Origin of the sequence: Komagataeibacter medellinensis NBRC 3288 (genome assembly GCF_000182745.2) — a bacterium.
GTDB classification, from domain to species: Bacteria; Pseudomonadota; Alphaproteobacteria; order Acetobacterales; family Acetobacteraceae; genus Komagataeibacter; species Komagataeibacter medellinensis.
In genome coordinates this window covers 923532-980599 of the sequence record NC_016027.1, presented here as the reverse complement: position 1 = coordinate 980599, position 57068 = coordinate 923532, and the positions used below count along the sequence as shown (strand labels likewise).

Sequence of the window (57068 nt, the reverse complement as noted above, 5' to 3'; positions counted from 1 at the left end):
GGTATCACCAGTTGCCTCTCAGTTGCAATACATGCGTGGCAGGGACTAGCCCCGCCCGCCAGAGCACATTAAGGTGCCCGACAACATGGGGCGTGCTGGTGCGGTAACAGTTGCGGGTACAAACCGCATGGATGTGGCGTCATCCGTCTTGAGCAAGGAGCTTGCGCTATCATTTTGGCCTGTTGTTCCAAGGAAACGTGTCCGGGTCCGGCCTGTGCACGGGGTTTTGTACGTGTGATTACCCATGTCCACTGACGAACGTGATGCGCTCAAGCGTATTTTCGGCAATACCGGCTTCCTGATTGCCGGGCGCGCGACCAATGCGATCTGTAGCTTTGTTTACGTGGCGTGGGCCGTGCGTGCGCTGGGGTTGCAGCAGTTTGGCGTGCTGATGCTGGTGACCACGTTTGCGGCAGCGGTCTCTGCCGCCACGCATCTGCTCTCCTGGCAACCGCTGCTGCATTACGGGACCGATCCCTTCACTAATGGCAGGCGCGCCGAGTTCGCGCGTGTGCTGGCGTTCTGCATACGGGCGGATTACCTGAGCGGTGGCGTGGGCTGGCTGCTCGGCACGCTGGGGGTGGCGCTGTTCGGCACCTATATGGGCTGGCCGGCAACCGACCAGGGAGCGGCGATGCTGTATATGCTGACCATCGCGTTCATGAACACAAGCTGGTCGGCCGGGGTGTTCAGGCTGTGTAATTCCTTCTGGCTGACTATGCTGACGGACCTGTCGGGTGCGCTGGTACGCACGGTGGGGTCGGGTATCGGTTTTTTCTATCATTTCGGGCTGGATTATTATCTGCTGGTCTGGAGCATGACCCAGCTTGTCATGTTTATCAGTAGTACCATGCTGGGGTGGCTACAGGTACATCGGGCAGGTGGCATGCCGGGTTTCAGCCTGCTGGCGCGACTGCGTGCGGGGGAGGCACCGGGGATCTGGCGCTTTACGCTTTCAACCAGTTGCAACCACCTGTTGGGATCGGTCTTCAACCAGTTCGGCACCCTGCTGGTTGGCGGAATACTTGGGCCAGCGGATGCTGCCGTGTACCGGGTTTCGCGCCAGATTGGCGAAGGGATCGCCAAGCCCGCCCAACTCATGATGCCCGCACTCTATCCCGAACTGATCCGCCTGCGCGAAAAGCAGGACTGGTATGGCATCAAGCGGGTCGTCATCAAGCTGTTCCTCATGATCGGGGGGTTTTCCATCCTGCTCATGGGGGTGGCGATGGTGCTGGGCAACACCCTGCTTACATGGATGCTGCATATGCACTGGCATGGCGGGCGTTCGCTTATCATGCTTATGCTGGGCAGTGCCATATTGGGGCTTGGCGTGGTGCCGCTTGAGCCACTGCTTACGGTGATCGGCCAGGTTTCGCAGGTGTTGCGCGGGCGTATCATCGTGACCCTGACCTACCTGCCGCTGGTCTATGGCATGACCATGGCGTGGCACTTGAAGGGGGCAGCTGCGGCGGCTGATGTCGCAGCACTGATTATGCTGTGCATCTGCCTGCGTCCGGTGGTGGCATGGTTCAGGCGCGTGGCCCCGGGCCGCAGGCCGTCACATATGGATATTCCCCCCGTGGTCGTATCTGGCTCCACGGAAAAGGGGGCATGACCTGTTCGCTGTCTGAAAACGGGTAAAAGTTTCTGGGTGCCGCCTTTTTTCAAACAGGCGGCGTCTTATGGAGCTTTTTGGAAAAGCTCCACCAGAAATCTTTTCATGGTCTGCGGCCCGTCCTGCGGGCCGCTTTTTGTGGTTGCCTAGAAATTGGCTGTCAGGCTTACGTTGAACGATCGTCCCATGCCCGGCAGGGCGCGCAGGGTGCCGGTGGCGGCATCATCCGCCAGTGACCAGCCACCCAGTGGCAGTTCGTATTTCTGATTCAGTACATTATCGATGCTGGCATCCAGTGTCACGTAACGCCAGTGATATTGCCCACCTAGCCCCAGCAGCGCGTAGCCGGGGGTACGGGGTTCATTGCGCACCCAGTCCACCGTGTCCTTGGCTTTCACGAAGGTCATTTCCACCCGACCGGTCCAGTTCTTCCATGTCTCGTGTAAGGCAACACTGCCGTTGGTGGGCATCTGATGGTACAGCCCAGCGCCATTGGTCAGGTCCTGTCCACGTACCCAGTTGATGTTGGCCACGATCTCGCCCCGGCCGAAATGGGGGGTATTCCACAGCCTGTAGTTGCCTGATCCGTTGATGCCATAGCTCTGCGCGTTATGGTTGACAAAGCCCAGCGTGTAGAACCCGTTTCTGGCGGCCGTCAGGCGCTGTGCGTTCACGTAGTCATGGGTATAGGTATAATAGGGCTGGATCTTCAGGTCCCATCTGTCACCATCGGGGTCATGCCAGTCAACGGTAATGGAGGCGGTATTGGCGACCTCGGGCTTCAGATCGGGGTTGCCCACGTAGCCATTCCCGTCGCCAAACCAGTTGATCATGCTGCTGACCATGGCGGACCGGCCCCAGGCATACCGCTCATACAGGTTGGGGGAGCGGGTCTTGCGCGCGTAACCGCCTTCAATCGACAGGTCGCGTCGGGGTTTCCAGCGTACCAGCGCCGTGACATCGAAGTTCACGTCCGTGCGGCCCCGGTCGGTGGCATTGAACGCGTTGGCGGCGGCAATGTTGGCGTTGTTCATCATGGACGGGGTGGAGGAATAGCCTGATACCGGCCCCGTATTCATCATGACGAGATCATTGCGGAAGCCCAGCAGCGTGGAGACGCGCGGCGTCCATGCTGCTTCCCACTCCACAAAATGGCCCAGCCGGTCACGATGGCCGTCATTGATGCTGTGATAGGTGTCCGGCCCCATCATCATGCTGCCTGCAACCGGGGGCCACCAGTCGTTCAGGCCGGAATGGTCGAACGAACTGCCCAGCCGCAGGGTCTGCCCTTGCGCCAGCGTGACCGTGGCCTTCAGGCTGTAGCCGGCCATGTGGGCATTGGTGTTCATGGGCATGTGGGTGGTCTTTTGCCGGTCGGGCAGGAAGTCCATGGCATGGTCCTCGCGCTGCCAGTAGCCGCGCGCCTCCAGTTCGCCCCAGTCGAACGTGCCGACGTACTTGCCGTTCACGTAAGTGGAGCGGTTGTTGGTCATGTCCATGTACTGGTTGGCAAAGCCTTCGTGCGGGGTATCCTGCTGGCCGAAGGTCAGGGCAAGAAGGTGATTGTCCTTATGCACGCCAAAGGTCACGGCATGATTGTAGGTCAGGTAACTGGTTGAGCGGACTACGCCACCATCACCGCCAGCATTGTAATCGCCCGCCTGCGCGTAGGAGGCATTGTAGCGCAGGCTGAACGTGTCATTCGCCACAGTAAGGCTGCCCGATGCGCCATAGCCGCCGCCATTGCTGCGGTAGGTTCCGGTCACATGGCCGGTGACCAGTACCTTGCCGTGTTTTGCAAATTGTGGGTCGCGGCGTTCCACATCCACCGTACCGCCGGTACTGTCGCCGCCCATGCTGACGGGTGTGATCCCGGCAATGGCGGTGGCGGTATCCACGCTGTCGGGATCGATGAAGGACAGGGCGGGATTCATATGGTTGGGACAGCCCGAGGCAATGCGCACGCCATCGACCACGGTGGCGACCCGGTCATCCGCCATGCCATTGAGCACGGGCAGGGATGCGAGGCCCCCGGCGGCATAGGTGCTGACACCGGGCTGGTTACGAAACAGGCTGGCCGCATCAGGGCTGCTGAGGCTGGCGGCCGTACGGTCAATGCGCGAGGGGCTGCTGGCCGAGAGCAGGCGATCACCCATTGGAGTCTCTTCCGCCGTGTCCTCGATGGAGAGGCCGGGCAGCGTTACGGTGGTCTCGGCGTGGGTGGCCAGCGGGCACAGGCTGCCAGCCAGCATCCAGCCACCCGCCACCACGGTTAGTGGGGTGGGCGTTTTCTTTATGGAAGTCACTTTTCATGTCCTGAACAGGAGACGGAACGCGCACGCCCCGGTCAGGGCATGCGGCAGCGTATGGCAGGGTTCAGGAGACGGAAGGTGGCCCGCGTGATGGCGGCAGCCCCAGCGGGGCAGTGGGGGGAGCACGGGGCTGGCGCGGCTCATGGCGTGATTGTGCCCATACCATGGGGGGGGCAGGCAGGAAGGGCGCCATGGCCAGCGCGAGGGCAGGCAGGTGCAGAAGCGGGCAGAGCGGGCAGCCTTCACCATGGTCATGCCCGGTATGAGGCATTGGTACATGTAGGTGGGCGGCCATTGCGCCCGGCATGGCATGGTGTGCGGATGCCATGGCGGGCATGGCCGCCATGGGTAATGCGGGTGTGACGGGTGCGATATCAATTCCCGTCAGCCGCATGATGGTGCCGCGCGGCAGTTCCCCCGGCAGGCTGCGGCTTTCAATCAGCAGTTGCCCCCACAGCCCCATGCATGCACACAGCACCATGACCCAACGGATCACAGGCCTGTCATGCAGGAAGGGGTGGCGGGCGTGGCCCATGATTGAACTGGTACTTTCCGGTTGCAAGATAAGGCGGTAACAGGGGTGTGTTGTCAGGGGTGCGCTTCCTTTTGTCAAATGACAAGATAACCCGCACGCTGGCCCGGAATGGATGAAGCCGTGACGCAACAGCAAGACAGGATGGCAGGCAGGCTGCTTGTCCCCCCTGCACCGGGGTGCCACCGCAGGTGGGGGCGCATGGTGGCGGGATGGGCCATACTGCTGGCCGTGCTGGGCCATGGGGTGGTTGCCGCGTGGCTGCTGCCCGCCCGTGCGCCGGTGCCCGAACCGCCGGGTGAAAAAAACAGCATTCAGGTCTTTTTTGATCATTCGGAGGTTGCGCACCCGCCAGAAGCGGCTACGCCACAGCCACAGCCACAGCCACAGCCACAGCCACAGCCACAGCCACAGCCACAGCCACAGCCACAGCCACAGCCAGCCGTCACGCTGCCTGCCATTCGTGATGGAGAGCTGAAAAAGCAGGTGGTGGCACCAGGGCCGGGCCTGTCTATGGGGCGTGCGTCACGGCTTCCTGCCGTTCATCCTGTCCCCGCGCAGGGTAGCGGACAGAAGCAGCCCACGCGTGACGGGGGGAAGGCTCCGGTGGCACAAGTGCCAACTCCGGTCGGCACGCATGCGCCCGCCGCCCCTCACTGCACGCCGCCTGCCTGGCGTTACCCCGGCATGGCCCGACATATGCACGAAGAAGGCAATGCCCGTGTTGAACTGACATTGGGCGCACAGGGGCAGGTTGTACAGGCCAGCCTGCGCAGCAGTACTGGTTATGATGATCTGGACAGCACCGCCCTTGCTGCTGCGCGCAAGGTGACCTGCACGGCAGAAGGCGGTGGGCTGGAAGGCACGCATGTCATGCTGCCCGTATCCTTTCACCTGCACTGAAAATGCCGTATCCCTGCCTGGGATTGACGCATCAACGCTCATGCTGGTGGATGACGGGCAGTCATTCATTCTCTGGCGGGTTTTACCGGGCATGCATGCTGCGTCCTCAGAATATGGGACTGCGCCAATATGAACCGGCCTGACCGGCTGTCGTGCCGGTGCGAAATATTGTCAGGCGTCTTTAAATCTGTGAAAGCGTAAAGTAGGGAGTGGTCCCCCAAAAACCACAGGCAGCGCCGTATCTTGCGATACACGGGGATCGCGTGCCTGCCCGAGGTCGGCATTATGACGCGCTGGATCACCGCCGTCAGCAGTCACGCGATCAGCGCATCATCGACACTTATCTGTCGCGCCTTACCGAGGTTGCTGTCGCAGGTATGCAGTTGTGGGAACAGCACCGGGAACGAGAAATCGGCACAGTGGTCTTGATCGCAGCAACACGCGACCGACCGGAGTCGGTCGATACAGCAATGAGCCATAGTGCGCTGCAAACCATCTGCAAACCGTGCCAACTTTTCGGGCGCTAGGTCATTGAAAAGTGGCGCGCCCTGCTGGATTCGAACCAGCGACCCACAGCTTAGAAGGCTGTTGCTCTATCCAACTGAGCTAAGGGCGCGAAGCCTTTTTTGTGCCAGATCGGGCTTAATGCGTCCAGTTCTGGATACGGTCGTACCGGAAATTGTCGGCATAGGCCTTGGGGCGGCGGATGCGCGGCGCCGGGATCTCGATATCAAAGGCAATGCCGTTATGCGTGGCGTAGGCCACGGCGCTGTCCTGATCGGGGAACTGTAGGCGAAGCTGTGATTGGGTATCCGCGCTGCCGGTCCAGCCCATCAGGGCATCGACATGGCGAGGGCGGCTCTGCCCATAATCCAGCACCCATGTATGGGTCATGGTCTGGCCTGACTGGCCAGCGGGTTTTGATTGCCTGTAAATCCGGGCTCGCATACTCATCTGTCTCCCTGGATATGGTCGGGGCGCCCGGACTCGAACCGGGGGCCTCGTGTACCCAAAACACGCGCGCTACCAGGCTGCGCCACGCCCCGCGACCACGAGCGGGAACCTATGGGGCAACTGCTGTTCTGGCAAGCACAATCTTGCAAAAAAAATACCGCGCCCATGCTCCCCGCAGCAAGCGGCGAGGACGGGCGCGGTGAACAACACGTCGTGTAGGGGGAAAGGCTCAGGCCTTGACTGCGGGTTTGCTGGCCAGCGGCGGAATGAACAGGGGGGCGGTATCCCACGGAAACAGCACCCATGTGTCCTGCGGTACCTCAACCACGAACATATCCGTCACCGGCCGGCCCGAGGGCTTGGCATACAGGCAGGCGAACACCGCTTTGGGCATGAGCTTGCGCACGAGTTGGGCGGTAACACCCGAATCCACAAGGTCATCAATGATCAGGAAGCCTTCGCCATCGCCTGCGGCGTCGGCGTTCTTGATCACGCTTGGCTCGCCCATCTTTTCCTCGTCATAGGTCACGACGGAGATGGTATCGATCAGGCGGCAGTCCAGTTCACGGGCAATGATCGCAGCCGGGATCATGCCCCCGCGCGTGATGGCCACGATTCCCTTAAAGGGGCCACGCGTCATGAGCGTGCTGGCCAACTGGCGGGCATCGCGGTGAAGCTGGTCCCAGGTTACGGTTGCGTAGCTTGTAGCCATCAGAAAAGTCTTCCTCCATCGGGAACGCGGCCGTCGGGGCGGATAAGGACGGCCTCGCCATTACTGTCGGGCATGCCCAGTGTCAGCACTTCACTACGGAAGGAACCGACCTGGCGTGGCGGGACATTGATCACCGCACAGATCTGGCGACCGACCAGACGTGCGGGCACATAACGGTGATTGACCTGCACCACCGAGGACCGGACCCCGATATGGGGGCCAAAATCAATAGCCAGCCGGAAGGTATGCGGTGTTGTCTCGCGCAGGGGGTGCGCGTCGATCACCGTACCGGCCCGGATATCGAGCCAGTCCCGTGTGGTCCCTTCCGTGCCGGGCACGGCGGCATGCTCTACAGGGTCTCTCATCCCACTGCTTTTGCCCGTGTCGGGGGGGATTTGCAAACAGCGGAATACACTTTTTCAAACGTGTGGCCCGTAGGCGATATTGCGTGGCTGCTGTAAGGGTAGGGGACCATGCCCCCATCACCCCCTCCATCGCCTGCGCATGACGCTGGTCTGTCTGCGCCTTCGTTACCGCTGCACCGCCATCCGGGGCTTGTCGCTTTCCTGTGCGCGCGTACCGCATCGTCTTTTTCGGGCTGCGTGCAGGCCGTGGCGGTGGGGTGGCAGATCTATGCGCTGACCCATAGCACCACGGCGCTGGCACTGGTGGGGCTGGCGCAGTTCCTGCCTATGGCGGGGCTCCTGCTGCCTGCCGGCCACGCGGCGGACCATTTCAACCGTCGCCTGATCGCGATGACATGCCAGTGCATTGAAGCCTTTTCGGCACTGTTCATGGCGGTTGCGGCGTTTGGGGAGTGGACCGCACCGTGGATGATCTACACCATGGTCATGGTGTTTGGCGCGGCCCGTGCGTTCGAGATGCCCTGCCAGCAGACCTTCCTGCCATCGCTGGTGCCCGCCCACGTCTTTCCGCGTGCGGCCGCTGTCTCGTCATCGCTATTTCAGGCAGCGGCGGTGACCGGGCCATCGCTGGGGGGCCTGCTGTACGGGGCGGGGGCGGGGACGTGCTATCTGGTCTGTGCCGCGGGCTTTGCCTGTGCGTGCATGGGCACCCTGCGTATCCGCCTTGTCCATGCGCCACGACCGCGTGTTCCGCTGTCGCTGGCTACGTTTGTGGAAGTGATGCACTTTCTGCGTGCCCGGCCCGACATGCTGGGCGCCATATCGCTTGACCTGTTTGCCGTGTTGCTTGGTGGGGCCACCGCCATGCTGCCGGTCTATGCCAGTGACATCCTGCATGCCGGGCCGCTGGGGCTGGGGCTTTTGCGGGGCGCACCCGCTATCGGGGCCGTGCTGTGCTCGCTTGTCCTGATCTGGAAGCCGCTCAACCGTCATGCGGGCAGGCATATGTTCGTGGCGGTTGCGATATTCGGGGTAGCGACCGTGGTGTTCGCCCTGTCGCGCTCCATGGCGGTTTCCATCATCGCGCTGGCGGTACTGGGGGCGGCGGATGTAGTGAGCGTGGTGGTACGGGGCGCGCTGGTGCAACTGCGCACGCCCGACAGCATGCGCGGGCGTGTCTCGGCAGTGAACATGCTGTTCATCGGCTCATCCAACCAGTTGGGTGAGTTCGAGAGCGGCATGGTGGCTGGCCTGGCCGGCCCCGTTGGCGCGGTGCTGCTGGGGGGTGTGGGCACGCTGCTGATCACGGCCGGGTGGATACGGATGTTCCCCACCCTGTGGCACCTTGACCGGCTGGATGACATCACCCCCGATTAGGGGGAAGATGGTCTGCCCGCATGGGGGCAAACGGGCAGAACAGTGGTCCGGTCAGCGCCGTGGAGATGACGGTCAGCACCATGAAAGAGGGAAGCAAACGCGAAATCCGCCAGCATGCCCTGAGCATACACGATGGTTGCCGCCACTCTGTTCTTTTTTTGTATTCGTTATGACAATGCAAAAATGAAGGAAACGGACGTTCTTCATCAGCAGAAGATATGTTCCGTGTCCTGTCGGGGTACACAATGCTGTCATGGCCCGTGTGGTTTTCCTATTCTCGTCAGGGGGGCGTGACGGACTGTATCGTGGATACGGGTGCGTACTGTTGTGTGTTTTTGGGTTGTCGCACGCGGGTGCACGCGCGCATCATCACGGCAGCAGGATCAGGAGGGCAGGGCGATCAGGAATATGGCATTGCTTGGCGCGCTGGGGTGGATGCCGGCGGCCCACGCACAGGGCCATGTGATCATGACAGCCAAGCTGGACTGGATCACGGCGGCGCATCTGGCGGAGGAAGCTGTGCGCGCCTGTGCGGCACAAGGCTATTCAGTTACCGCCAGCGTGGTGGATACGACAGGCCATCAGCAGGCCGTGATCAAGGGCGACAGCGTACCGTTGCAATCGCTGTCCGTCTCCTATCGCAAAGCCTATACGGCCTATGCCTACGGGCTTGCATTCAATATGAATACGACCAGCGACCTGATAGCCGCCAAGGTGACAGGTCCCGCCAACGGCGCACTCAATACCATACCGGAAGTCCTGTTCGTGCCCGGTGGCGTAGCCCTGCGCCGGGTGGGTGATAATGTGGTGTTGGGTGGCATTGGCGTATCCGGTGCGCCGGGTGGCGAAAAGGATGAAGCCTGCGCGCAGGCGGCCGTCACGAAATTCCGGGCGGACTTTCATTAACGCGGGCTGCCCGCATGTTTATGGAAGCCCGTCCATTACAGTGGGGCGCTCTCAGCCCGGATGCTCAGGTTGCAGTTGATATGGGCGTGATCATACGGAGCGGGATAAAATGAACGGAACTGGCAGGAGCGGTATTGGTCCTGGTCTTGTACTGGCTATGACAATAGCCTTTTCGGCTGCCGCATCTCCCGCATCTGCCGCTGTGCCGGTGGTCGCGCCGCTGGCTCATGCCAATCTGGGTGAGCGTTCGCAGGTAAAGGCGCTTTCGCACGGCCTTGAAGCGACACTCCAGGTCAGGCTATCGCACCAGTGTGGCATGGCCATGGTGTGGCAGCCTGCCGATCAGCACGCCGCTGCCTCGTGCTCTGTGGCGCAACTGGTGGTGCGGGACCTGTCCCACCCGCGATCCGCCCCGCATACCTTCCTGCTTTCGCCCTATGGGCCCAATAGCGGGTACGGGCACATGGAAATGTCGCTCTATCAACTGGATGCAGCCTCTCCTCTGCCGCAGGTGATTGTATCGGCTTATACCGGTGGGGCGCATTGCTGCGAGCTTTCCTCCATTTTCGGGCAGATGCCCGATGGGACATGGCGTGAAACGTCGCTGGAACAGAGTGAAAGCGATGGCATGCCCACCATTGTGGACGTAGCCCATGATGGCACGGTTGAAATACAGGGGGTGGACCAGTCCTTTTTTTACACCTTCGCTTCCTATGCTGGCTCCTTTGCCCCGATTACCCTGCAACGTTACCATGCCGGTCAGCTTGCAACCGTAACCCGTGACCCGGCCTATCGTGCCTATCTGGCTGGCAGGCTGGCTGCGGCACGCAAGGAATGGGTGGATGGTGGCCAGTCGGAACCGAATGGCTTTCTGGCCTATTATGTGGCGACACAGGCCCAGCTTGGGGCGTTCGCGCAGGGCTGGCATTACATGCTGGCCCATGCCGAAAGCAGCAGGGATGCCACGTTCGGCATTTCTATCTGCGACATGCGCCAGACTGACGAGAAGAAATGCACTCCGGCGGAACGCAGGCCCATGCCGTTCCCGCAGGGACTGGCATTTTTCCTGCAAAAACAGGGCTATATCACGCCAGAACAGGCGGCAGCCGTCCCCCTGACCCTGACCGCGCAGGATGGGAAGGACAGTGGGCCGGGCCAGTACGGGCCAGATTTTTCCTGTGATCCACCGCCAGACCATAACGGTGTTGCTGCCATGCTATGCCATGATAGCGACGCCGCCCGCCATGAACTGTTGTTTGATCAAGTGTACTATGCCCTGCGCCAGCAGGTGGGCCGCGACGGGTGGAAGGCGCTGCGCCAGCAGGTCATCGCGGATGAAAACGCAGCAAACCACGGCTGTGGCCTGCCAGAACCCGGTGCTGCCGATCAGGACGTGCCCGATGGGGCTGTCGCATGTTATGCCGCAGCCATGGACCGCCTGACACGGCAGTACCGCCAGCGACTGACAGGGGCGGCACTTGAGGAATCCAGCCGCCCGCTTGATACGCATATCGCACTCCAGCGCAGGCTGGTTGAATTGGGCTATCTGCCCGCAGGCACCGAGGCCGATGGCGTATATGGCGAAGCAACGCGGGGGGCCATTGCCACATGGCAGCGCACGACCCATCAGCCACAGGCCAGCGGATTCCTGTCGGATGCGGATGCGCAGGCCCTGCTGCCTGTGGCAATGCCGCCCGATATTCATTCTGCCGGCAATGATGCGCCATCTCCGGCTACAAAACCTGCGGCCCGACCGCACCTGAACCTGTTTGGGGGCGGGGTCATCCTTGCCATCACGGTCTTTGGCACCTGTCTGTATTTCCTGCCATTCGGGGTTGCCTGCATCCGGGACTCCACGCGCAAGCGAAGCATTTTTATCGTCAATGTCTTTCTTGGCTGGACGCTGGCCGGATGGGTGGCGGCCTTGGCCATGGCGCTGTCGTTTGAGACCCGAAGTGACTACGAACTCCGGCATCAGGCAAAGATCAGGATCATAACGGAAGACCATGGACCGGACAGTCGTATGTAAGAAATGCTGACAGGGACAACACGATTAGCCTGATTGGCATGATGTCTGTGGAGCGCGTCTTGCCAGCGCCTGCTCAGGTTGCCCGGCAAGGGTTTCGGGGCGTACCCCCGAAACTCTTGTCATCCCATCACTCCCAAACATAAAAAACGGAGACTTTTCTTTTAAAGTGGAGACAAAAAGGGGGAAGTGAAATGGGCCCCCGTAAAGTCTCCATGAGATTTAGCAGGCTGTCGGATTAGGATTTTTTACGCAATAACATTGCTTGAATTATGGAAATCATAGAATTTCCGACACAATGAACAGAAATATGTTTTCATAATTTATGAATAATATCCATTTTAGCTCCTAATCCGACAGCCTGTCTGGCAGGGCTGGACGAAGTATATCAGAACACTTCTGTCGATGATGGTACTGTCGGAGAGGAAGAACCGACCGGCGATGTAGTGTTTGCAGGCCCGGTAGGAAGATCTCTCGTATGGATATTTATAGCGAGCACGGGAAATAGACCTATCATGCACAGAAAAAATCAAAACTGGCTTGATCTCTATTTTCCACTCGGAAGAAATTGGAAGAAAAAATTATTAATATATACAGTGCATTTGTGTCAGGCTGATACATAAAAATCAAATTTCATCTAATTGTTAATTAAATGTTTTTATTTTAATTAGTAAATATTGAAAATTAAATTAATTTTTATATACTTTATTCTGAATAATGAACTGTATTGTGTGAACTAACCATTTGAAAGTCCCCTATATCATTGCTTCACCAATTTTCTATACACTGTATTATTGTCTGGCAGGACATGATGGATAGTAATTGTTCGGTCCAGACATGAATGGAGCCGGAACTGCAGGGTGTGCCGGTACGATGACCATTGGCAGTATGTTCATTCCAATCTTCTATGACGGACTGGAATCACTTCATGGGAAGAGGGATGACCCTGAACGTGTCGGCACATTCCCATAAAGGACACGGCCTATCGTGGGTTCAGATTTGGAGAAATTCGCAACCTACTGATTTGACACTAATTTTTAAGGAAAAGTGGCTCCCGAAGTAGGACTCGAACCTACGACCCAGCGATTAACAGTCGCTTGCTCTACCAACTGAGCTATTCGGGATCAGCGTTGAGCAGCTTATAGCCATAGGCGTGGGGGGGCGTAAACCCCCCTTTTGCACTTTTTTTAAAAAAGGGGGAAAAGCGACCGCAGGCCGGGCAGACGCACGGCAACGCCTTCGCATCGCAGGGAAAAGGGTAGCCAGATGGCCGATGAAAACACGCATACCCGGCCCCCACGTATGCTGCGCCGCATGGTCCTGCCGCTTCTGGCTGCCGCAGGCTGCGCGCTTGCGGGGGGGGAGTGGGTCGTCAGCCGCCAGCAGGCGCGGATTGTCCGCCGTGATGATGCGCTGCTGGATGGCGAACCTCATGACATGACCCTCTCATGGGCATTCGCGCAGGCTTCCATCCTGTACAATATTGCGTTGCGGCAGGATTTCCTTTTGCAGTACCATCTCAACGTACAACTGCGCCCCGGCGTCATGTCCGGGCGCGACGCCATTGCCGATCTGCAGGCCGGGCGCAGCATGGCGGCAGTGGCGCCTGTCCTGTCATGGCTGCAGGCCTATCAGGCCAATCCCGATCTGCCTGTGCGACTGGTCATGGGGCTGCAGGCGGGCACGTTCCGCCTGCTGGTGCGCAAACGGCTGCGCATTGCCAAGATCGAGGATCTGGCAGGCCGCCGGATTGCCGTGCTGAATGCGGATATGGCCGACCGGCTGTTCTTTTCCGTCATCTTGCGCCGCAAGGGCCTGAACCCCGATACCGCGCCCAACTGGGTCATCCTGCCACCTGACCAGATTGATGATGCGGTCATGGCCGGAACGGTCGATGCCGTGGCCCTGCACGACCCGCTGGCCTGGCAGCTTATGGGCAATCCGGCGCTGGAGCTTGTGGAACTGGTCAACAGCATAAACGGCCTGTATGCCCGGCGCACCAACCTTGCCCTGGGCGTATCGATCAATCTGCTGGAACAGACACCTGCTGCTGCCGTGGCCCTTGTGCTTGCGCTGTACAACGCGGCGCGCTGGCTGCCGGGCCACATGGCGGAAGCCGCAACCCTGCTTGATGGCCGGATTGCAGGCATGCCGCAGGAGTCCGTATTGCAGATGATGCGCCACGAGGTGCTGGGCATAAGCCCGGTGGGCAATGAACTGAAGGTCCAGATCGCCCGCTATGTAGATGAACTCAAGCTGCTGGGCCAGTTCCCCGATAGCCTGGATTCAGCCGGCTACGCCCGCCACATCTCGGCTGATATCCTGCATCATGGCCTGACCGCCGCGCCGTAAGGTTGCGTGTACAAGAAATAATAAAAGTTTCTGGGTTCCGCCTTTTTTCAACAAGGTGGCATTCCCTGAAGCTTTTTGAAAAAAGCTTCACCACAATCTTCTATCCGTTTTCTCGGCTTTTCAGCGCACATCCCTGTAGTAGGGCTGCCCCAGCGATGCCGGGGCCGCCATGATCCGGCGCATGCGGTGCCACACGACAACCGGCACGATGATGAAGGCCATCGTGCCCAGATAGGGCAGCATGTTCAGGAAAGCGGGGTCAATGGGCCAGTTATGCGCCTGCCCCACAAAGGACAGTGCCGTCACCAGCCCGAACAGCAGGGCCGAAAGGGTGACGATAACCGGCCGGTAGCCTGCAAAGATGACCAGCGCCAGCGCAATCCACCCGCGACCGGCCACCATGCCTTCCGACCAGACCGGTACATAGGTCAGGGTCAGGTAGCCCCCCGCCATGCCCGCCAGGGCTCCGCCAAGGATGACATAGCCCAGCCGCATGGTCATGACCGGAATGCCCGCCGCATCCGCCGCTGCCGGGTTTTCGCCCACCGCACGCATGTTCAGCCCGTGGCGGGTACGGAACATGATGACATGGACCGCCAGCGGCAGCAGGACATAGATCGGTATGATCAGGATGTTCTGCCCGAAAAAGGCCGGCCCGATCACCGGAATGGTGGAAAGCAGCGGGATGGCAACATGGCCGAACGTCGTGGCCACCGGCTGGCCCGCGTAATTGTGCCCGATCGCAGTGGATAGCCCCAGCCCCATAAAGGTCGTGGCCAGCCCGCACAGTACCTGGTTGGCGCGCATCACCACAGCCCCGAATGCAAAGACCAGCCCCCCCAGCGCCCCCACCACGGTGGCGGCCAGAAGCCCGATCCAGGGCGATGGCACGGAGGAGACGGTAATGACCGCCATAACCGCACCAAGCGCCATCAGTCCTTCCACACCCAGGTTGGTTACGCCAACCCGTTCGGCCAGCACTTCCCCCAGGGCGGCCAGCGCCAGTACGCCACCCGCCAGAACGGCAGTAGCCAGCATGCCTGTCAGCAACGCGATCATCGGGCTTTTTCCCCTGTGGTGGTGCGGGCGACAGGCCGGTAATGGGCCAGTTCATCGCCAATGGCGATCAGGAACAGGATCAGCCCGGTAATGGCCAGCACGACCGAGGCCGAGAGTTGTTGCGTTTGCATGACAATGCCAGAATCCAGGATCAGCGCCATGAGCAGGGCCGCCGGGATCACGCTCAGGCACGACCCACGCGCCAGCACCGCCACCACAATGCCCAGATAACCGAAATTATTGGCCATGCCGCCCTGCAGCCGGTGCACTGTGCCCGCGACTTCGAACATGCCAGCCAGCCCCGCCAGCCCGCCCGAGAGCAGCATGACCGAAATGATGCGCAGTCGCACCGGAATTCCGGCATAACGCGCGGCTTCGGGGTTGGCACCACCAATGCGGATTTCATATCCCCACCGTGTGCGCGACAGTACAAGCGCCAGCCCGATCACGATCACGATGGCTACGGGAAAGCCCCAGTGCACGATACCCCACATTTCGGGAATGGAGACCGAAAGCCGCTGTGTGGAAACCTGCGCCCCGCTTATGCGGTCCCGCCATGGCCCGGTAGTCAGGTAATAGGTAAGAAGCGAGGCGATGAAATTGAGCAGCAGCGTGGTGATGATCTCGTTCACCCCGGCATAGGCGCGTGCCAGCGTGGGCACCGCAATCCATGCCATGCCTCCCATGATGCCGGCAATGGTCATGAGCGGCAGCACCATGGCGGCTGGTCCATGCAGGCCAAGGGCCACGCCGGTAGCGGCAATGGCGCCAGCATAGAACTGGCCTTCCGCCCCTATATTCCACAGCCCGATCGTGCCGCATACGCATACGGCGGCACCCGTAAGCAGCAGCGGACACATGAACAGGGCCAGGTCTTCCAGCCCGAAGCGCGAGCCGATGGTGGAACGCACGATCAGTTCCGCCAGCATGAACGGACTGTGCCCGGAAAGTGCGAGCACGCCCGCAATGATGAACAGCGACAGCACGATGGCCGCAAGCCTGAGCATGAGGATACGCCCCGCCGGTGCGGTGGGCAGGCGTTGAAAAGCATGCGTGGCCATTACTGCGGTACTCCCGCGCCCGGCAGGTCCGCAGGTTCGCGCCCGCCCATCAGCAGGCCGATGGTGGCCATGTCAGCATCCTTGGCATCGAGAATGGACATCAGCCGTCCGTGGAACATCACCCCGATCCGGTCGGACACGTTGAGCAGATCCTCCAGGTCTTCCGATATGAAAACAACCGCCACTCCCTGGTCGCGCAGGTCGGTCAGGTAGCCCAGCATGGTGGCGATCGCACCAATATCCAGCCCGCGCGCGGGGTAGGCGGCCACCAGCACACGGGTGGCGATGCGGATCTCGCGCCGGGCCACAAGGCGCTGCTGGTTGCCGCCCGACAGGTTGCGGATCGGCATGGCAAAATCGGGAATACTGACCTGCGCGAGTTCCGCAATGCCCTGCGCCAGTTCGCCCGCGGCCTTGGCATCATACAGGCCATGGCGGTCGATGGGGGCTTGTGTGTATTCCCGCAGCGCCATGTTGGCCGTGATTGACAGGGAAGGGGCCAGCGCGCTGCGCAGCCGGTCCTCGGGTATATGGCCCACGCCCGCATGGGCGAACAGGGCCGGGTCGGCCTGCACCACGGGCTGGCCGTCAAGCACGATCTCGCCCGTCGTGCGCGCGACAAGCCCGGTCAGAACCTGTGTCAGTTCGCGCTGGCCGTTGCCCGCCACACCGGCAATGCCCAGGATCTCGCCGCCATGCAGGTCAAGGCTTACGTCACGCAGTGTCTCCACGCCGCGCCCGTCGCGCACGCTGACGTGGCGCAGTTGCATGACCGGATCGGCGGCGATGGGGGCAGCCCCTTCGGGGCGGACGCGCATGTTGCGGCGCACGATGTCACGCCCCACCATGGTGGCGGCCAGCATGGAGGGGGTGCAGTCTGCCGTTGTGAATGTGTCCACCTTACGGCCGCCGCGCAGGATGCTCACGCGGTCGGAAATCTCCATCACTTCATCAAGCTTATGGCTGATGATGATGACTGCGTTGCCCTGCGCGCGGAACGCCCTCAGCGCGCGGAACAGTTCGCCTGTCTCCTCCGGCGTCAGCACGGCGGTGGGTTCATCCATGATCAGCAGTCGTGCCCTGCGCGCCAGCACGCGCAGGATCTCGACACGCTGCTGCTCGCCAGCCGACAGGTCGCACACGCGCGCATCGGGCCGGACGGGAAAGCCGAAGCGCTCCGAAATCTCGCGCGTGCGGGCTTCCAGTACGGCGGGGGACGCCATGCGCGGCGCCTCGTCCCAGCCAAGGTGGATGTTTTCCGCTACCGTAAAGGCCTGCACCAGCTTGAAGTGCTGGTGCACCATGCCGATGCCCGCCCGGATCGCATCCTGTGGGGAGGCGAAGGTCTGGCCGTAGCCATCAAGGATGATCTCGCCTTCCTCGGGCTGGTAGATGCCGGTCACCACGTTCATCAGCGTGGACTTGCCGGCTCCGTTCTCGCCCAGCAGGGCATGGATCTCACCGGGCCAGACATCAAGGTCCACGTCCTTGTTGGCAATGACACCGGGGAAGAATTTACCAATGCCGCGCAACTGCAGCACCGGCGGCGTGCCGGGCGGCATGCCGGCGGGGGAGGCGTGCTTACTCAAGGCCCGATACTCCCGCTACAGCCCAGTCGCTATGGTAGATTTCCACATCGCTCAATTCCGCCCCCGCCGGCACGCGCAGGCGGCCATGATTGTCATGGATCGGGCCGCGGAACGGGTTGTAGCCTGCCATCAGCCGGGTGCGCATGGCATCGGCCTGCCTTGCCGCTTCCGGTGGTACGGTTGGTCCCCAGCCATCGCGGTCAACGCCGTGACCCAGTGTCAGGAACCGGCCCTGCGGCTGCCATGTGCCCGCCAGCAGGTCACGCACCTGCGAGACATAGAAATCGTTGAAGTCCAGCGTTACGGAGCTGATATAGGCTTCCGGCCCGAACTCCAGCATGCCGGTATTCCACATCACCGCCTTCAGCCCACGCTGCAGCGCCACGCGCAGGTAGGCTGGTTCATCCATGATGCCGCACAGGATGTCGCACCCGTTATCGGCCAGCGCGGTCGCGGCCTGGGTTGCGGCCTGCGGGTCGAACCAGGCGTTGATGGTAATGCTCTGTAGCGTAACAGCCGGGTTGACCGATTGTGCGCCAAGCAGCGTTGCATTGGCCGAGGCATAGACCGAAGGGATGGGAAACGCGCCAAGGAATCCGATCTTGCCCGTGCGCGTCATCAACCCGGCCACAATGCCGATGATGTAGCTGGCGTACCAGTGCGCCACGTAATACCAGCCCAGGTTGCCGGTCACGTTCGTGCCGTCGCATTCCATGAAGGCCACGTCTGGCGCGCGGTCCGATACGTCCTTTATGAAGTCGCCATATTCCGACGTTGCGAAAACCATCTGCGCGCCTTCGGCCACGAACTGGCGAAAGATGCGCGTGGCATCGGCGGAATAGGGCACGCTTTCCACATAGATTGTGCGCAGTCTGGGGAAGGTCCGCCGCACTGCCTGCACGCCACGGTCATGTACCATGGACCAGCCGCCATCGGTAATCGGGCCGGTATGGCCAAAGGCGATCACCGCATCTTCTTCCGCCAGCGGCCTGCGCCATGCGGGTGTTGCGGCGGCCCGTGCGCCGCGTGGCAGCAGCAGGCCGGACCCGGCTGCCCCGGCCATGCCCAGCAGGCCCCGGCGTGTTGTCAGCAACCGCCCCCGCGGCCCTGAAACTGTCATGAGATGCTATCCCCCTGATAATGCATGCCGCACCCCGTTGCGGCGGTCTGGCGTGCCAGCGGGTCGGGCCCGCCCGCACGGATGCCCGTAAATTGATGGCACCCCTCGTGTCAGTAAACGTTACGCGACAGAGACAGGCAAGGCCACACTTATGTTATGCATCAGTGTGTTGCCTTTTGTTATTGCCCTGTGGCCCGGTGGCGACGGGACCGGCTGGCCGGGCATTCCGTAACGGAACCAAAACGTAATGGCGGCGTAATGCCACCATGCAGCAACGTGGTGGTGCCAGCCCCCGCAACCGGGTGGGGCAACCTGTTCTATTCCTGTGCGGTAGAGGTAGAGGTAGAGGGCATGCCTGCAAGCGTGCGCCAACTGACCTCGTCCATGGTGTCGATGCCCAGTTCCGCAGCCTTGCGCGCCTTGGAACCCGCTTTTTCACCCAGCACTACCAGGTCGGTCTTTTTCGAGACACTGTCCGAAACCCGCGCGCCTAGCCGTTCGGCCACGGCACGGGCCTCGGGTCGGGTCATGGTGGTCAGGGTACCGGTAAACACGATGGTCTTGCCCGACAGGCTGCCTTCGGCCACTGCTTCCTCATCGGTGACATGGGTCAGCATGGCCGTCAGGTCATCAAGCGTGGTGCGGTTGTGGGCTTCGGCAAAGAAGGCGACCAGTTCATCGGCAATCGCCGTGCCGATACCGGTGATCGACCCCAGTTCCAGCCGCGCGTCCGAGCCGATGATGGCGGCCTTTTCCATCTGTTCGCGCCAGTTGGCGAGTGACCCGTAATGCCGCGCCAGCAGGCGGGCGTTGTTGATGCCGATACGGCGGATGCCCAGCGCATAGATCAGCCGCGACAGTTCGATCGTGCGCCGCGCGGCAATGGCGGTGACAAGGTTGTGGGCCGAGACCTTGCCCCACCCGTCACGGCTGGCAATTTCTTCCTCATGCCCGTCCAGGCGGAAAATGTCGGCCGGGGTACGTAGCCAGCCCAGGTCGTGGAATTCCGCAATGGTGCGGTCGCCCAGTCCCTCGATGTCGAACGCATCGCGCGAGACGAAATGGATCAGCCGCTCCACTACCTGTGCCGGGCAGGTCAGCCCGCCCGAACAGCGCCACACCACCTCACCCTCGGGCCGTTCAGCATGGGCGCCGCAGGCGGGGCAGATATGGGAAAAGCGATAGGGCAGGCGCTCATGGTCACGCGGCAGCACCACGCTGATCACCTGCGGGATCACATCGCCCGCGCGCTGCACATGCACACGGTCGCCCTCACGGATGTCTTTGCGGGTAATCTCGTCTTCGTTATGCAGGCTGGCGCGGGTTACGATCACGCCGCCTACGTTTACCGGTTCCAGAAAGGCCACGGGTGTAAGTGCGCCGGTGCGGCCGACCTGTATCTCGATTTTCTCCAGCCGGGTTACGGCTTGTTCGGCAGGGAATTTCCATGCCACTGCCCAGCGTGGCGCGCGGCCTGCAAAGCCAAGGCGCCCCTGCAGCGCGCGGTCATCAAGCTTGTAGACAATGCCATCAATATCGTAATCCAGCCCCGAACGGCCCAGCGTCAGCCGTTCCATGAAGGCTTCCGCTGCGGCGGCATCCGCTACCTGCGCGTTGCGCGGATTGACCGGAAAACCCCATGCTTCAAGCTGCGCCAGATAGCCATGATGCGTAGCCGCAAGCGGCGCGCTGCTATACCCCGCCGCATAGGCAAACAGTGACAGTGGGCGCTTTGCGGTAATGGCCGGATCAAGCTGGCGTAGCGAGCCCGCCGCTGCATTGCGCGGGTTGGCGAAGGGTTTTTCCCCCGCATGCTCCTGTGCCGTGTTGAGATCCAGGAACGCCTGCTTGGACAGGAACACCTCGCCCCGGATCTCGATCACATCGGGGAAAGGGGCGGCCAACCGTTCGGGAATATCGTGCAGTGTGCGCAGGTTGGCGGTCACGTCCTCGCCTTCCGTGCCATCGCCCCGCGTGGTGCCGCGCACGAAGCGGCCATATTCATAGGTCAGGCTGATGGACAGGCCATCAATCTTGGGTTCGGCCACAAAGGATAGCTGGCGCGCCTGTGTCTCATCAAGGCCAAGGAAGCGGGCGATACGGCTGATGAAGCCCTCGAATTCCCCGCGCGAGAACACGTTGTCCAGCGACAGCATGGGTACCATGTGGCGGTGGCGACGGAAGGGGCCGGTTACGGGCGCGCCCACCTGCTGTGCCGGACTGTCCGCACGGTTCTGATCGGGAAAGCGTGTTTCCAGTTCGGTATTGAGACGGCGCAGGCTGTCATAGGTCGCATCATCGACCAGCGGCGCATCATTCTGGTGGTAGGCGGCATCGAGTGCGGGCAGCAGATCGGCCAGTTGCGCCAGCGTTTGCGCCGCATGCGCCGCGTCCTGTTCCTTCGTGGCGTAATCGGCCAGCAGGCGCCGGGCCTGTTCGGCCAGCGGCAGTGTTTTGGGCTTGGGGGGCATGTCAGACCCCTTTCAGAAGGCTGTCGGCGGCGGCGCGGGCGGCGGGTGTAATGGTGTCCCCCGAAAGCATGCGGGCAATTTCCTCACGTCGGGCCTGGTCATCAAGAGGGGCGGCGTGAGTTTCGGTGCGGCCCCTGTTCACGCTCTTGCTGATACGCAGATGGGCATCCCCGCGTGCCGCCACCTGCGGGCTGTGAGTGACCACCAGTACCTGCACACTGCGGCCCACGGCATAAAGCCGCTCGCCAATGGCTGATGCCGTGGCCCCGCCCACGCCGGAATCCACTTCATCGAACACCAGCGTAGGAATGGCCGACCGCCCTGCCAGCACGACTTTGAGTGCCAGCATGAGGCGTGAGAGTTCGCCGCCCGAGGCCACCTTGGCCAGCGGTCCTGGCGGCTGGCCGGGGTTGGCGGCAATCAGGAAGGAGGCCTGTTCCTTGCCGCGTGCGTTCCACGCTTCCGCCTCCAGCGGCACGAGCGAGACGATAAAGCGCGCGCGTTCCAGCTTGAGCGGCTTGAGCTCCGCCATTACCGCCTGTTCCAGCCGGCGTGCCGCCTTTTCGCGCGCGACCGTCAGTTCAAGGGCAATGCCCTCAAACCGGGCGCGCGTTTCGGCTACGGCCTGTTCCAGCCCTTCAATGCGGGCATTGCCCGAATCCAGTGCCGCCAGCCGGTCGGTAAAGGCGGCCAGCAGACCGGGCAGTTCGGGTACTGACACGCCATGCTTGCGGGCTTCGGCGCGGAGTGCGAACAGGCGCTCCTCGGTCTGTTCCAGCAGGCGCGGGTCGGCCTGCGCGTCGGATGCCAGACGCGAGAGCATGTTCTCGGCTTCGGCCAGCGCTTCTTCCGCGCGTTCCAGTGCGTTGAGCGCTTCCTGTGCGGCTTCCTGTTCGGCAGCGCCTACGGCTTCGGGGTTGATGTCGGTGGGGCTGGGCAGCAGGCGTTGCAGCGCGCGGCTGGCATTGCGCAGGGCGGAGGCAGGGCCGGGAGCGCGCCGGTCACGCGGGGTCAGGTCGGCCAGGGCCGCGGCAATGGCCTCTGCCCGGCGTTCGCCCTGCTGTAACGCCTGACGCATGCCGGCAAGCTGGGCTTCCTCGTCCTCCTGCGGGGCCAGTGTGCCCAGATCTTCCACCGCCTGGCGCAGCCAGTCTTCCTCACGCGCCGCGTTTTCCATCTCCGCGCGTGCGGTGGCCAGTCCCGCCGTGGCCCCGATCCATTCGCGGTAGGCCGCGTGCGTGCGCGTGCGCAGGGCAGGGGCCACGCCAAAAGCATCAAGCAGGTCCAGATGGGTGGCCTGGTCGGCCAGGCCCATCTGTTCGTGCTGGCCCTGTATTTCTACCAGAAGGGTGGCGGCCCGGCGCAGCAGGCTTACGGCTACCGGCTGGTCATTGATATAGGCGCGCGAACGCCCGTCGGTCGTGACAAGGCGGCGCAGCAGCACGGGCTCACGCGCATCGTCGAGCATGATGCCCTGTTCGGTCAGCAGTTCGTGCAGCGGGTGGGCGGGGGCGATCTCGAAACTTGCGCTGACGCTGGCCTGCTCGCAACCTGCACGTACAAGTGACGCACTGGCGCGTTCACCCAGCGCCAGCCCAAGACTGTCGAGCAGGATGGATTTGCCAGCACCCGTCTCACCCGTCAGCACGGTCAGGCCGGGGGGAAACGCCAGATCCAGTTTTTCGATCAGGACCACATCCCGTATCGAGAGCTGTGTCAGCATGAAGGGTTCCTGTTCAGCACACGAAAGCGCTGGCGCAAATCAGAAAATCGAATGCCATGCCCGCGAGAATACGTTGCGTCCCTGCTTGTGGTCCTTGCCATCCACGCTCTTGATCAGGTGGTGCGCGCGCAGATGGTCATATGCATCCGTGTACCATTTGCTGCTGGGGTAGTTGTAGGCCAGCACGGCACCCGTCTTGCGTGCCTGTTCCAGCAGGCCCATGTCCAGATAGACCTCCACCAACCGCTCAAGCGCTTCGGGCACGTGGTTGGTGGTCTGGAAATCCTGCACCACGCGCTGGTAGCGGCCCGCGGCAGCGGAGTAGTCGTTCTGCTGCTGGTACCACCGGCCTACCAGCATTTCCTTGCCTGCCAGATGGTCGCGGCACAGGTCGATCTTCAGTTGCGCATCACGCGAATAGGGGCTTTGGGGGAAGCGGGTGATAACTTCCTCCAGCGCGTCCATGGCCTCGATCGTGCCCTGCTGGTCACGCTGCACGTCGGCCACCTGCTCGTAATAGCACAGGGCGCGCAGATAGAAGGCGTAAGCGGCATCGGCGCTGGTGGGGTGCAGTTCCAGGAAGCGGTCAAGCTGCTGCACTGCTTCGGGGTATTTGTTAAGCAGGTAGTTGGCATATCCCTCCATCAACTGCGCATTGGCCGTGTACTGGGAATAGGGGTAGTTGCGCTGCAATGTGTCGAACTGGTTGACCGACAGCAGGTAGCGATCCGAGCGTAGCGCATCGACACCGTTGTTGTACAGTGTCTCGGCTGAGCCTACACGCGGCGCACGTTCATTGATGCTGCTGGCACTCTGGCCACACGCCGCCAGCATGCCAGCCAGGGGCAGAAGGGCAAGCCAGCGCGCCGGCATACGCGTGCCGCGGGGGGGCAGGGGAGTATAATGTGATCTGCGTGCGAACATGCCAGCTCTTCCAGTTACGGGAGCTTTATATCATGTGCCGGGAGCGGGTGAAGTCTCCGCATGCGGATTTCGTCAACCCCCGTCATGCCGCGCGTGTCTGCAGGCTGGCGGCGGGGGCGCCAAGGGGCGCACGATGCCAGTTCTCGGCACTTGCAAACAGTTTGCGCAGCAGGCGGTTATTGAGTGTATGGCCCGATTTGTGCCCACGGAACTGGCCACTGATCATGCCGCCCGCCATGTACAGGTCACCAACCGCATCAAGCATCTTGTGGCGTACGAATTCATGCGGGTGACGTAGGCCAGCGGGGTTGAGCACGCTGGTGCCGTTGACAACAATGGCGTTGTCCAGCGATCCGCCGCGTGCAAGCCCGATGGAATGCAGGTAATCAATTTCCGGCTGCTCGACAAAGGTACGCGCCATGCTCAGGTGCTGGCGGAACAGACTGCCTTCCATCCGGGCCGCATAGCGTTGCTGGCCGATGGCGGGGGCGACGAAATCAATGGAAATGTCCAGCGCCAGGCCGGGTTGCCGCGCGGGGGAGAGTTCGGCAAAGGCATCACCCTCTTCTACCCTTACCGTGCGGTTCACATGGACATGCTGGCGCGGTGCCGCCTGTGCCACAATGCCCGCGCATTCCAGCAGGAAAACGAATTCGGCGGATGACCCGTCAAACACCGGCATTTCAGGCCCGTCCACCTCGACGAGGGCATTATCTATGCCGCATCCGGCCAGTGCGGCCATCAGGTGTTCCACCGTGGCGATGCGTCCGGCAGTCCCTTCCTGACCGAGCACGGTGCTCAGGCGCGTGTCCACCACATTGTCATGGCGGGCTGCAAGCGGGGGCAGGGTGGTGTCGGAACGGCGGAAGACAATGCCGGTATTTTCCGGTGCCGGAGCCAGACGCAGGTTGATGCGCGCGCCGGTATGCAGCCCGACCCCCACACTGCTGATTGGCTGGCGGAGTGTGTGCTGCATCTGCCCGTCCGGTTGCCGGGATGGCGGCAGGAAGGAAACCTGTGTCTGTGGCGACATGCCGTTCATTGCCGGGGTCCTTGGCAGGCGGGTTGGAGGGAGGCAGGATAGCTGGCATGTGCTGCATGCTACTGCCTCGCCTGTGCCCGCGATAGTCAAGGATTATTGCCTATTGTTACCTATATTGGGCCACAAAAGGACCATGGCCTGCCGGGGCGGCCCGTGGGGTTTGTTTACGATGAGCGGCGGCGCAGGAAGGCTGGAATGTCGAGCCCTCCGTCATCCTGTGCGGGGGGGCTGCCAGCGGGCGGCTGCTGCTGCGGCGCGGGCTGGGCCTGTGGCGGCGGCTGCTGCATGGTGGGTTCGGCCCGCGCGGTCTGGGGCTGCTGCTGCGGTGCCTCGGGCTGCTGCGGCTGGGTGGAGTGGCGGCGCAGCGCACCCGTTACGATTCCGAACAGGCTGCGCGGCGCGGCGGGCTGCGGTTCAGGTGCGGGGGCTGCCTTCGCGCTTTCCGTGAACAGGGGCGAACGCGGTGAGCCACTGCGCTGCGCCACATGCGGCGGCACGGCGTTGGGGGAGGGTGCCTGCGGTGGTGCCGGGCGTGGCTGGGCCATGCCCGCTGGCATGCCGCCGGGCGGCTGCTGTGGCTGTGCGGTGGGCTGCGGGGCCGTCGTCGTGGCCTGCTGGGGGGCTGCCCCTGCTGGCGGTGCTGCGGGTGCTGCCTGCGCGGCTGGTGCCGCCTGTGTGGCTGCCGCTTCAGGCTGGGTAGTGGCACGCTCGGGCGGGTTGTCGATGCCCGTCGCCACTACGGATACACGGATACGCCCGTTGAGCGAGGTGTCGATGGCGGAACCGAAGATGATGTTGGCATCCTCCGCCACTTCCTCGCGGATGCGGTTGGCCGCCTGGTCCACCTCGAACAGGGTCAGGTCCTCGCCGCCGGTGATGTTGATAAGCAGGCCCTGCGCGCCCGCCATGGACGTATCTTCCAGCAGCGGGTTGGAAATGGCGTCCTCGGCCGCAGCCACGGCGCGGTTCTCGCCCTCGGCCTCGCCCGTGCCCATCATGGCCTTTCCCATTTCCGCCATGATGGTGCGGATATCGGCAAAGTCGAGGTTGACCAGGCCCGGCGCCATCATCAGATCGGTCACGCCACGCACGCCCATGTACAGCACGTTGTCCGCCATCTTGAAGGCGTCTTTCCAGCTCGTGCGTTCATTGGCCAGGCGGAACAGGTTCTGGTTGGGGATGACGATCAGCGTATCAACGAACTGCTGCAGTTCCGCAATGCCTGCATCAGCCGACTTGGAGCGCCGCTGCCCTTCAAACGTGAAGGGCTTGGTTACTACGCCTACGGTCAGGATGCCCCGCTCGCGCGCCATGCGGGCAATGACAGGGGCCGCCCCCGTGCCGGTGCCACCGCCCATGCCCGCGGTAATGAACACCATGTGCGCGCCGTCAAGGTGGCGTGAGAGTTCATCGCAGGCTTCCTCGGCGGCGGCGCGGCCGATCTCGGGCTTCGCACCTGCACCCAGGCCCTGCGTCAGATGGGGGCCAAGCTGGATCCGCCGGTCCGCGCTGCTGTGCGAGAGCTGCTGGGCATCGGTGTTGGCAACAACGAATTCCACTCCCTGCAACTGCGACTGGATCATGTTGTCAACCGCATTTGTACCACCGCCGCCAACCCCGATCACAGTGATGCGGGGCGTGAAATCGGAATGATTCTGTTGCGGGATGGTCAGGTTGAGGGTCATGCTGGGCTCCCGATGGATTGGGGTAGGCGTGCGGGCATTCTAGTAACTAAAGTACAATAAATGGTTTCCGTACAAGTTTATACCCTGTCACGGATGAAATCTACAAAACGTCTCACAAGACTGTCGGGCCGCGCGTTGCGCGTGTCGGGTTCGCCCATTTCATCGGCGGCGCCTGCGGCCCATGCCAGCAGTCCCGCCGATGTGGAGAACATCGGCCACGTCGCCGGGTTTTCCGGCAGACCTACAATTCGGCGTGGGCGGCCAAGGCGGACCTGCCGGTTGAGGATGCGCGCCGCCATCGGTCCGATTCCCTCCAGCAGCGATCCTCCCCCGGTCAGGATGACCCGACCGTCGGATGCGGGGCCGACAGCGGCCATTTCCAACCTGTCACGTACCATTTCCAGGGTTTCCTCAACGCGGGGGTGAATGATCGATACGATCTTTGCCCGTGGAATTTTGACGTAATGATGGTCGTTGTCACCGATCAGTTGCACAAGGATCGGGTCATGGTCGTCGCCAGCCAGCAGTTCGGCCGAGCCGTGGATGGTCTTGAGCCGCTCGGCATTGTCGATGGAGGTGGAAAGCCCGTGGGCGATATCGCGCGTGATGTGCAGCCCGCCTACGGGAATTGTTGCGGTATGCAGCAGCCGCCCTTCGCCAAACACCCCGATGGATGTGGTGCCGCCGCCCATGTCCACCACCGTCGCACCCAGGTTGCGTTCGTCCTCGTTCATTACCGCAAGCCCGGAGGCAAGCGGGGAGGAGACCATCCCCTCGATCTTGAGTTCCACGCGTGAGAGTACGGCTTCAAGGTTGCGCAGCGCCGTGGTGTTGGCGTCGATCACATGCAGCCGCGCCGAGAGCAGGTCGCACAGGTGCCCGCGCGGGTCGAGCACTTCCTGCGTGTCATCCACCGCGTAATCCAGCGGCAGGGTATGGATGGCCGAGCGCCCTTCGGTCAGGGCACGGGCGCGGGCCTCGGCAATGATGCGGCTGACATCGGTCTTCGTGATCTCGCGCCCGCCTATGGGCCAGCGCGCGTTGATGTGCCGGCTTTCGGGGTGGCCACACGACAGGTTGACGAAAATGGAATCCCGGCGTTCCGTCGCCATATCCTCGGCCTGCGCCACGGCGGCGCGGATAGCACTTTCCGCCTCGCGCAGGTCCACGATCCCGCCCGAGCGTACCCCGTGCGAACGTCGCCACCCGTGGCCGAGGATACGGATGGTGTTGTCAGGCTCCCCCCGACCGATCAGGCAGACAATCTTGGTCGAGCCGATATCGAGCACGCTGAATGGTCCGGTCCGCAGCTTGCGCGTGGGCGCCCGCTCGCCTGCCGGTACAAGGGCGGTGCCCGAACGGGCGCGCGGCACCCGTGCGGGTACGTTGCCCATCCCTTTTATCGCGGGGACGGGAGGATTGGCTGCCGTGCGTGTTGCGGGAAGGCTCGCCTTGAGCGGTCCCGGCGCTGGGTAGGTCATGCCCGCCTCCGTCTTGGGCCGGTATCGGGTAAAGAAAGCCATGGCACATCAGGCGCCTGCGTGCCCGTGGGGGCCGCCTGTGGCTGCGTGTCGTCCTTGTCGCGCTCATTGTCGCCCGGGGCAAGGGGAGATTCACGTATGATCAGGCGGTCGGGCAGGCGCATGTCTATGGCAATGACTGGCCGGTCCAGTATTCTGATATTTTCCTGCAGTTGTGCAAGCCGCTTCAGGGCGGCGACTTCCTGCCCTTCGGGCAGGAGCACGGTGGTGCCGTTGCGCAATGTCAGGTTCCACCGGCGCTGCCCCACGCGCGCCGCGGCCGCCACGTGGGCGCGCACTTCGGGCTGGGCGGAAAGCTCATCAATCAGCGCCGCCGCCGCCGTGTTGGCGTCCGGCCCCACCACCAGTGGCAGTTGCATGAAGGCTTCGGCATCCTTGCCGGTCATGCCCTGGTCGCGCACCTGGTTGCCTTCGCGGTCGATCAGCATAAAATGTCCGTGATTTTGCCATACGGCAAAGGGACGGCGCTCGAACAGATGGATGATGATGGTGCCCGGCAGGTGCCGCTCCACCACGGAATGGTCAACAAAGGGCAGCGCGTCGATCCGCTCGCGCGCGGCCGTGACGGAAAAGCCCAGTATGAAGTCCCCCGTGCGCACGCCCAGTGCCTGCTGGAGTGCGGCCTCGCTGGTCAGGACGCAGCCGGTCACGTCAATCTCGGTCACGCGCAGGGGCAGCATGTTGATGATGCGCCCGCGCAGTGCCGCGAACCGGGCGTCAGAGCCAACATGCCGCAGTGCCGTTACCCCCCCGGCTCCCAGCGCCACCATAACCGCCAGCACCAGAAGGGGGCGTATCAGGCGTTTCTGGCGGCGCAGGAAGATGGAAAGCCGCGAAGGCCGGTCACTGCTGTCGCTTGGTCGCCTCATGTACGACAGGTCGCGTGGTCAATCATCCACTGGCACAGGGTTGCGTAGTCCATGCCCAGGCTTGCCGCCTGTTCAGGCAGGAGGGATGTGGGGGTCATGCCCGGCTGGGTATTGGTTTCCAGAATAACCAGGCGCCCCGGCGCGTCGGGGTTGGCTGTGTCATCATAACGGAAATCGGTACGGCTGGCCCCCCGGCAGCCCAGGGCGCGGTGGGCGGCCAGCGCAAGGGCCTGCGCCTGTGCAAAGGCGTCGGGGTGGATTCGCGCTGGCAGTTCGTGGCGGGAGCCGCCGACTGCGTATTTGGCCTCGTAATCGTAAAAGCTGGGACCGGTGGCGGCAGGGGTTATGTCGGTTACCGTCAGGGCACGGTCATCGAGCACGCCCACGGTCAGTTCCCGACCGGGAATGTATTCCTCCACCAGTACGTGGGGGCCGTGCGCCCAGCCTTGGGCAATGGCCATGCGGCGGTTGCTGCCCGCATGCACGATTTCCACCCCCACCGATGACCCTTCATTGACCGGCTTGACCACATAGGGCGCGGGCAGGGGATCGGCTTTTCCCAGTTCCGCCGGTGTGAGCAGCATGCCAGTGGCGACCGGCAGGCCGGCGGCGGCAAATACCGTGCGCGCGGCATCCTTGTCCATGGCCGTAGCCGACGCCCGCACGCCGGAATGGGTGTAGGCGATGCCCATCCAGTCCAGCACGCCCTGGATCGCCCCATCCTCGCCAAAGCGGCCATGCAGGGCGTTGAACACGGCGTCGGGCCTGTGGTCATGCAGGTCGCGCACGATAGCGGACAGGTCGGCCCCAGCGTCGATGCAGCGCACGTCATGGCCAAGCCCACGCAGGGCCTGGGCCACGTTGCGCCCGCTGTCCAGGCTGACCTCACGCTCGGCGGACATGCCACCCATCAGCACGGCAATCTGGCGGCGGCTCATGCGCGGGCTCCCGTACCGACATGGGCCGGGCAGCCGATTCGTCTGATCTCCCAGCGCAGGCTTACCCCGGTATGCCCAAGCACCCGGCGGCGGACCTCATCGCCCAACCCTTCCAGGTCGGCGGCGGTGGCATTACCGGTATTGAGCATGAAGTTGCAGTGTTTCTCGCTCATCTGGGCCCCTCCCACCCGCAGGCCGCGACAGCCCGCGGCATCAATCAGTTCCCATGCCTTGCGCCCCGATTCGTCCGGGTCGGGGTTGCGGAAGGTGGAGCCCCCGGTGCGGGCACGCACGGGTTGCGCGGCTTCACGCGCTGCGCGTATTTCCTCAATGCGCTGGCGGATGATGGCGGCTGGTGCCCCCACCCCCGCAAGCCTAACCCGCACGACAACGGACTGCGGGGGCAGGGTTGCGTGCCGGTAGCCAAAATCAAGCGATGCGGCGGGCAGGCGCAGGAGCCGCCCGTCGCGCGTGATTATTTCCACCCAGTCCAGCACCGCTGCCATATCCGACCCGTAGGCCCCGGCATTCATCGCCACCGCCCCCCCGATGGAGCCGGGAATGCCGGCAAGGAATTCCAGCCCCGACAGCCCGGCCTCCGCCGCGTGTTCGGCCACCGTCATGTCAAGGCATGCAGCGCCTGCCACCAGCCCCTCACCATCGCGCGCAATGGTGGAAAAACCACGCGCCATGCGGATGACCATCCCGTCAATCCCGCCATCGCGCACGATCACGTTGGAGCATGCCCCAAGCGGCAGGACGGGCACTTCCAGCGGTAAGCGCTTCATCACCTGCGCCAGGTCATCGGCGCTGGCGGGCTGGAACAGCAGTTCCGCCGCCCCGCCCACGCGGAACCACGTGCGCGCGCCAAGCCTGGCCTGCGGTGTCAGGCGGCCATGGGGGCGGAAATCATCCGTATCCAGAACCTGTGCCCATTGCGGCAGGGGGGCGGGGGTGTCGGTCATGAATGGGCATCCGCCTTCTGGGCGGGAGCATGGGCAATGCCCTGCAGGTCGGCAAGCTGGGCGGGCAGTGCCTGCGCCCAGTTGGTGATGCTGCCTGCGCCCAGGCACACTACAAAGTCACCTGGGCGGGCGATGGCGTTGATCATCTCCGCCAGGTGCTCGGGGCCGGGCAGGGGCACAACGGAGCGATGGCCCCGCTCACGCAGACCCTCGACCAGCGCATCGCGGTCAATGCCTTCAATTGGCTTTTCGCCTGCGGCATACACATCGGCTATGATCACGGTGCCCGCATCGTTCATGCAGGTGCAGAACTCGTTGAACAGGCTCTTGAGGCGGGAATAGCGGTGCGGCTGCATCACCGCTATTACATTGCCCGCACCGGCCTGGCGCGCCGCCTTCAGCACGGCCGCAATCTCTACCGGGTGGTGGCCGTAATCGTCGATGATGGTGATGCCCCCGGTCTCGCCCGTGCGGGTAAAGCGGCGCTTGACCCCACGGAAGGCGGCAAAGGCGGAGCGGATGGTGGCGTCGTCTATTTCCATCTCGGTACCCACCGCAATGGCCGCCAGCGCGTTCTGCACGTTGTGGTGGCCCAGCATGGGCAGGCGGAACGGCCCCGCCCGGCGTGAGCGGTTGCGGGTACGGTTGGTAATCACGACCTCGAAGGTTGCGCCCAGTTTGTCGGTAATCACCTTTTCCGCGCGCACGTCCGCCTGTGGTGAGAAGCCGTAGGTGATGATCCGGTGATCCGACAGGCGCGGGATCATCTGCTGGACTGCCGGGTGGTCGATGCACAGTACTGCAAAGCCGTAGAACGGGATGTTGGAGACAAACTGGTCATACGCCGCCTGCATGGCCTCTTCCGTGCCCCAGTGGTCCAGGTGCTCGGGGTCCATGTTGGTCACGACCGTAATGACGGAGGGCAGGCGCAGGAACGAGCCATCGCTCTCATCGGCTTCCACCACCATCCAGTCGCCTGAACCCATGCGGGTGTTGGTGCCATAGGCTTCGATAATGCCGCCGTTGATGACCGTGGGGTCCAGCTTTGCCGCTTCCAGCACAGCGGCAACAAGGCTGGTGGTGGTGGTCTTGCCATGCGTGCCGCCAACCGCCACCGACCAGCGCAGGCGCATCAGTTCAGCCAGCATCTCCGCCCGCCGCACCACCGGGATCAGGCGCGCGCGCGCGGCCACGACCTCGGGGTTGTCGCGCTGCACGGCGGTTGATGTCACCACCACCTGCGCATTGCCAAGGTTGGCTGCATCATGGCCGATGGTGACGGGAATGCCCGCCGCGCGCAGGCGGGTGACATTCGCATTTTCGGCAATGTCGGAACCCTGCACCGCGTAGCCAAGCATGTGCAGCACTTCGGCAATACCGGACATGCCGATGCCGCCAATGCCGACAAAGTGGATGGTGCCAATGGAAAGGGGCAGGGCTCTCATGGGGTCAGGTCTCCGTATACGCGCAGGCGGGAATTAAGCGGCGTGGGGCCGGTCAGGCAAGCGGGCTTCTATCATGTCGGCCAGACGGGCGGCGGCATCGGGGCGGCCAAGGCCCGCGGCGGCCTGTGCCGTGCGGGCCAGCAGGTCGCGGTCGGCCAGCAGGCTGACCAGCCGTTCGGTCAGCGCCTGCGGGGTAAACTGCGGCTGGCGGATCATCCAAGCCGCCCCTGCATCCTCCAGCGCCTGCGCGTTGGCACCCTGTTCATCGCGTGCGGCAATGGGGAGCGGTACCAGCAGCGACGGGCGGCCCGCCACCGTAAGCTCCGCCACCGATGAGCCACCGGCGCGACCGATCACCAGATGGGCGGTATGCAGCAGTTCGGGCACGTCGCTCAGGAAGGGGGCGACAATGGCGGGAATGCCAGCCGTGCGGTAGGCGGCACCGACCCGGTCCACATCCTCGGCCCGTGCCTGCTGGGTCACCTGCACGCGTGCGCGCAGGGCAGGGGGCAGGGCGGCGAGCGCTGGCGGCACGACATCGCTGAACACGCGCGCCCCCAGAGACCCGCCCCAGACCAGCAGGTTGATGACTCCGTTGGAGGGGACATAGCCTTCCCCCCCCAGGGCTGCGATATCACGCCGTACGGGCATGCCGGTCAGGGTAGTGGGCACGCCCGCAGGCACGCCCGCCACCACGGGGAAGGACGTGGCGATCCCGTCCATCCTTCCCGCCAGGAAGCCGTTAGCCTTGCCCAGCACCGCATTGCCTTCATGCAGGAACAGGAGCGGGCGCTGCGCTTTTGGCAGGAGGCTGCCCGCCAGCAGCGGCGGCACGGACGGATACCCTCCGAAACCAATGATGGCGGCCGGCCGGATGCGCCCCAGTATGCCGCGCGCCTGTGCGGTGCCACGCGCCAGTGCAAGGGCTGCCCGGGTTGCGCGCACCATGCCGCGCCCCGCAATGCCGGCACCCGGCAGGATAAACTGCTGGCGCCCGGCAAAGACGCCGGTTTTGCGCGTGCCCGCGCGCCGGTCGGTCATGAGGATGATGTCATGCCCCCGGCGCACCAGTTCGCAGGCCAGCGCTTCGGCGGGAAAGAAGTGGCCGCCGGTACCACCGGCCGCAACGGCAATGCAGTGACGGGTCATGACGGGACTTTCTGCGATGGTGATGAAGGTGGCGATGAGACCGAACCGAACAGCAGGTCATCTCCCACCCGGTTGCGGGTCAGTGCCAGAACCATGCCGATTGTAAGCGCAACCGACATGGCGGAGGAACCACCATAGGAGATGAAAGGCAGCGTCATGCCCTTGGTGGGAATAAGGTGCAGGGTCGAACCCATGTTGACGAATGCCTGTAGCCCGAACCCCGTGACCAGCCCCGCCGTGGCCACCGCGATGAAGGGGTCTTTCTCATGCAGCAGGCGTAGAAGCGTGCGGATGACGATGGTGGCGAACACGCCAATGATGAACAGGCAGATCAGCATGCCGAATTCTTCCCCCGCCACGGCGAATACGAAGTCGGCATGGGCATCGGGCAGCAGGTCCTTCACCCGTCCCTCGCCGGGACCACGTCCCAGCAGGCCGCCATTGCCAAAGGCGCGCAGTGCGGTATCGATCTGGTAATGGTCACCTACGGCGGGGTGGAGGAAGCGCTCCACGCGCGAGCGCACATGCGGGAACACCATATAAGCCCCCACAAACGCCGCCACCATGCTAGCCACGCCCGCACCCACCAGGAACAGGCTCATGCCATCAAGGAAAAGCTGGGCCAAGAATACCGTGGTAATCACGCTCAGCATACCGATATCGGGCTGGGACTTGAGCAGGAACAGCACAATTCCGAACAGCCCCAGCGCTATGATCATGCCGGGGAAATGCGTTTTCACGCTGCGCTGCGTCAGTAGCCATGCCGTGATCACGGCAAAGAATGGCTTGAGGAATTCCGATGGCTGGACCGACATCATGGGCAGTGCGATCCACCGCCGCGCCCCCTTGATCTCGATGCCATGCACAAGGGTAAGGAACGTTGCCCCCAGCGCCAGCGCAAACCCGATCCACGCTGTAAGCCGCACCCCGCGCAATGACAGGCGCGACGTGACGATGACGATCACCAGTGCAAGGAGCAGGAAGCAGACCTGCTTGAAGATAAACATATCGCGTGAGGCACCGATACGCACCGCCACCGCCGGGCTGGCCGCCAGCATCAGGATATAGCCGAACCCGATCAGGATACCCACGCAGATCAGCGTGACCCGGTCGATGCTCCGCCACCACTTTGCGGCATTGGAAGTGTTGATGCGCGACAGGTTGCTCATCCCGTCATGGTTCCATCTGCCCCATGGGCCAGGTCATGCACCAGTGCCGCAAAACGCGCGCCGCGAGCTTCAAACCCGCTGAACTGGTCAAAACTGGCGCAGGCAGGCGAGAGTATGACCACATCCACCCCCAGCGTGCGCGCGGCCCCCAGCGCCTGTGGCACCGCGCGCTCAAGCGTATCGACAATGCGGTAGGGCACATCGTGCTGCGCCAGCGTTGCCGCCAGCACCGGCGCGTCGCGCCCGATCAGCAGCGCAAGGGCCACATGGCCGAACAGGGGGGCCAGTTCCCCTATCCCGCCCGCCTTCGCCGTGCCGCCCGCAATCCAGACCAGCCGTTCGTGGCAGACCAGCGCACGCGCCGTCGCATCGGCATTGGTGGCCTTACTGTCATTGATGAAGCGCACGCCGTTAATCTGCCCCACCAGTTTCTGCCGGTGGTCCAGCGCGCTGAACGAGACCAGTGCCGCTTTCACGTCTGTCCGTGGCATGCCCAGATGCAGCGCCATGGCAGTGGCGGCGGCCGCGTTCTCGCGGTTATGGGTGCCGGGCAGGTCCGTCACGTGGTCCAGATCGGTAATTACGCCATTCCGGTCACACAGCGCATGGGGGGTGCAGTAATAGTCGCACTGTTCCACATCCGCCCCGCTTACGCAGGCAATGCGCACGCGGGTTGCCGCAAGGAAGCGGTGCAGGCGTGCGTAATCGGGCAGGGTTGCCCCCAGCACCGCCAGATCACCCGCGTGCTGATGGTCGAACACATGCAGCTTGGCCGCCGTGTAGCCGGCCATGTCGCCATGGCGATCAAGGTGGTCGGGTGTCAGGTTAAGCAGGCAGGCAGCATCGAAATGCAGCCGGTCCAGGCGTTCGAGCATGTAGCTCGACATTTCCAGCACGTACACCCCGTCATCAGGCAGGAGCGGTAGCGCCAGGGCAGCCGGGCCAAGGTTGCCGCCTGCTGCAACAGGTATGCCGCAACTGGCCAGCATGTGCGCCAGCAGGACCGTGGTGGTCGATTTGCCATTGGTGCCGGTAATGCCCGCAAACCGCGCGCGGCTGCCTGCCGCCCGCACGGCGCGGAACAGCAGTTCCGCATCCGACACGATGGGCACCCCCGCCGCAACCGCCATGCGCGCAAGCGGGTGGGGGGTGGGCAGGATATGCGCAATGCCCGGAGAGAGCACCAGCCCCGCAAGCCCGATCATGGTCGTGAAGGGTTCAACCTTCAGTCGCGGGTGGACAGGTAGTGCTTCACGGCTGGTGGCACTGTCATCCCATGCCTGCACGCTGGCCCCCATGGCCAGCAGGGCGGCCACGGCAGCATTGCCGTTGCGGCCCAGGCCCACCACCCCGTAGTGGTGGCCCGCGAACAGGGTGGGAGGGAAGGACGTGTTCACCGCAGTTTCAGCGTGGCCAGACCACACAGCCCCAGCACGATGGACACGATCCAGAAGCGGATCACGATCTTGGATTCCGCCCAGCCTTTTTTCTCGAAATGGTGGTGCAGCGGCGCCATCAGGAACACTCGCCGCCCGGTGCGCTTGTACCAGAACACCTGAATGATGACCGAGAGCGTCTCCACCACAAACAGCCCACCCACGATGCACAGTACCAGTTCGTGCTTGACCGCGATGGCCACTGCCCCCAGCGCGCCACCCAGCGCAAGTGATCCCGTATCCCCCATGAACACGGCGGCTGGCGGCGCGTTGAACCACAGGAAGCCAAGCCCCGCCCCCACCAGTGCGGAACAGAACACCCCAAGTTCCCCCGTGCCGGGCACGGCGTGCAGTTGCAGGTAGTCGGCAAATACATGGTTGCCCACCAGATAGGAAATCAGCGCGAACACAAGAGCCGCCACAATGACCGGCACGATGGCCAGCCCGTCCAGCCCGTCGGTAAAGTTCACGGCGTTGCCAAACCCGGTAATGGTGATCATGGCAAACAGCGGGAAGGCGTAGCCCAACGGCAGCAGCAGGTCCTTGACGAACGGGAAGGCGAGGTGGTTGGCAAGGTCGGGCGGCATCATGTGTTCCAGCCAGATCCCGCCAATCAGCGAGGCCCCGAACTCGCACCCCAGCCGCATCCGTTTGGAAACGCCATCGGTATTGCGGCGTGAGAGCTTGAGATAATCATCGGCAAAGCCGACCGCGCCAAAGGCCAGCGTGGTCAGCATCACCGCCCAGACAAACCCGTTGGTCAGGTCCGCCCACAAAAGGGTGGAACCAAATAGCGAGAGCAGGATCAGCACGCCGCCCATGGTTGGCGTGCCCACCTTTTCAATCAGGTGCCGCTCCGGCCCCAGCGCGCGGATCGGCTGGCCACCGCGCTGGATGCGGCGCAACTGCGCGATCAGCGGGTTGCCCAGACATAGGCTGATTACCAGCGCGGTCAGGCATGCGGCGCCTGCGCGGAACGTGATGTAGCGGAACAGGTTGAGCACGGAGGTATGGGCCGTGGCATGCTGCTGGAACAGGTCATACAGCATCAGGCCGGTCCCACCCGCGCATCATCCGCCTGTAAGGCGGTAACGACATGGCGCATGCGGCTGCCAAGGCTGCCCTTGACCATGACGGTATCCCCTGCGCGCAGGGCCGCGCGCACCAGCGGGGCAAGCTGCGCGGAATCAGGGGTCCATGCCCCCTGCAGGGAAGGAGGCAGGCTGTCGTAGAGTTTTTTCATATTCGGGCCGCAACAGAAGACAATATCCGCGTTTGCGCGGACGGCAGGAAGGAGGGAGACATGCTCATGCCCCGCAAACGCGCCCAGTTCAAGCATGTCACCCACAACGGCAACGCGCCGCCCGGCGGCAACAAGTCCCAGCAGGTCCAGAGCCGCCTGAACGGAGGCGGGGGAGGCATTGTAGCTTTCATCAAGCAGGGCAACCTTGTCCTGCATCACCCGTACCATGGCGCCACGCCCCGCACCGGGGCGGAAGGTGGCAAGGCCCGCCACCGCGCGCGCCATGTCGGCCCCCGCGGCGCAGGCCGCCCCCAGCGCTAGCATGGCGTTGGCGGCCATGTGCCGGCCGGGTGCGCCAACATGCGCGCGCCCCTGCCAGCTCGGCATGCTCAGGCTGAAATCGCTGCCCGTTGCCGTGGCCTGCACCGCGCCGGGCACGATGGCGCACCCCGCCTGCATGCCTGCCCGCCACAATGCGGCACCCGCGCGGGCGGCATTGTGTTCAAAATACACCTGGCCGGTTACGCCATCGGGAATGATGCCAGTACCGCCTTTGGGCAGGGCCAGCAGAATCTCGGCCTTCTCGCGCGCAATGGCGTCCACACTGCCCATGAGCCCGAGATGGGATGAGGCGACCGTTGTCACCACCGCCACATCTGGCCGCACCATGGCGGCCAGCGGCGCGATCTCGCCTGCGTGGTTCATCCCGATCTCGCATACGCAGTACGCGGCATCGGCAGGCAGCCGCGCCAGTGTAAGTGGCACGCCCCAGTGGTTGTTGTAGGACGCCACGGCACAATGCGTGGGGCCACAGGCGGCAAGGGCCGCGTGCAGCATGTCCTTGACCGATGTCTTGCCTACGCTGCCGGTCACGGCCAGCATGCGGCCGCCGAAGCGCGCGCGGGCGTAACGCGCCATGGCCTGCATGGCGGCCAGTGTATCAGTCACGCGCAGGATGCGCGGGTCCGCCCCGCAGTCCTCATGCGCCACCACGCAGGCCGCGCCGGCTTGCAGCGCGCGGGCCACATGGTCATGCCCGTTGCTGTTCTCGCCGCGCAGCGCGATGAACACATCGCCCGGTTGCAGCGTACGCGTGTCGATCGAGACGCCAGTGCCTGCGATATCTGCGCCGGGGGGAGCCGCGAACCGCCCCGATGTGGCGGCCAGCAGGTCCGCGCGGTTCCATAGCAGTGTCATTCAGTCCCCATCAGGTCACGGATTACCGTGGCATCGTCAAATGGCAGCACGTCGTGGCCGATTGTCTGGCCCTGCTCATGGCCCTTGCCTGCCACCACCAGCACGTCCCCCGCTCCCAGCAGCCCAAGGCCCGTGGCAATGGCCTGCCGCCGGTCACCGATCTCGGTCGCACCCGGTGCGGCTGCCATGATGGCGGCGCGAATGGCGGCGGCGACTTCCGTGCGCGGATTGTCATCGGTTACGATCACCCGGTCGGCCAGACGGGTTGCGACTTCGCCCATCACCGGCCGCTTGCCCCGGTCACGGTCGCCGCCAGCTCCCATTACAATAACAAGTCGGCCCGGCGTATGGGGCCGCAGGGAGCACAGCAGGCGCTCGATGGCGTCTGGCGTATGGGCGTAATCAACATAGGCGGCCGCCCCGTTATCCAGCACACCCACGCGCTCCAGGCGCCCGCGCACGCCGTGCAGGCGGGGCAGCAGGCTGACGGCACGCTCGGGTGCATTGTCATCCGCGCCTGCCATGGCACAGGCCAGCAGCATGTTGTCCACCTGGAAACGGCCGACCAGCGGCACTTCCATTTCCCGTCGGCCCGTCGGGGTCATGACCTGCACGATCTGCCCCGCCGGCATGGGCCGCACGTCCATAAGACGCAGGGTCTCGCCCCGCACCCCCGTCGTGCGCACGACCAGCCCGCGCCGGGCCGCGATCATGCGCAGGGCGGTGCAGGTGGCCGTATCCATATCCGCATTGAAGGCGGCAATGCCTCCTTCGGGCAGGATCGTGTCGAACAGGCGCAACTTGGCTGCGCGGTAGTGTTCGGTCGTGCCGTGATAGTCCAGATGGTCGCGTGTCAGGTTGCTGAACCCTGCTGCATAGGGGCGCAGCCCGTCCAGCCTGCGCTGCTCCAGCCCGTGTGATGAGGCCTCGACCGCCACATGTTCCACCCCCGCCTGTGCCATGGCGCCCAGAAGGCACATCAGCCCCACGCTGTCCGGTGTGGTCAGTACGGGGCCGCAATCGGGTAGCGGGCAGGGGGCCAGTGCGCCCAGCGTGCCGATGGTTGCGGCAGGCAGGGCCAACAGGGTCCATATCTGGCGCAGGAATTCCGCCGTGCTGGTCTTGCCGTTGGTACCGGTTATAGCGGCGATATGCGTGGGCAGTCGGGGTGTCAGCACGCGGGCGATGTGTGCCAGCGCCGCACGCGCATCTGCCGCCACGATGCAGGTCACACCCGGCGGCGGGGTGAAGGCAGGGTCGTGCTCCACCAGCACGGCGGCAGCACCCTGTGCCATGGCCTGGGCAATATGGGCGCGCCCGTCCGCATGCGTGCCGCGCAGGGCGGCAAAGATCATGCCCGGGCCGATCCGGCGGCTATCGGGGGAGATGGCGTGGATGTCGGTTTTCGATGCATGGGTAACCCGCGCGCCATCCAGCCCCTCGCGTTGCAGGAGTTCACTCAGCAGCATCGGTTTCAGCCCCTGTCACGCATATGGTGGCCGGGTGGTCCGGGCAGGTCATTGGCCGCGTGTTCGGTATGGCCCGCAAGCTGGGCGGCCTGCGCTGCATCATGGGGGCGGGCATGATGCGGGTGTCCGGCACCTTGGCTGGTATGTTCATGCTCACGCTCATGCAGGTGAGCGGTACCGGGGTCGTTACCCGGCCCCAGCGCGCGGTAGCCACGTGGCACGGCGGGCTTCATGGGAATGGCCAGCGAGGCCTCGATCGCAGCCGCATGCTCCGTATCGGGAAACAGGCCCAGCATGGGGGCGATGCGCGTGATCATGTGCGATGCCGTGGGGGCCGCGTTCCACCCCGCCGTGGTCCAGCCATGGGTCTGGGCGGTGGGCTTGGGGCTGTCGAGCATGACATAGATGGCGTAGTGCGGCGCATTCATGGGGAAAATACCGGTAAAGGCCGACACATTCACATGCTTGAGGTAGCCGCCATGCGGGCCGATCTTCTCTGCCGTACCGGTCTTGCCGCCTACGTAATAGCCCGGCGATTCCGCTTTTCCGCCCGTGCCCTTGACCACGTCCAGCCGCAGGATCTTGCGCAGGATGTCGGAATTGGCGGCAGAAATGAGCCGCTGCGCATCGGGCGGGATGGCCTGCGCGGTATCGGGCGCGCCGTCGGTTGCATCGGCGCTGGCGGCCTGGCTTGCCACCAGCGTGGGTCGCAGCAGGTAGCCACCATTGGCCGTGGCTGCCGTGCCACGCACGATGGAAAGTGGTGGTTCGGCCACGCCATGGCCGAATGCCACGGTCATGGTGGTGGAAACACCCCAGTTGGCGACGGACGGAATGATGGGCCGCCCGGCTTCAGGCAGTTCAACAGGCACGCGTGAGAAGAAGCCCATCTGGCGCAGCCAGTCCTGCTGGCGGGTGGCGCCTGCATCAAGGGCGATGTGGGCAGCGGCGGGGTTGGAGGAATAGGCCATCACCTCGGGCAAGGTCAGCCACGGGTCGAAATGGTCGTTCTTCATGTCCGAAATGGTAAAGCGCCCGATCTTGATCGGCGTGCTGGAAAAGCGGTCCCAGATATGGGCTATCCCTTCCTGCAGCGCCATGGCGGTGGTCTGGAGCTTGAAGGTCGAACCGGGTTCGTACATGCCCGTAACGGCGCGGTTGAAGCGTGCATCGGGCGCTGCGCGACCAAAGTCGTTGGCATCGTAATCTGGCAGGCTGACCATGGTTATGATCTCGCCGGTATGGACATCCATCACGATGGCGCAGGCGCCAATGGCCTGGAACGTGTCCATGGCGGACTGGAGTTCGTCATGCACTACGTTCTGCACCCGCACATCAACCGATAGGCGCAGTGGCGTGCGGTCCCCGTCCAGGCGTTTGTCAAAGAAGCGCTCGACCCCCGCCACGCCGTGATCGTCAATATCCACACCGCCCAGGATCTGGGCCGCCACCCGGCCCATGGGGTAGCGGCGGCGCTCGCCGGGTTCAAAATAGATACCGGGGATGCCAAGGTTGTTGACGGCCAGTTCCTGTGCCGGGGAAATGTCGCGCGCCAGATAGACGAACTGCTTGTTGAGCGACAGCCGCCGCCGGGTCTCAGCCTCGTCCAGCGTGGGCAGCGCGCCCTTCAGCTTATGCGCCGCATCCGCCGCGTCGATCATTTCCTGCGGGTTGGCATAGACCTGCGCCACCGGCAGCGACATGGCCAGAACCTGCCCCGTGCGGTCGATAATCGAGGCCCGGTGCACCTGCGGCAGCGCCACATCGCCTGCGATCATCCCCTTTGGGTCGCTTTTGGGGATGGGGGGAACCTGCGGGGCGATCTGCTGCTGCTGCGGCGGCATGGGGCGGATGATGGTGGCAACTGTCAGCTTGAGGCCAATGGCCGAGAACAGGACACAGAACACGCCCGCCAGAACCAGCAACCGCGCATGCATGCGCTGCTCGGCCAACTGGATGCGCAGGCTTCCCGTTACGGGCCGGGAAGCCTGCGCGCCCTGGGTCTGGTCATGGGAAAAGCTGTTCATTTACGTTCCGGGCCGGGGGGAAACCGGTCGAAGGATGGGATCAGTTACTGACGGGCACCGGGGGGGGCAGGGCGGTGACATGTGGCGTACCCAGCGAACTGCTGCCCATCAGGCGTGGGGCGGCCGCAGGGTGCCACGCTGCATCGGCTATGGCGGTGGTATGCGGGTGGTAGCTGGCGGTGGTTACGCGCGGGCCGGATACGATGCTGTCACGCAGGGTGGGCGTGTGCGGGGGTTCGGCCACCGCCACGCGCTCGGGTGCACGGACATGGTCCGCCATGCGCGGGGCAGGGCGCGGATCATTATGCGTATCATTCTGCGCCAGGGCGCGGGCCAGGGCGTCATGCGCCACGGGCTGCGGCTCGGCATGGCGGGGTGCAGGCGTGTGGGCCGCCACCGGTACGGGCGCGGGCGCGGGGGGGGGCGCATGGGAAACCGGGGCCACTGCGGCGTCATGCATGGTGGCCTGCACGTGGTCAGCCGCAAGGGTGGCCACCATGGTCGCGCGCGGTGCCGGGGCCGGATGGGCGGGCTGGCTGCCGACTGCGGGCATGTGGTCGGCCAGTGCGGCCATCTGCACGAACTGGGTGGGGGTGACCGGCTGCAGTCCCCTGTCATAACGGCTGGCCAGCGTACCCAGCCGGTCTGGCTGGTTGAGCATTGCCCATTCGGCGCGCAGCATCGCTGTCTGGGAACGGGTATGCTCCGTTTGCTCCACGATCTGGGCGATCTGGTGGTCAAGCGCGGTTGTCTGCTGTTTCTTGTTGTAAAGAAACAGGCCAGATACCGCTGCCACCACGGCAAAGAACAGGGTGACTAACCGACTCATCCGGCAGGTTCCAATTCTGCAAGGGGGAGGGGGGCAATGCATTCCATCGCGCGCAGTCTTGCGCTGCGTGCGCGTGGATTACGGCGGGTCTCTTCTTCTCCCGGTCGGATCGGGCGTCCGGTCAGGAGCCTGAATCCTGTAGGGCCGGCGCGTTCCGTCATGGCGCGCGGATCATGGCGGGAGGGCGCAGGCATACGCCCCGCGGCCTGCGCCATGGCCTGCTTGACCAGCCTGTCTTCCAGAGAATGGAACGATACGACAACCAGCCGTCCGCCTGGTGCCAGCAGGCGCGGTGCCTGTTCCAGCACGCGGTGGATCTGGCCCAGTTCGTCATTGACGTGAATGCGCAGCCCCTGGAACGTGCGGGTGGCGGGGTCGATGCCCGAGCGGTCGGGCCTGACCACCGAGCGCACGACATCAGCCAGTTGCCCGGTCCGCAGCAGGGGCGATTCGGCGCGGGCCGCCACGATGGCGCGCGCAACCCGGCGTGAAAGCCGTTCCTCGCCATAATGGTAGATGATGTCTGCCAGTTCATCTTCGGGCAGGGTATTGACCACATCGGCCGCCGTGGGACCGGTATCGCCCATGCGCATGTCCAGCGGCCCGTCCATGCGGAAGGAGAAGCCGCGATCCGCCTCGTCAATCTGGTAGGATGACACGCCGAGGTCGAGCACGATGCCATCCACCCGCGCAACACCCGCTTCCGCCAGCAGCGCGGCCATATCGGCAAAGCCGCCGTGCAGCAGGTGCAGGCGCTGCGTGCCATCGGCCGCCACGTAAGCCGGGGCCAATGCCCGGCCGCGCGTAATGGCTGCGGGATCGCGGTCAATGCCCCAGAGCTGGCAGGCGCTTGATGCCAGGATGGCGCGCGCATAGCCGCCGCCGCCAAACGTGCCATCCACGTAACGGCCGCCATCATGGGGGGCAAGGTAGTCCATTACCTCGGCCAGCATGACGGGTACATGCCCGGGGTCGTGGGGGGGGAAGGAAGCGTTCATGACGGCGTGCCCGTGTTGGCGGCGCCCCGGCCCGCCGTCAGGCTGCGTGCGCGGGCGCGTGCGGCGCTGCGGCGTTCTTCCGCCGCCTGCGGGTTCCAGATCTGGAAAGTGCGGCCCAGCCCCATGAAGGTGACCTGCTCGGTCAGGCCCGCATGGGCGCGCAGGGATTCGGGCAGCAGGATGCGGCCTTCCTTGTCGGCTTCAAATGGATAGGCGTCGGCATAGAGGGCAGTGGCGAGGTCGTCATGGTCTTCGGAAAAAATGTCCATTTCATCCAGCGGGCGGGTCAGTGCGGCAAAGGCATCGGCGGGCCATGCCTCAAGGCAGGGATGCAGATGGGACGGACGCAGGATGGCCAGCGGTTCGCCCGATTTGGCCCTGGCACGCAACGCCGTGCGGAATGCGGAGGGAATGGAAACCCGTCCTTTTGCATCCAGCCGGTTCTGGTGTGTGCCCAGGAATACACTCACGCTGCGCGATGCCCTCCCTTGGCATGAATTTCAGGAGCCGTGGATTCCGTACTTGCGAAGGCTGCCCAGGGGCCGCAGTCATCCTCTATCCGGCGTGGGTATGGGATAACATGGGATTTTATGGGCGGTCAATTAAAGATGTAAGAAAGATGGCTGAAAACTACAGTTATTTGAGCACAGGCAGTCCGCTGCGCAGGTAAAGAACCCAACTGGCATGCAATATGGCAGCAATGTGCCGTGTTTATGGTTTGTTCTTTGTTGTTAATACTTGTAAACAACTCTGGGTAGCGGGCGCCAATGACGCCCCCGCACAATGAAACAGGAAAAAATGCCAGACGGTCTGTAAGCCGGGTTCTGTCCGCCCATGGGGCGAGACGGTCATTCCTCTGAGATGTACCTTGCGGCACACCTTGCGCGACCAACCCGAACGACGGGGCGAAAAACCCCTGATGGCGCCTTGCGGCCCATCCGTCGTTCCTATTCGGTCTTGCTCCCGGTGGGGTTTACCCTGCCATCCATGTTACCATGCATGCGGTGCGCTCTTACCGCACCGTTTCACCCTTGCCCTCAACACTGCCCGTATTGCTACGGACATTGCCGTGAGGGCGGTCTGTTTTCTGTGGCACTATCCCTGGGGTCGCCCCCGCCGGCCGTTAGCCGGCACCGTTTTTCCGTGGAGCCCGGACTTTCCTCCATCGCGTGGCGCAAACCACCCGACAGCGACCGTCCGACCGTCTGGCATGCGGAAACTGGCGGTGCATGCCCCTGCCGTCAAGCGATAAATGATACGGGGGCGTTTCCGTTACGCCCGCCTGCCTGTTTTCCGCCGCCGGAGTGCGCCTATGACCCAGTCCACCCCCGCCTGCCGCCCCAACCTGCTGACCCGCGTGTTGCTGGGTGGCATGAAGTGGGTGGGGTCGCGCCGCCGTACGCAAGTTCCCCATACGCTGGAGGATATGCGCCACAGGCTGGACCGCCCATGTTTTCCCATGAAGCTGTCCGGGCTACAGGTCCGCCGTGTGATCGACTGCCGGGTGCCGGGCCGCGACGGCCTGTTGCCCGCGCGACTGTACGTGCCCTACGGCCGGGTGCATGGGGTGGTGCTGTTCATGCATGGAGGCGGGTATGTGCATTGCGGGCTGAATTCGCATCACGGCATATGCTGCAGGCTTGCGCGGCAGTCTGGGGCGGCCGTGCTGTCCATTGCCTACAGTCTGGCGCCCGAGCACCGCTTTCCCGTTGCGGTGGATGACTGCTGGGCCGCCCTGCAGTGGCTGGCAGGCGAGGCGCATCGCTGGGGCGGGCCGATTGCGGTGGCGGGCGACAGCGCGGGCGGCACGCTGGCCGCCGTCATGGCGCAGATGGCGCGCGATCGGGGCGGGCCGGAACTGGCCCTGCAACTGCTCTATTACCCCTCGCTTTACGGCGTGCGGGACGTGCCTTCGCGCCATGTCTATGCCAATGGCTACGTACTTTCGACCAAACTCATGGAATGGTATGCCGAGCAGTATGTCCGTACGGCTGCCGACCTGACCGATCCGCGCCTTGCGCCCATCTGTGCGCCTTCGCTGGCCGGGCTTGCGCCCGCGGTCATCGGGCTGGCGCAGTGTGATCCGCTGCATGATGAAGGCACCGGTTACGCAAGCGCCATGCAGCAGGCCGGAAGCCCGGCCCGCACCCGCACATGGCGTGGCGCGGTGCACGGGTTCCTGAACTTCTATTCTATGCTGCCAGCAGGGCGGGAGGCCATCCGTTACGGTGCGGAAGCCCTGCGCCAGGCGCTGCGGGCGAATGGTGGTGCTAGCGGGGCAGGGGGTGGAACACGCCCGGACTCTGCCAGTCCGTCAGTGCTTTCTGGTCAATCCGGTCAATCTGGAGTGTAAACAGCTTGGGCAGGGTGTTGCGGTCACCGGGGCAGGTGCCGGAATGCTTTTCCATTACATCAATGTGCGTTGCGTCGGGCGGGTCGTTACCGTTGAGTACAAACAACAGGCAGTTGCCCGATACTGATGTCATGCCGTTATGGGTGACGATGGTACGGTAATGCTCGACCAGTGCAGTGTTGTCGAACCAGCTGGTACGCGAAAACGTCAGCTTGTCCGCTGCCTGGTCCAGCCAGCCCATGCGGCCGACCACAAAGACCAGGGCGGCCATGGGCACGATCATGAGCACCCGGCGCACGATGCGCTGGCGCAGCGTGACCGGCCCGCGTCTGCGGGAAAGGCGCGGGGGGGCGGTGGGGGAATCCTGGGTCATGTGGGTGGCTGCTGCTTCATGTCCTCATGCCACAGGTGGCCGGACTGGGAGAGCAGGTTGCGCGCCCCCTCCGGCCCCCATGTGCCGGAGGCATATGGCTCCAGCGGGGCCTTGTTTTCCTTCCAGCCCTGCAGGATCGGGTCGATCCAGCGCCAGGCGGCGGCCACCTCGTCGCGGCGGATGAACAGGATCGGGTCGCCACGCACCACATCGAGCAGCAGCCGCTCATAGGCATCGGGATAGCGGATGTTGAACGCCTTCTCGAACTCGATGTTGATGTCCGCCTTGCGCAGGGCCAGACTGTCGGTGGGCGTAGGGTCCTTGGTCGAAACCGAGAGCATCATCCCCTCATCGGGCTGGATGCGGATGATCAGGCGGTTGGCGTCGGGCCGGTTGGCGAAGATCGACCACGGCGCACCTCGGAACTGGATCACGATCTCGCTTGATTTCTCGGCCATGCGCTTACCTGAGCGCAGGTAGAACGGCACCGTGCCCCACCGCCATGTCAGGATTTCGGCCTTTAGCGCCACGAAGGTTTCCGTCTCGCTGGTCATCCCTTCGCCCAGGTCTTCGAGGTAGCCGTTCACCGCGCGCCCGCCAATGGTGCCGCGCATGTACTGCCCGCGTGCGGTATAGATGGCCACGTCATCCGCCTCGATCGGCTTGAGGGCGTGCAACACCTTGAGCTTTTCGTTCCGCACGCTGTCGGCTCCCAGCGAGACGGGCGGGTCCATCGCTACAAGGCAGAGCACCTGCAGCAGGTGGTTCTGGATCATGTCGCGCAGGGCGCCGGAGCGGTCGTAATAGGGGCCACGGTTTTCCACGCCCACGGTCTCGGCCGCCGTGATCTGCACGTAGTCGATCGCATCGCACGACCACAGCCGCTCGAACACCGGGTTGGCAAAGCGCAGGGCGATCAGGTTCTGGACCGTCTCTTTGCCCAGATAGTGGTCGATGCGGAAGATCTGGTTTTCGGGGAAGTGACGGCCAACGCTATCATTGATCGCCTCCGCGCTGGCAAGGTCGGTGCCAATCGGCTTTTCCAGCACCACGCGCGACTGCGGCGTGATCAGGTCCTCGCGGCTCAGGTTCTCGCAGATCTGGCCATACAAGGCGGGGGATGTAGCAAGGTAGTAGACCCGGATGCGCCCCGGCGGCACGCTGTCCAGCAGGGTCTTGAGCGTGGGCCAGTCGCTATCCGCCTCCGCCCCGTTGAGGCTGACGTAATGCACCATGTTCACAAAGCGGGCGACGGTTGCGTCATCCAGCGCCTCGGGCTTGACGTGTTCGTGCAGGGCGTCGGTGGCGCGCTGCTGGTAGTCGGCGCGCGAAAGGGGGGAACGTGCCGTGCCGATGATGCGCGAATCATCGGGGATCTGCCCGTCACGGTAACGGTGATAGAGCGCAGGCAGCAGCTTGCGCATGGTCAGGTCACCTGTTCCGCCGAAAACGATGTAGTCAAAAGTATCAACGGGGGGAAGATGTGCCATGGAAGGTGGCCTCCTGCCTGTATGATGTGCCAGGCATGCCGGGGAGCATGCGTGGGGTTGGGGTATGCCGCAAAAGCTGCATACTGGCTGCTAGTTCGATTACGGCCCGCTTCTCTGGCCTGTCAAGTTGGCATTGACCATCGGGCAATGGCGCGATAATCCCGCCGTTCCACCCCATCGCCTAGTGACATTCCCTTCATGTCACGGATGGGCGCCTGACGGGGTAATCACGATATCTGGAGAGATCTGCCATGAATGCTGACAATTTCGGGGCGGACGACACGTCTGCCGCCGTGGGTGGGATTGCCGCCGACCGCCTGCGCAGCATTATCGAGCGCGTCGAGCGCCTTGAGGAAGAACGCAAGGCGCTGGCGGGCGATATCAAGGATATTTTCACCGAGGCGAAATCCGCCGGTTTTGATGTCAAGGTGATCCGCCAGATCATCCGCCTACGCAAGCAGGAACCTGCGGAAGTGGAAGAGCAGGAAACCCTGCTTGACATCTATCGCCGCGCGCTGGGCATGTAACGGTCCCGCCATGGCCTGGTGGCGCGGGCGATAGGGTCCGTGCCGCCGGGTAAACTCCAGTTCAGGTTCACGGTATGCTGTCCTCCCTTTTTCCGCAATGGATGCCGCCATGGGCGCAGGCCGTGCTGCTGGTGGGTGGTATCCTGTTCACGCTGGTCTGGCTGCTTGTGCCTTTTGCGGTTTTTGGCGTGAAGGGGCGGCTGGACAACCTTGCCATCCAGCTTGATGACCTGCAGGCCGAACTGCGGGTCATGTCCATGGGGATCAATACACCTCCCACATCCACCCCCATGCCCGTGGCGCAGGCCGATCCTGCCGCTCCCGTGCCCCGCCGGCAGCCCCCAGCCCCTGCGGGGACCGATCCGGTGTGGGACCCCACGCCCGCCGCCCGGCCGCCCGCCCGCGCAGTGCCGGAACCGGTGGAGGATGAGAGCGACATCCCCGCTTATGAGCGCCGCGCCCCCCGTTCATCACCGGCGGTACCCGTATCGGTAGCACCACCCCGTGCGGAGCCTGCCACCGGGCGTGGCGGGACGGAAGACTGGCCGCCACGCCCGGCTAAGGCCCCGCCGGCATCCCGTGAGCCGGCATCCCGTGCGGATGAGGGGCCGAGCCTTTCCGAATGGAGCCGTCGTTTGCCTGGTAGTGCACCGGACTCTGCGGCCGTACGTCCATTGCGGGCTTCGGTCTGGCCGCCTGAACGCGGGCAGCGTGCGGAACCGACCTTGCGCTGGCCACCCCGACGGGAGGGCTGAAGGTAACGCTTTTTCCAAAAGGCTCAGGGAACGCCGCCTTCCTGAAAAAGGCGGTACCCGGAAACTTTTTATTATTTATGTGGAATGGTTTGGTCGGTTGTCGGTTCCGTACGGGCAAACAGCACCAGGTCATCGCGGTGGATCAGTTCATCCGCGCCCTGCCAGCCCAGCAGGCCTTCGATTTCATCCGACTGGCAGCCCGCGATCCGGCCCGCATCTTCCGCCCCATAGCCTGCCAGCCCGCAGGCAACCCGGCGGCCATGGCGGTCCAGCACCGCAATCAGGTCACCACGGTCAAAATCGCCCGCCACTTCCTTCACGCCCGCTGGTAGCAGCGATGACCCCAGCATCAGCGCCTGCACCGCGCCATCGTCAATTACCATATGGCCCGCTGGTGTCAGGCTGCCCGCGATCCAGCTCTTGCGGGCGGATCGGGCGTCGGTCGCGGGCAGGAACCATGTGCAGCGCCCGCCATCACGCAGGCGGCCCAGCGGGTGCAGCGGCTGGCCCTGCGTAATGGCCATGGCGCAGCCCGACTGCGTTGCGATCCGCGCAGCCATGAGCTTGGTCCGCATGCCGCCCGATGAATAGCCTGGTGGCGGCGCACCGCCCATGGCTTCGATACTGTCGGTCAGTTCAGCCACGACCGGCAGGTGCCGTGCGTCGGGGTCGTTGCGCGGGTCGGCGGTGTACAGCCCGTCAATATCGGACAGCAGCACAAGCTGGTCCGCATTGATCATTTCCGCCACCCGGGCCGCCAGGCGGTCATTGTCGCCAAAGCGGATTTCGGTGGTGGCAATGGCGTCGTTTTCATTGATGACGGGTACGCAGCCCAGCCCCAGCAGCGTGTTGAGCGAGGCGCGGGCGTTGAGATAGCGGTTGCGATTCTCGGTATCATCGGGGGTCAGCAGCAGTTGGGCGGCTGTCAGCCCATGACCCGATAGCGCATCGGTCCAAGCCTGCGCCAGCCGGATCTGACCGACGGAGGCAGCGGCCTGCTTTTCCTCCAGCCGCAGCACGCGGCGCGTCAGTCCCAGTTGGTGGCGGGCAAGGGCAATGGCGCCAGACGAGACCACAACCACTTCCGTGCCCTGCGCGCGCAGGTCGGCGATGTCCTGCGCCACGCTGTCCAGCCAGGCCTGCCGGGGGGTTGCGTGGTCGGGGTCCACGATCAGGGCGCTGCCAATCTTTACGACAATCCGCCGTGCCGTACGCAGGTGGGGCAGGGCTGTATCCGTCATGTCACGGGGGTCTCCGCCTGAGTCGCCTCCGCCCGTTCGGCGCGGTCGCGGGTTACAAAATCCTGTAACTGGCGCAGTACCGTATCCACGTTCATATGGGCGACGGACGACATGGTCATGACCCTCTGCCCACTGGCCTGTTCCAGGGCCGTGCGGCGTTCGTCAATTTCCTCGGGCAGCAGGGCGTCGATCTTGTTGAGCACGATAATTTCCGGCTTGTCCGCTAGGCCGCCACCATATTCTGACAGTTCATGGCGGATGGTGCGCCATGCGCCCACCACGTCGGGCACCTCTGCCGTGCCATCAATCAGGTGCAGCAGCACCGCGCAGCGTTCCACATGACCAAGAAAACGGTCCCCCAGCCCGCTGCCTTCATGCGCGCCTTCGATCAGGCCGGGAATGTCGGCAATCACGAATTCTTCCGTAACCGACAGCCGCACCACACCCAACTGCGGGTGTAGTGTGGTGAAAGGATAGTCCGCAATCTTGGGTCTGGCGGCTGATACGGTGGAGAGGAAGGTGGACTTGCCCGCGTTGGGCAGGCCCACTAACCCCACATCGGCAATCAGCTTGAGACGGAGCCAGACCCAGCGTTCCTCCCCCGGCCAGCCCTTGTCTGCCCGACGTGGGGCGCGGTTGGTGCTGGTCTTGAAATGCGCATTGCCACGCCCGCCATCGCCACCGCGGCACAGGAGCAGGCGCTTGCCCGCGACATCAAGGTCGCCCAGCATGGTCTCGCGGTCCTCATCAAAGATCTGGGTACCGATTGGTACCTTGATCACGACCGTCTCGGCCGCCGCCCCCGTGCGGTCGGAACCCGCGCCATTGCCGCCCTTGCGGGCGCGGAAATGCTGGGTGTAGCGGAAATCGATCAGGGTGTTCAGGTTATCGACCGCTTCGAATATGATATCGCCACCCCGGCCGCCATTGCCGCCATCCGGACCGCCAAATTCGATATATTTCTCACGGCGGAAGGCGACGACCCCGTCCCCCCCGTCACCTGATTTTACATAGATTTTGGCCTGGTCAAGAAACTTCATTGCCTGCGATCCGGTCGGGGTGCGGCACAAGCGCGCCCTGTGTACATGCATGATACCAGAGAATACCGCCCGGCATCATACGAAAAAGGGGGCGGCCAGAATGACCGCCCCCCTTAAATATCGGGTAATCCCGCAGTGATAAAGGCGTTAAGCCTTATTCCGCTGCCAGCGGCAGGGACTGCACGGATACATGCACCCGGCCTTCTGCGCGGCGTTCGAACTTCACATGTCCGTCTACCAGCGAAAACAGGGTGTGGTCGCGGCCTACGCCAACATTCACACCGGCCTTCATCTTCGTGCCACGCTGGCGAACGATGATGTTGCCTGCGATGACGCTTTCGCCACCAAACTTTTTGACGCCAAGGCGACGCCCGGCGCTATCGCGCCCGTTACGGGACGAACCGCCTGCCTTTTTTTGTGCCATTGCCTGAACTCCTTAAAACTGAAATCTCTGATCAAACCTGCCCGGCGCGTGACCGGTAGGGATCAGGCAGCGTTGATCGCGGAGATGCGCACCACGGTCACCGGCTGGCGATGGCCGTTCTTGCGGCGGCTGTTCTGCCGGCGGCGCTTCTTGAAGATGATGACCTTCGCCAGGCGGTCCTGCGCGATCACGGTAGCGGTGACGGTGGCGCCTGCCACGGTGGGCGCGCCAATGGTCGTGCCGCCTTCGCCGCCAACGGCCAGGACCTGGTCGAAGGTGATGGTGGCGCCAGCTTCGCCTTCCAGCTTTTCAATCTTCAGGACGGCGTCCTTGGCAACGCGGTACTGCTTACCGCCGGTACGGATAACTGCAAACATGTCTCTATCTGTCTTTCCGATCTCTTGGCGTGTGCGGCACCGTGGTGGTGCAGGCGACACGGCCCAGTCGCTTTTTTATATTGGCCGCAATTGCAGCGGCGCCCCGTCCGCGCGGGGTGAATGCGGGCTTTTACTGGGTGGGTGGGCACAGGTCAATATTTTTTATGGGGTGTGCCGCCAGGGCAAAAAGACCCCTTGCGCGCACTCCTGCACGCCCCTATAAGCCGCTGCATCACCGCGTGCAGTATGGAGAGGTGCCGGAGCGGTCGAACGGGGCGGTCTCGAAAACCGTTGTGCGTGCAAGCGTACCGTGGGTTCGAATCCCACCCTCTCCGCCACTGCATCGCGTGTGTATTTCCCTTACAATCCGGTTTCCATGTCACGGTCGTGCAGCAGGCGTCCTGCCACATACGTGGCGCGGATGCTGCGGTCATCGCCCAGCATCATGAGCGTGAACATCAGGTCCGCCGTGCTGTCGCACATCTGTACGCGCAGCGCCTGCAGCGGGGTTGCTTTCGGGTCCAGTATGCACAGGTCCGCATCCATGCCGGGTGCCACCGTGCCAATTACGTCGTCCAGATGTAACGCCTGTGCGCCGCCTGCGGTCGCCAGCCAGAAAGCCTGTACCGGGTGCAGCGTATGGCCGGCCGTCTGGGCAATCTTGTAGGCTTCGTTCATGGATTGCAGGTGTGACAGGCTGGTGCCCGCCCCCACATCCGTGCCCAGACCCGTGCGCACCAGGCGGGTGGGCGAGAGCGCATCGAACAGCCGGAACGTGCCACTACCCAAAAACAGGTTGGAGGTGGGGCAATGTGCCAGCGCGCAGCCGGTGGCGTGGCAGCGCTGCATGTCGTGCTCATCAATATGGATGGCGTGGCCCATCACGCTGCGCGGGCGCACCAGGCCCGCGCGGTCATACACGTCAAGGTAGGAGCGGCTCTCGGGAAACAGTTCGGCCACCCAGTCCACTTCTGCCCGGTTTTCGGCCAGATGGGTCTGCATGAACAGTGTGTCGTCACGCGCCAGTAGACTGCCTGCCGCTTCAAGCTGCGCGGGGGTGCTGGTAGGGGCGAAGCGTGGCGTTACGGCATAATGCTGGCGGTTTTTGCCATGCCAGCGTTCGATCAGCGCCAGCGATTCGTCATGACCCTGCTGCGCCGTATCCCGCAGGTAATCTGGCGCGTTGCGGTCCATCAGCACCTTGCCCGCCACCATGCGGGTACCAAGGCGGGTGGATTCGGCAAAGAACGCATTAACCGATTGTGGGTGGACAGTGCAGTACACCGCCGCCGTGGTGGTGCCGCCACGCAGCAGTTCGGACAGGAACTGCCGGGCGATGGCGGTGGCATAAGCCGCATCGGCAAAGCGGCGCTCGGTAGGGAAGGTGTAGCGTTCCAGCCATTCCAGCAACTGTTCGCCGTAGGCCGCGATCATGGGCAGTTGCGGGTAGTGGACGTGCATGTCCACAAAGCCTGCCGAGATCAGGCAGCCGCGGTAATCCGTTACGTCCAGCCCCGGGGGCAGGTGCGCCACCGTCTGGCCATACGGGCCGACATGGGTAATGCGCCCCGCCTGTACGATGACAAGCCCGTCGGGTTCATCAACCAGTGCTGCATCGGACGGCATGAGGAAGGGATTGCCGCGAAAGGTGATGACATGCCCGCGCAGGGCGGCATCGGCGGGAACGGGGGGAGGGGTCATGTCTGGCTCCGTCTCCAGCCCCGTCGTGCGTCAGGCCACAGTCAGGACGCGTCGCTGGCGCGGTAGGGCTGGGAGGCATCAAGGAAGGCTGCGTTGGCTCCCAGTTCATAGGAAATGACCAGCAGATAGGCAATGGCGCGGGTCATCTCGATGCGCGAGGTGATGTTGGCTTCTGCGGCTTCCAGCCGCCGCAGGCTGCGCGTAGCGCCGCGCGCCACCCGCGCCGTGCGGCCAAAGCGCCCGTAGCGCCCGCTGAACTGCGACATGCGGGTGAGGAACAGTTCGATGGCGCGATGGGCGGCGGGTGGCAGTTGCCCGCGCTCCAGCACTACGCGCAGGCGGATGATGTTCAACCCGATGGTCATGGCCGAGAGCGTACCCTGCAGGTAGGCCTCGATGGTAGGCGTGGGCGTGGGGCCGGCATGGCGGATCAGGCGCGAGAAACGGTCGGTGTTGCGTCCGATCCATGATTGTGTGCGCGGCATGGGCTGCGCGGAAGCCAGATGGCGCAGGTCGTGCAGCGTGCGGTTGCGCATGCGCCAGCGTTCTTCATCATTGTCGAACGGCAGCACCGCGCGGAAGATCAGCACCGCGAAGCCGATACTGCACAGCAGCGCGAAAGAGGCGTTGAAATATGCAATCTCGTTCAGCCGGGTCTGGTTGCCCGGCCCCACCAGGTTGGGCAGAAACAGGCAGTAGGATGCTGCCGCCCCCGCTGTGGCCGGGTTGCGCGCGGCAAGGCCGCCTGCGATCATGGGCAGGGCCAGGACGGCGGCCAGCATCTCGAATTCCGCAGGCCGCGGCAGGAACAGGAGCACAAGGAAGCCCGAGACCAGCACCGCCCAGCAGGCACCGCGCAGGAAGTTCATGGTGCCCACTACCGGGTTCTCCCGTGTGGCGAACAGCCCGCATGTCACTGCGACCATGGTAATGAAGCCGATGCCGTTGGCCCATGCCGTGACTTCCCAGATAGCAGCGGACGCGCCGATGGCCACGGCGGCGCGGATGCCGTTATAGGCCGCTTCCTTGAAGTCACGATGGGCCTCGATGCGGAAATGGAAGTGGTCGCCGCGGATTTCGTGCTGGCTGGCATCGAATTCCTGGATCGCCTGCTCAAGTTCGCCCAGCAGTTCATCAAGTGCATTGTGCAGGATGCGGCAGTTCAGCAGGTCATCCACCTCGGCTGTTTCTGTCGTGATGGTGGTGCTGATTTCATGGGCCAGCGCGTCGATTATACGCTGGCGACACACGCCACGCAGGTCCTGCAGGTCCTGCTGGATGTGCGGGATCTCGGAATCATTTTCCAGCCGCGCAGGCACGCCCAGCAGGAAGGTGCGCGTCAGCAGCGAGGTTTCGGTAAACTGTTCGTTGCGTGTCTCCAGCGCCTTGATGCGCGCCATCATGCCCAGACCGCGTGAGAGCAGGACCGACACCGCCGCAAGGGCTGCGCGCGCGTGGTCGCCCTCATGCCCGTGAGGACCCATCTCGACTTCACTGAACTCGATCTGGTCGTTGATGCTCAGGATCGTGCCGAATAGAGCGCGCGAACGGATGAAGGCAGCCTCGTCACCCGCCAGCAGGTTGGCTACGGCATCGGTTGCGCTGCCCAGCGCCATCTGGATCTTCTGGCGCATGTTCCGCCGTGCGCTGGAGGCGAGGTTATGCGCGAACAGCACCGCCACCAGCGTCTCACACGTAATGCCCAGCACGATATAGGTGGTGCGGGACATGGTGATCATGAAGATGTTGTCGGGGTCGCGCGTGGCGGCCAGTGCGATGATGGCGCAGGTATAGCCTGATAGCACCAGCGCATAGGAGCGGAAGTTGCGTACCAGTGTCGCGCACATGCAGCACAGCCCGATCCATATGCTGATGGCGGGGAAGAACAGCCATGGCGCCTGCGGGAACGCGCATACAAGGATGACGGCACTTATGGCCCCCACCGCCGTACCCACCAGTCGCCACCGTGCCTTGGACAGGCTCTCCCCGCGCGATCCCTGGGCCACGATCCATACGGTCATCGCCGCCCATGGCGGGTCATCCAGTTCCATCCACATGGCGATGGTCAGCGCCATCAGCGCCGCCACCGTGGTGCGCACTGCAAAGGCCAGCGCTTCGGGCGTGGGGGCGTAGAGCCATTTCAGCCCGCTCATCCGCGCATAGCCGGGCGCGCGGATAGTGGGAAAATGCTTTCCACTTAAAAGGCGGGTCAGGACGGGAGGCAGGCGATTGAGGTCAGCAGGCACGATATGCGGCTTCCAGCGGCAGGGGGCGCGTTATCCATAACGCATCTTGCTATCACGTAATGGTGTCACGCATGCATATCTGGCATCGGCTTTCCTCGTGGCGGAACGGCGGCATCAGGGCGCGGGGGCGGGCAGGTGACTTGCCGCCAGCCGCAGGTCATCCACAAAGCGGGCATATTCACGCGCGCGGGCGTCTTCGCCGGGTAGGCGCAGCAGATAGGATGGATGGACCGTGACCACGCCGGTGCTGCCGTCCTCCATCGGGATGGGACGCGAACGCGTGTGACCAATTGTAACGCTGCGCCCCAGCAGGGCGGATGCCGCTGTGGCTCCCAGCATGACCAGCACGCGGGGGCGGATGAGGTGGCGCTCTGCTGCAAGCCATGGCGCGCAGGCGGTCACTTCCTCGTGTCCGGCCTTTTCATGGATGCGGCGGGTGCCGCGCCGGATGAACTTGAAATGCTTGACCGTATTGGTCACGTACACATCCGCGCGACCTATGCCCGCCTCCGCCAGCGCGCGGTCGAACAGTTGG

At 63.6% G+C, this 57068-nt stretch carries 48 protein-coding genes, 4 tRNA genes and 1 other RNA gene (2 of these 53 cut by a window edge); 11 read left to right on the top strand and 42 right to left on the bottom strand.

Translation table 11 applies throughout. The annotated features are described in order from the left end of the window. Positions 1-49, top strand: partial view of an O-antigen ligase family protein gene (locus GLX_RS04445; RefSeq protein WP_014104829.1) — the end only. Its footprint begins 1220 nt before the window's first position; 49 of the gene's 1269 nt are visible here — the last part of the coding sequence; the start codon falls outside the window, past its left edge; its stop codon occupies positions 47-49. A gap of 195 nt (positions 50-244) precedes the next feature. Further along, the gene (locus GLX_RS04440) at positions 245-1618 is read left to right on the top strand and encodes a lipopolysaccharide biosynthesis protein (RefSeq protein WP_014104828.1); all 1374 of its coding nucleotides are present in this window, start codon (positions 245-247) and stop codon (positions 1616-1618) included. A gap of 146 nt (positions 1619-1764) precedes the next feature. Here GLX_RS04440 and GLX_RS04435 read toward each other — a convergent pair whose 3' ends face one another. Both GLX_RS04435 and GLX_RS04430 read right to left on the bottom strand, forming a co-directional pair. Further along, positions 1765-3870: a TonB-dependent receptor gene (locus tag GLX_RS04435; protein ID WP_050856151.1), complete on the bottom strand. Its 2106-nt coding sequence runs from the start codon at positions 3868-3870 to the stop codon at positions 1765-1767. A 124-nt stretch (positions 3871-3994) separates the two neighbouring features. Next, positions 3995-4465, bottom strand: a complete 471-nt coding sequence (locus tag GLX_RS04430; RefSeq protein WP_014104826.1) for a DUF2946 domain-containing protein — start codon at positions 4463-4465, stop codon at positions 3995-3997. A gap of 108 nt (positions 4466-4573) precedes the next feature. Between GLX_RS04430 and GLX_RS04425 the strand changes: the two genes are divergently transcribed. Beyond that, entirely contained in the window at positions 4574-5365 is a 792-nt protein-coding gene (locus GLX_RS04425) for a TonB family protein (protein ID WP_014104825.1), read from the top strand. A 539-nt stretch (positions 5366-5904) separates the two neighbouring features. Here GLX_RS04425 and GLX_RS04420 read toward each other — a convergent pair. The 5 genes from GLX_RS04420 to GLX_RS04400 form a co-directional block, all read right to left on the bottom strand. After that, positions 5905-5981: transfer RNA gene (locus GLX_RS04420), tRNA-Arg, on the bottom strand. A gap of 26 nt (positions 5982-6007) precedes the next feature. Then, positions 6008-6313 (bottom strand): ETC complex I subunit, encoded by a 306-nt coding sequence (locus GLX_RS04415; protein WP_041247173.1) that lies wholly within the window; start codon positions 6311-6313, stop codon positions 6008-6010. A 21-nt stretch (positions 6314-6334) separates the two neighbouring features. Then, positions 6335-6411, bottom strand: a tRNA-Pro gene (locus GLX_RS04410). 137 nt (positions 6412-6548) lie between these two features. Then, the gene (gene gpt, locus GLX_RS04405) at positions 6549-7031 is read right to left on the bottom strand and encodes a xanthine phosphoribosyltransferase (RefSeq protein WP_014104823.1); all 483 of its coding nucleotides are present in this window, start codon (positions 7029-7031) and stop codon (positions 6549-6551) included. After that, positions 7031-7396 (bottom strand): tRNA-binding protein, encoded by a 366-nt coding sequence (locus GLX_RS04400; protein WP_014104822.1) that lies wholly within the window; start codon positions 7394-7396, stop codon positions 7031-7033. The genes gpt and GLX_RS04400 overlap by 1 nt, the downstream gene beginning before the upstream one ends. Before the next feature lie 108 nt (positions 7397-7504). Between GLX_RS04400 and GLX_RS04395 the strand changes: the two genes are divergently transcribed. The 3 genes from GLX_RS04395 to GLX_RS16475 all read left to right on the top strand — a co-directional run bounded on the left by GLX_RS04395 (position 7505) and on the right by GLX_RS16475 (position 11708). Then, positions 7505-8773 carry an MFS transporter gene (locus tag GLX_RS04395; RefSeq protein WP_014104821.1) on the top strand — a complete coding sequence of 423 codons (1269 nt, stop codon included), beginning with the start codon at positions 7505-7507 and terminating at the stop codon, positions 8771-8773. Between the two features lie 408 nt (positions 8774-9181). Next, complete coding sequence (locus tag GLX_RS04390) at positions 9182-9679, top strand: GlcG/HbpS family heme-binding protein (RefSeq protein WP_014104820.1); 498 nt, start codon at positions 9182-9184, stop codon at positions 9677-9679. A gap of 157 nt (positions 9680-9836) precedes the next feature. Next, positions 9837-11708: a superinfection immunity protein gene (locus GLX_RS16475; RefSeq protein ID WP_231850403.1), complete on the top strand. Its 1872-nt coding sequence runs from the start codon at positions 9837-9839 to the stop codon at positions 11706-11708. A gap of 1045 nt (positions 11709-12753) precedes the next feature. On the opposite strand, the gene GLX_RS04375 is transcribed toward GLX_RS16475, so the two are convergent. Beyond that, a tRNA-Asn gene (locus GLX_RS04375) sits at positions 12754-12829 on the bottom strand. Positions 12830-12971: 142 nt separating this feature from the next. Here GLX_RS04375 and GLX_RS04370 point away from each other — a divergent pair. Continuing rightward, positions 12972-14057, top strand: coding sequence for an ABC transporter substrate-binding protein (locus GLX_RS04370; protein WP_014104818.1), 1086 nt, complete (start codon positions 12972-12974; stop codon positions 14055-14057). A 120-nt stretch (positions 14058-14177) separates the two neighbouring features. Here GLX_RS04370 and GLX_RS04365 read toward each other — a convergent pair whose 3' ends face one another. From GLX_RS04365 to rnpB, 25 genes are all read right to left on the bottom strand, one after another. Further along, the gene (locus tag GLX_RS04365; RefSeq protein ID WP_014104817.1) at positions 14178-15116 is read right to left on the bottom strand and encodes an ABC transporter permease; all 939 of its coding nucleotides are present in this window, start codon (positions 15114-15116) and stop codon (positions 14178-14180) included. Continuing rightward, positions 15113-16177: an ABC transporter permease gene (locus tag GLX_RS04360; protein WP_014104816.1), complete on the bottom strand. Its 1065-nt coding sequence runs from the start codon at positions 16175-16177 to the stop codon at positions 15113-15115. Before GLX_RS04360 ends, GLX_RS04365 begins: the two co-directional genes overlap by 4 nt. Then, positions 16177-17739, bottom strand: coding sequence for an ABC transporter ATP-binding protein (locus GLX_RS04355; protein WP_014104815.1), 1563 nt, complete (start codon positions 17737-17739; stop codon positions 16177-16179). Before GLX_RS04355 ends, GLX_RS04360 begins: the two co-directional genes overlap by 1 nt. 19 nt (positions 17740-17758) lie before the next feature. Then, positions 17759-18886, bottom strand: coding sequence for a BMP family ABC transporter substrate-binding protein (locus tag GLX_RS04350; protein WP_014104814.1), 1128 nt, complete (start codon positions 18884-18886; stop codon positions 17759-17761). Positions 18887-19203: 317 nt separating this feature from the next. Next, on the bottom strand, positions 19204-21357 hold the full coding sequence (gene ligA, locus GLX_RS04345; RefSeq protein ID WP_014104813.1) for an NAD-dependent DNA ligase LigA: 2154 nt from the start codon (positions 21355-21357) through the stop codon (positions 19204-19206). 1 nt (position 21358) lies between these two features. Next, positions 21359-23080: a DNA repair protein RecN gene (gene recN, locus GLX_RS04340; protein ID WP_014104812.1), complete on the bottom strand. Its 1722-nt coding sequence runs from the start codon at positions 23078-23080 to the stop codon at positions 21359-21361. Between the two features lie 39 nt (positions 23081-23119). After that, entirely contained in the window at positions 23120-24004 is an 885-nt protein-coding gene (locus tag GLX_RS04335) for an outer membrane protein assembly factor BamD (protein ID WP_014104811.1), read from the bottom strand. 82 nt (positions 24005-24086) lie between these two features. Beyond that, positions 24087-25046 carry a UDP-3-O-acyl-N-acetylglucosamine deacetylase gene (lpxC, locus tag GLX_RS04330; RefSeq protein ID WP_014104810.1) on the bottom strand — a complete coding sequence of 320 codons (960 nt, stop codon included), beginning with the start codon at positions 25044-25046 and terminating at the stop codon, positions 24087-24089. Between the two features lie 164 nt (positions 25047-25210). Then, entirely contained in the window at positions 25211-26731 is a 1521-nt protein-coding gene (gene ftsZ / locus GLX_RS04325; RefSeq protein ID WP_014104809.1) for a cell division protein FtsZ, read from the bottom strand. Between the two features lie 77 nt (positions 26732-26808). After that, positions 26809-28212, bottom strand: a complete 1404-nt coding sequence (gene ftsA / locus GLX_RS04320; protein WP_014104808.1) for a cell division protein FtsA — start codon at positions 28210-28212, stop codon at positions 26809-26811. Then, entirely contained in the window at positions 28209-29141 is a 933-nt protein-coding gene (locus tag GLX_RS04315; RefSeq protein ID WP_014104807.1) for a cell division protein FtsQ/DivIB, read from the bottom strand. The genes ftsA and GLX_RS04315 overlap by 4 nt, the downstream gene beginning before the upstream one ends. Further along, complete coding sequence (locus tag GLX_RS04310) at positions 29138-30079, bottom strand: D-alanine--D-alanine ligase (RefSeq protein ID WP_014104806.1); 942 nt, start codon at positions 30077-30079, stop codon at positions 29138-29140. Before GLX_RS04310 ends, GLX_RS04315 begins: the two co-directional genes overlap by 4 nt. Then, positions 30076-31044, bottom strand: coding sequence for a UDP-N-acetylmuramate dehydrogenase (gene murB / locus GLX_RS04305; protein ID WP_014104805.1), 969 nt, complete (start codon positions 31042-31044; stop codon positions 30076-30078). The genes GLX_RS04310 and murB overlap by 4 nt, the downstream gene beginning before the upstream one ends. Next, a complete protein-coding gene (gene murC, locus GLX_RS04300) occupies positions 31041-32489 on the bottom strand; it encodes a UDP-N-acetylmuramate--L-alanine ligase (RefSeq protein WP_014104804.1) in 1449 nt (482 codons plus the stop codon). The genes murB and murC overlap by 4 nt, the downstream gene beginning before the upstream one ends. A 33-nt stretch (positions 32490-32522) precedes the next feature. Next, positions 32523-33638: a UDP-N-acetylglucosamine--N-acetylmuramyl-(pentapeptide) pyrophosphoryl-undecaprenol N-acetylglucosamine transferase gene (locus GLX_RS04295; RefSeq protein ID WP_014104803.1), complete on the bottom strand. Its 1116-nt coding sequence runs from the start codon at positions 33636-33638 to the stop codon at positions 32523-32525. Further along, complete coding sequence (locus GLX_RS04290; protein WP_014104802.1) at positions 33635-34807, bottom strand: FtsW/RodA/SpoVE family cell cycle protein; 1173 nt, start codon at positions 34805-34807, stop codon at positions 33635-33637. The genes GLX_RS04295 and GLX_RS04290 overlap by 4 nt, the downstream gene beginning before the upstream one ends. Beyond that, positions 34804-36204 (bottom strand): UDP-N-acetylmuramoyl-L-alanine--D-glutamate ligase, encoded by a 1401-nt coding sequence (murD, locus tag GLX_RS04285; RefSeq protein WP_014104801.1) that lies wholly within the window; start codon positions 36202-36204, stop codon positions 34804-34806. Before murD ends, GLX_RS04290 begins: the two co-directional genes overlap by 4 nt. After that, positions 36201-37292 carry a phospho-N-acetylmuramoyl-pentapeptide-transferase gene (gene mraY / locus GLX_RS04280; RefSeq protein ID WP_014104800.1) on the bottom strand — a complete coding sequence of 364 codons (1092 nt, stop codon included), beginning with the start codon at positions 37290-37292 and terminating at the stop codon, positions 36201-36203. The genes murD and mraY overlap by 4 nt, the downstream gene beginning before the upstream one ends. After that, a complete protein-coding gene (locus GLX_RS04275) occupies positions 37292-38683 on the bottom strand; it encodes a UDP-N-acetylmuramoyl-tripeptide--D-alanyl-D-alanine ligase (protein ID WP_014104799.1) in 1392 nt (463 codons plus the stop codon). The genes mraY and GLX_RS04275 overlap by 1 nt, the downstream gene beginning before the upstream one ends. Further along, a complete protein-coding gene (locus tag GLX_RS04270; RefSeq protein ID WP_014104798.1) occupies positions 38680-40152 on the bottom strand; it encodes a UDP-N-acetylmuramoyl-L-alanyl-D-glutamate--2,6-diaminopimelate ligase in 1473 nt (490 codons plus the stop codon). The genes GLX_RS04275 and GLX_RS04270 overlap by 4 nt, the downstream gene beginning before the upstream one ends. Positions 40153-40157: 5 nt before the next feature. Next, positions 40158-42179, bottom strand: a complete 2022-nt coding sequence (locus tag GLX_RS04265; RefSeq protein ID WP_014104797.1) for a peptidoglycan D,D-transpeptidase FtsI family protein — start codon at positions 42177-42179, stop codon at positions 40158-40160. A 40-nt stretch (positions 42180-42219) separates the two neighbouring features. Further along, on the bottom strand, positions 42220-43008 hold the full coding sequence (gene ftsL, locus GLX_RS04260) for a cell division protein FtsL (protein WP_014104796.1): 789 nt from the start codon (positions 43006-43008) through the stop codon (positions 42220-42222). After that, entirely contained in the window at positions 43005-44006 is a 1002-nt protein-coding gene (rsmH, locus tag GLX_RS04255; RefSeq protein WP_014104795.1) for a 16S rRNA (cytosine(1402)-N(4))-methyltransferase RsmH, read from the bottom strand. Before rsmH ends, ftsL begins: the two co-directional genes overlap by 4 nt. Further along, on the bottom strand, positions 44003-44476 hold the full coding sequence (mraZ, locus tag GLX_RS04250) for a division/cell wall cluster transcriptional repressor MraZ (RefSeq protein ID WP_014104794.1): 474 nt from the start codon (positions 44474-44476) through the stop codon (positions 44003-44005). Before mraZ ends, rsmH begins: the two co-directional genes overlap by 4 nt. 327 nt (positions 44477-44803) lie before the next feature. Further along, positions 44804-45215: RNase P RNA component class A (rnpB, locus tag GLX_RS16665), an RNA gene on the bottom strand. A 103-nt stretch (positions 45216-45318) separates the two neighbouring features. Between rnpB and GLX_RS04245 the strand changes: the two genes are divergently transcribed. Then, complete coding sequence (locus GLX_RS04245) at positions 45319-46359, top strand: alpha/beta hydrolase (RefSeq protein ID WP_041247171.1); 1041 nt, start codon at positions 45319-45321, stop codon at positions 46357-46359. Here the strand turns inward: GLX_RS04245 and GLX_RS04240 are convergent. Both GLX_RS04240 and zwf read right to left on the bottom strand, forming a co-directional pair. Then, positions 46277-46732 carry a hypothetical protein gene (locus GLX_RS04240; protein ID WP_041247170.1) on the bottom strand — a complete coding sequence of 152 codons (456 nt, stop codon included), beginning with the start codon at positions 46730-46732 and terminating at the stop codon, positions 46277-46279. The two genes, GLX_RS04245 and GLX_RS04240, sit on opposite strands and share 83 nt — an antisense overlap. Further along, positions 46729-48222 carry a glucose-6-phosphate dehydrogenase gene (zwf, locus tag GLX_RS04235; RefSeq protein ID WP_014104792.1) on the bottom strand — a complete coding sequence of 498 codons (1494 nt, stop codon included), beginning with the start codon at positions 48220-48222 and terminating at the stop codon, positions 46729-46731. Before zwf ends, GLX_RS04240 begins: the two co-directional genes overlap by 4 nt. 251 nt (positions 48223-48473) lie before the next feature. Between zwf and GLX_RS04230 the strand changes: the two genes are divergently transcribed. Continuing rightward, a complete protein-coding gene (locus tag GLX_RS04230; protein WP_007400192.1) occupies positions 48474-48749 on the top strand; it encodes a DUF2312 domain-containing protein in 276 nt (91 codons plus the stop codon). Positions 48750-48823: 74 nt separating this feature from the next. Continuing rightward, entirely contained in the window at positions 48824-49504 is a 681-nt protein-coding gene (locus tag GLX_RS04225; protein ID WP_014104791.1) for a hypothetical protein, read from the top strand. 71 nt (positions 49505-49575) lie between these two features. Here GLX_RS04225 and proB read toward each other — a convergent pair whose 3' ends face one another. The 4 genes from proB to rplU form a co-directional block, all read right to left on the bottom strand. Further along, entirely contained in the window at positions 49576-50745 is a 1170-nt protein-coding gene (proB, locus tag GLX_RS04220) for a glutamate 5-kinase (protein ID WP_014104790.1), read from the bottom strand. Then, the gene (gene obgE, locus GLX_RS04215; protein WP_014104789.1) at positions 50742-51785 is read right to left on the bottom strand and encodes a GTPase ObgE; all 1044 of its coding nucleotides are present in this window, start codon (positions 51783-51785) and stop codon (positions 50742-50744) included. The genes proB and obgE overlap by 4 nt, the downstream gene beginning before the upstream one ends. A 154-nt stretch (positions 51786-51939) precedes the next feature. Beyond that, on the bottom strand, positions 51940-52209 hold the full coding sequence (gene rpmA / locus GLX_RS04210) for a 50S ribosomal protein L27 (protein ID WP_010513031.1): 270 nt from the start codon (positions 52207-52209) through the stop codon (positions 51940-51942). 62 nt (positions 52210-52271) lie between these two features. After that, positions 52272-52586, bottom strand: coding sequence for a 50S ribosomal protein L21 (rplU, locus tag GLX_RS04205; RefSeq protein WP_014104788.1), 315 nt, complete (start codon positions 52584-52586; stop codon positions 52272-52274). A gap of 248 nt (positions 52587-52834) precedes the next feature. Between rplU and GLX_RS04200 the strand changes: the two genes are divergently transcribed. After that, positions 52835-52924 (top strand) — tRNA-Ser (locus tag GLX_RS04200). Between the two features lie 22 nt (positions 52925-52946). Here GLX_RS04200 and guaD read toward each other — a convergent pair. From guaD to GLX_RS04185, 3 genes are all read right to left on the bottom strand, one after another. After that, a complete protein-coding gene (gene guaD / locus GLX_RS04195) occupies positions 52947-54287 on the bottom strand; it encodes a guanine deaminase (protein WP_014104787.1) in 1341 nt (446 codons plus the stop codon). Between the two features lie 41 nt (positions 54288-54328). After that, positions 54329-56533, bottom strand: a complete 2205-nt coding sequence (locus tag GLX_RS04190; protein WP_014104786.1) for an FUSC family protein — start codon at positions 56531-56533, stop codon at positions 54329-54331. A gap of 114 nt (positions 56534-56647) precedes the next feature. Then, positions 56648-57068, bottom strand: partial view of a UdgX family uracil-DNA binding protein gene (locus GLX_RS04185; RefSeq protein ID WP_014104785.1) — the end only. Its footprint extends 797 nt past the window's final position; only the last 421 of its 1218 coding nucleotides appear in the window; the start codon falls outside the window, past its right edge; it ends in the stop codon at positions 56648-56650.

What these genes read in the sequence shown, in the direction of transcription:
- ftsA (WP_014104808.1), bottom strand. Translation starts at nt 28,212, where the DNA reads ATGACCTACCCAGCGCCGGGACCGCTCAAGGCGAGCCTTCCCGCAACA.
- murC (WP_014104804.1), bottom strand. Translation starts at nt 32,489, where the DNA reads ATGAGAGCCCTGCCCCTTTCCATTGGCACCATCCACTTTGTCGGCATT.
- rplU (WP_014104788.1), bottom strand. Translation starts at nt 52,586, where the DNA reads ATGTTTGCAGTTATCCGTACCGGCGGTAAGCAGTACCGCGTTGCCAAG.
- GLX_RS04395 (WP_014104821.1), top strand. Translation starts at nt 7,505, where the DNA reads ATGCCCCCATCACCCCCTCCATCGCCTGCGCATGACGCTGGTCTGTCT.
- GLX_RS04270 (WP_014104798.1), bottom strand. Translation starts at nt 40,152, where the DNA reads ATGCTGCTGAGTGAACTCCTGCAACGCGAGGGGCTGGATGGCGCGCGG.
- GLX_RS04430 (WP_014104826.1), bottom strand. Translation starts at nt 4,465, where the DNA reads ATGGGCCACGCCCGCCACCCCTTCCTGCATGACAGGCCTGTGATCCGT.
- GLX_RS04295 (WP_014104803.1), bottom strand. Translation starts at nt 33,638, where the DNA reads ATGACCCGTCACTGCATTGCCGTTGCGGCCGGTGGTACCGGCGGCCAC.
- GLX_RS04230 (WP_007400192.1), top strand. Translation starts at nt 48,474, where the DNA reads ATGAATGCTGACAATTTCGGGGCGGACGACACGTCTGCCGCCGTGGGT.
- GLX_RS04365 (WP_014104817.1), bottom strand. Translation starts at nt 15,116, where the DNA reads ATGATCGCGTTGCTGACAGGCATGCTGGCTACTGCCGTTCTGGCGGGT.
- GLX_RS04240 (WP_041247170.1), bottom strand. Translation starts at nt 46,732, where the DNA reads ATGACCCAGGATTCCCCCACCGCCCCCCCGCGCCTTTCCCGCAGACGC.
- recN (WP_014104812.1), bottom strand. Translation starts at nt 23,080, where the DNA reads ATGCTGACACAGCTCTCGATACGGGATGTGGTCCTGATCGAAAAACTG.
- GLX_RS04415 (WP_041247173.1), bottom strand. Translation starts at nt 6,313, where the DNA reads ATGCGAGCCCGGATTTACAGGCAATCAAAACCCGCTGGCCAGTCAGGC.
- GLX_RS16475 (WP_231850403.1), top strand. Translation starts at nt 9,837, where the DNA reads ATGACAATAGCCTTTTCGGCTGCCGCATCTCCCGCATCTGCCGCTGTG.
- lpxC (WP_014104810.1), bottom strand. Translation starts at nt 25,046, where the DNA reads ATGAACGGCATGTCGCCACAGACACAGGTTTCCTTCCTGCCGCCATCC.
- GLX_RS04265 (WP_014104797.1), bottom strand. Translation starts at nt 42,179, where the DNA reads ATGAACAGCTTTTCCCATGACCAGACCCAGGGCGCGCAGGCTTCCCGG.
- GLX_RS04355 (WP_014104815.1), bottom strand. Translation starts at nt 17,739, where the DNA reads ATGCCGCCCGGCACGCCGCCGGTGCTGCAGTTGCGCGGCATTGGTAAA.
- GLX_RS04245 (WP_041247171.1), top strand. Translation starts at nt 45,319, where the DNA reads ATGACCCAGTCCACCCCCGCCTGCCGCCCCAACCTGCTGACCCGCGTG.
- rpmA (WP_010513031.1), bottom strand. Translation starts at nt 52,209, where the DNA reads ATGGCACAAAAAAAGGCAGGCGGTTCGTCCCGTAACGGGCGCGATAGC.
- ftsZ (WP_014104809.1), bottom strand. Translation starts at nt 26,731, where the DNA reads ATGACCCTCAACCTGACCATCCCGCAACAGAATCATTCCGATTTCACG.
- ftsL (WP_014104796.1), bottom strand. Translation starts at nt 43,008, where the DNA reads ATGAGTCGGTTAGTCACCCTGTTCTTTGCCGTGGTGGCAGCGGTATCT.
- GLX_RS04315 (WP_014104807.1), bottom strand. Translation starts at nt 29,141, where the DNA reads ATGAGGCGACCAAGCGACAGCAGTGACCGGCCTTCGCGGCTTTCCATC.
- GLX_RS04335 (WP_014104811.1), bottom strand. Translation starts at nt 24,004, where the DNA reads ATGTTCGCACGCAGATCACATTATACTCCCCTGCCCCCCCGCGGCACG.
- GLX_RS04310 (WP_014104806.1), bottom strand. Translation starts at nt 30,079, where the DNA reads ATGAGCCGCCGCCAGATTGCCGTGCTGATGGGTGGCATGTCCGCCGAG.
- zwf (WP_014104792.1), bottom strand. Translation starts at nt 48,222, where the DNA reads ATGGCACATCTTCCCCCCGTTGATACTTTTGACTACATCGTTTTCGGC.
- GLX_RS04370 (WP_014104818.1), top strand. Translation starts at nt 12,972, where the DNA reads ATGGCCGATGAAAACACGCATACCCGGCCCCCACGTATGCTGCGCCGC.
- ligA (WP_014104813.1), bottom strand. Translation starts at nt 21,357, where the DNA reads ATGCCCCCCAAGCCCAAAACACTGCCGCTGGCCGAACAGGCCCGGCGC.
- mraY (WP_014104800.1), bottom strand. Translation starts at nt 37,292, where the DNA reads ATGCTGTATGACCTGTTCCAGCAGCATGCCACGGCCCATACCTCCGTG.
- GLX_RS04440 (WP_014104828.1), top strand. Translation starts at nt 245, where the DNA reads ATGTCCACTGACGAACGTGATGCGCTCAAGCGTATTTTCGGCAATACC.
- murB (WP_014104805.1), bottom strand. Translation starts at nt 31,044, where the DNA reads ATGACCGACACCCCCGCCCCCCTGCCGCAATGGGCACAGGTTCTGGAT.
- obgE (WP_014104789.1), bottom strand. Translation starts at nt 51,785, where the DNA reads ATGAAGTTTCTTGACCAGGCCAAAATCTATGTAAAATCAGGTGACGGG.
- rsmH (WP_014104795.1), bottom strand. Translation starts at nt 44,006, where the DNA reads ATGAACGCTTCCTTCCCCCCCCACGACCCCGGGCATGTACCCGTCATG.
- GLX_RS04435 (WP_050856151.1), bottom strand. Translation starts at nt 3,870, where the DNA reads ATGCTGGCTGGCAGCCTGTGCCCGCTGGCCACCCACGCCGAGACCACC.
- GLX_RS04390 (WP_014104820.1), top strand. Translation starts at nt 9,182, where the DNA reads ATGGCATTGCTTGGCGCGCTGGGGTGGATGCCGGCGGCCCACGCACAG.
- GLX_RS04350 (WP_014104814.1), bottom strand. Translation starts at nt 18,886, where the DNA reads ATGACAGTTTCAGGGCCGCGGGGGCGGTTGCTGACAACACGCCGGGGC.
- GLX_RS04360 (WP_014104816.1), bottom strand. Translation starts at nt 16,177, where the DNA reads ATGGCCACGCATGCTTTTCAACGCCTGCCCACCGCACCGGCGGGGCGT.
- GLX_RS04225 (WP_014104791.1), top strand. Translation starts at nt 48,824, where the DNA reads ATGCTGTCCTCCCTTTTTCCGCAATGGATGCCGCCATGGGCGCAGGCC.
- GLX_RS04290 (WP_014104802.1), bottom strand. Translation starts at nt 34,807, where the DNA reads ATGAGCAACCTGTCGCGCATCAACACTTCCAATGCCGCAAAGTGGTGG.
- proB (WP_014104790.1), bottom strand. Translation starts at nt 50,745, where the DNA reads ATGACGGATACAGCCCTGCCCCACCTGCGTACGGCACGGCGGATTGTC.
- GLX_RS04400 (WP_014104822.1), bottom strand. Translation starts at nt 7,396, where the DNA reads ATGAGAGACCCTGTAGAGCATGCCGCCGTGCCCGGCACGGAAGGGACC.
- GLX_RS04425 (WP_014104825.1), top strand. Translation starts at nt 4,574, where the DNA reads ATGGATGAAGCCGTGACGCAACAGCAAGACAGGATGGCAGGCAGGCTG.
- guaD (WP_014104787.1), bottom strand. Translation starts at nt 54,287, where the DNA reads ATGACCCCTCCCCCCGTTCCCGCCGATGCCGCCCTGCGCGGGCATGTC.
- gpt (WP_014104823.1), bottom strand. Translation starts at nt 7,031, where the DNA reads ATGGCTACAAGCTACGCAACCGTAACCTGGGACCAGCTTCACCGCGAT.
- GLX_RS04275 (WP_014104799.1), bottom strand. Translation starts at nt 38,683, where the DNA reads ATGACACTGCTATGGAACCGCGCGGACCTGCTGGCCGCCACATCGGGG.